This window comes from Streptomyces sp. SID4985, assembly GCF_009863025.1.
In the GTDB taxonomy this organism is placed as follows: Bacteria; Actinomycetota; Actinomycetes; order Streptomycetales; family Streptomycetaceae; genus Streptomyces.
This window is the reverse complement of record NZ_WWIR01000065.1, coordinates 1-50,413: the sequence shown is the minus strand read 5'-3', so window position 1 is coordinate 50,413 and position 50,413 is coordinate 1. Positions and strand designations below refer to the sequence as shown.

The following is a 50,413-nucleotide window of genomic DNA, read 5'->3' as shown; positions in this document are numbered from 1 at the left end:
GGCGGGGTCGGCTCAGGACCTGGCGGTACCGGAGGCGGTGTCGGACCCGGTCCCGGCGGCGTCGGCCCGGGGCCCGGCTCGGGGGGCGGTACCGGGCTCGGGTACGGATCCGGCGGCGTGGGCCCCGGACCGGGCGGCGGGGCCGGGGGTACGGGGGCGGGGTTCGGCTGGGTCATGACTGTCCTCCGGGCGGTCCCGGAACCGGTGACCACGGGACCACCACCCGACTACCCGACCACCCCGGGCTCACTCCCCCGCCCCGACCCCCGCCTTCGCGTCCGCGTCCGCCACCGCCGAGGGTCAGGCCGAAACGGCCTGCGGGCTCCGCTCCTGGTCCGACCCCGGCACCGGCTCGGAGGGGTCGGCCCCGAGGGCGACGATCCGGTTCTCCCCGTCCACATGCACGACCTTCGGCTGCAGCGCCCGCGCCTCGGCGTCGTCGACCTGCGCATAGCTGATCAGAATCACCAGGTCCCCGGGATGCACCAGATGCGCGGCCGCCCCGTTGATCCCGATCACCCCGGACCCACGCTCACCCTCGATGACGTACGTCTCCAGCCGGGCCCCATTGGTGATGTCCACGATGTGCACGAGCTCGCCGGGCAGCAGATCGGCGGCGTCCAACAGGTCCGCGTCGATGGTCACGGACCCCACGTAGTGCAGGTCGGCCTGGGTGACGGTGGCGCGGTGAATCTTCGACTTGAACATCGTGCGCAGCATTCTTGACTCCCGAAAGACGGCTCCCTGCCTGCTTTCTGCAGGTCAAGGGCGGCGTTCACCCTACACCGGCACGCACCGGGCCCGAAGATTGTGAGGAAAATCGGTCCGACCAGGCGAGAGGCTGCCCTGCCTGCGCTTCCGAGCGATCCAGACCGTTAGGGCGAGTCACTTGCCGGTAGCACGCTCGTAGCGCCGATGGAGACGACGACGTCAGCCGGACAGCCAGGACATGGTCCGCTCCACGACCCAGTGGTGCCGGCCAGGTGTCGGGATGATTCGACGGCCTTGCAGGGCGAGACGGTGCCGGACGTTGCGGGCCCTGGCGGTCCACGAGCAGGTGGACTTCCGATCCCTTCTTGCCGCGCGGTCGGTCGGATTCGGTCCTGTCAGCTGCCGCCTTTGAGGGCCCCGGACGCTGACGGAGCCGATCGCGCACCGCGACCGGTCCAGCTCACCCTGGGCGCCGAGGCCGTCCAGGACCAGGCCGCGGAGCTTGGCCCACACTCTGGCCGCGGTCCACTCGGTGAACCGCCGGACCGCGGTGACTCCCGACAGCCCCAAGCCCCGTGGGAGTTGACTCCAGCTGCAGCCCGAAGCGGCCACGAAGACGAGGTGCGCCCAGAAATGTCACCTAAATCATCATCACGACAAAGAAAAAGCCCACCAGCAAAAACCCGACAAAGCCAAAAATGATGCCATTCCGGCGAAGTGAAGACACACTTTCCAGATCACCCTCTCGCCTGACGTCACGCATGGTGAAAAAGGATGCGACGGCGATAATCAGAGCAAGTCCCCCGATTCCGCAGAGGATGAAACCCGCCAATCTGAGCCACAACAGGACACCACTCGCCTCGGAAGCAGCCTCGTACATCGGACCCCCTTGATCACCCGGACGGAGAACCAAGCCAACGTACGGCACGTCCGGCACCCGGACCATCCGCTTGCAGGAAACAAAAGGGGGCGGACACCAGCGATCTCCCGGCCCTGAGGGAGGTGATCTGGACACTCAAGGAGAGCGGGGTCGCCACGACCATCACTCTGGCACTGGCGGCCCTCGAGACCAGGCTTGCTGTCATCGGCGTGAAGTTCCTGGCCCCTCAAAAAACCTTGGCCTTCTTCCCGCCGCGAGTCGGCACTCATGCCCACCCAGCCAGAACCAAACGATCACGGCCGGAAAGCGGATGGTGTCAGCCGACGTTCCATCGGCTCCGCGTAGTAGCCGCTCTGGCCGCGCAGCAGATAGCCGTACTTCGCGGTGCCGCGCTTCTGCCCGTACCGCTCTATCGCCTTCTCGCGGACATATTTTGGCTCCTGGACGCCTTTTACATGGCCGTCCGCTATCGCTCCCTTGCCATACGCATCACGGGGAATGCTAGATCTTCGACCTGAAGGTCAAAGGAGGTGTGCACCCTCCACCGCGACCCCTCGGAGCCGACGGTTCACAGCGGCAGCGCCCCGATCTCCTGCCGTGCCCCCTCGAAGAGCATGCGAGCGCGCTTGCGCCGGAACTCCATCCCGACGCGGTCAAGGTGCCGGCGTCCGCGCTCGGAGGTCCCCGCGACGAGGGACGCGGCGAGGTTCTTCGTGATCACGGCCGGTACGACCCACGGCAGCGTGACGGGAAGGCCCAGGTCTCGCAGGCTCTGCTTACCGAGGAAGTACCGCAGCATGCTCAGGAGACGTGCCTGGGTGTACCGGGCGCGGAGTGAGGTCAGTCGGCCGTGGTCGAGGTGTCGTTCCCCGTCGACGATCGCAGCCGACAGGGCCGCGCCCGCCGGTGTCTGAGCGTCCTGGGCGAGCAGGACGTGGTAGTTGAACGTGTTCTGCTCGCGTTCCGTGTCGAAGAGCCAGTCCTCGTTCACGCCGAGGAGCAGGCCGACGTATTTCCAGAGGTGCATCACCGCGAGGGAGTCCTCCGCGCTCACGTGGCGGCCGAGGAAACGGGCGCCCAGGAGGAGGGTGCTGTTGAAGAGGCCGAGGGTGCCGGCCTGGTCGGACTGGTTGATGGGGAGGCCCCAACGGGCTGTGTCCCAGCGGCCGTTGGTCTCGAAGCGGTCGTTGATCAGCGCGTGCATCGCGCGCACGTGGACCGTGAGCCGGAACCCCTCCCCGTCGCGTCGCATTCCGCCCGGCTCGACCACCGCACGTGTCCACGTCTCGGTCTCGCCGAGCCGTCTCATGGCGTTCGCACCCGACAGACCGCCCGTGGCGACCAGCAGGTCGGCGGGTCCGCCGTACCGGTAGCCGCCGATCAGGGAGAGCTGCAGCAGGACGTCGGTCGCGGTCCGTCCCATCCGCCGGACCACGGCGGCGCCCCGCTCCAAGCGGTCGAAGTCGACCCAGTCCGGCACCTCGTCGACCAGCGCGAAGAACCGCAGCAGGGCGGCCGGGGCGTCGGGGACGGACTGGACGCCCTCGTCGAGGGCCCTCCTGAATTGAGCCATGGTGACGCGTTCAGTCTTCGCGGTGCCGTCCTCGGTGCCGTCCTTGCGCATGGCACGGACCAAGGCCGCTCCCGGTTCGTCGCGGGCGTACATACGTCGGCCGATGAGGGCGAGCAGTTCCTCGTCCACGTGATCGACCCCGGCCACGCGCCGCAGGACTCTGCCCATGCGGAGACTGCGCTCCGGGGCGCCGCGGAAGCGACGCGGATACGGCGAGCTCTTCCGCCCGTCCTGTGCGTCGAGTGGAGTCACATGTGGATGCTGACACGAGCGATTACTCGCGTTCAATTCGCGTTCTCGGAGTGAACATGACCGTTAACCCGCCACAGCGTGCGACCAGACGGATCCCCTGCAGGACCCGTCCCGCGCCATGGTGGAGCTGTATGAGGCCAGGACGTTGGTGACGCCCTGGCGTAGTCGAGTGGCGGGCGCCTGGCTGGCTGCTCCGCTGTGGGGCCGGTGGTAGTTGTAGTGGATGTTCCGGACAGCGAGGCCCTTGCGTCGCTGATCTTCGGAAGTCCAGGTGCGGGCGTAGAGAAACTCTTCAGTGAGTATCCGGTTGTAGCGTTCCACCTTGCCGTTGTGGCGAGGCGTTCAGGGCGTGATCCGTTGATGGCGTGACTCGAGGAGTGATCGCGCGAACGGGTCCGCGCGGTAGCAGCTGCCGTTGTCAGTCACGATGCGTTCGATGTGGGTGATGCCGTGGGTCGCGAACAGGCTCGTGCTCTGTGGAGGAACGCGACAGCTGTGACGGCCTTCTCGTCCGGCAAAGCATTCGATCAGACGACGGCGGCCCTCGAGCGACGGGGGCGCGTTGCGGTGGGTCATTGTTGACCATCCCCGATGGCAGCGGATGCCTTTTGGTCGGGTGACAGCGGGGCCACTCCCACATGCTCGCCACGCCGGCCCGGCCGCTCAGCCATGTCGACCAGCGCGCGAGCATGGTCAGCGTGGGTGATACGACTGGTCAGGTCCCCGACCTCGGTAAGTGCGTATCCTCCGGTGGGTTTTGCGTCCGGGGCGAAGTCTCCCGCGGGGCTCACGGCTGTCCACTGCAGGTCGGACGCTTTGATTGTCTCCAGCACAATGCGGTGTCCCAAGGAGAACGGCCGGTACTCCACAGGAAAGCCATCGGTGTCGACGGCCGGAACTCCGGAGGGACCGGACAGCAACGAGGCGATGCTCACCCAGACCAGCCGGGTAACCCCCGAGTTCTGCAGACCGGTCACCAAGCCGTTTGCCGCGGCCTGGAAGAAGGCTCTCGGGTCGGTGTCAGCGGGCGCCACGGCCGCGATCGCGACATCGTGGCCCGATACGGCCCGTGCCACTGCTTCCGGGTCGGTGATGTCCGCGTCCGCGCTTCTCAATGACGTCACGCGGTGCCCACGTGCGGTCGCCTCGTCCGCCGCGGCGCTGCCGGTCCTGCCGCCTGCTCCGAAGATCACGATTTTCATCATGCGCTCGACGCTAGGCGAGCCCCCGGTTACCGATTGGGTACCTACACTTGGGCTATGCGCCGGCTCTCGCCCGAGACGTTTGACGAACTGTGTCCCTCCTCGATGCTGCCGATCCGGATGCAGAACAAGTGGGCGCCATTGGTCATGCGCCTGCTCAGCGAGGGAGTTCAACCGTTCAGCGAGCTGCGCAGGGCACTGCCGAGGACGAGCCCCAAAGAGCTCACTCGGGCACTGCGGTCACTCGTCCGTGACGGGTTCATCACCCATGACGCCGGCGCCGCCTCCCCCGGCTACAGCCTCACTCCACTCGGGAAAAGCCTCCTCGCCGTCCTCCTGGACGTCTACGCCTGGACCGCCGAGCACTGGGACGAACTCGTCGACGCCCGCGAGCGCGCAGACCGCACAGAGATCGGTTCGCCTGTCACCAACGTCCTGACCCGCAACACTTAGGCGCCCCAAGATCTGAAAATCACCCACGACGCCGCACCGTGGGCGCGATCACCAGTCGCAAGCCGAGGATGTCTCAAATTCATAAACTTAGAGTCGATCAGCTATGTTCACCACTTACGCCATCTATCAGTGATCGCGTAGCGACTCACGCCATGACGGGAGGCCAATTCGCCGACATCAACCCCGTTCTCAGTCAGCACATCATCGATGAAGAGGCAGATCTGCTCTCGTTCGTCGGTGTCGATACTGCCGCCACGCACTTCCTGATTCGCTCTGTTCAGAGCGAGAACAGCCCGTTCAACAACAGCGAGGATATGTGCGTCCGACGCTTCCCCCAGTCCTCGCGCTTCAGCTTCGAAGGTTGCCAACGAGGTGTCGACAGACTCCAGGAAACCCTCGGAGTAAACACCCAGGAAGGAAGTGCAGTCAGGACTCAGTGCACCGTCAGCGACCTCTCGGGCCTCTCTCGCCATTTCACGACGCCAGTACTGAGAAGGTCTTTCAGTCATAACGAAATCCTACCGTGCGTTCTGCGAACCTGTGACCGCGAGGACGCCGTCCGTGACATCACCAAATGACGTCACGGACGGCGGTCTGCACCTACCCGTTACTCCCAACCCACGGAAAGGGTTACGCTGGCGGACCTTGGTCGATCATGTCAAGGCCGGAGCGGAAACAAGCCGCCACCTCGACGTCCCCTAAGGAGCGGGGGCGTTTATTCGATTCAAGAGCGTACCCCCGCCAATACCTCCGTAGTAATCAATCAGGTTTTGCTCGTGCTGGTATATCAGCGACTCGTCTTCGCCCGGAAGCTCAATCCAGTCGAGCTCTCGAACATCAGAAGATTTATATCCAGAGCCTTTGACGGCATGCCTGTCGTCACTGAAAGCACGATGGACTCTGCGGTGAATGGTGTTCGTCTTCGTCGCAGACCCCACGTACACTTTCCCATCCTTCATCTTGATGATGTAGACGCCCTGGGTGTCGGGAACGTTCAACCGACCAGTGGGCGAATGGGAACCGAACGTTCGGCATCCGTTGCTGTTATGAACGAGAACCGGCGTCTCGCCCGCCAGCACATAGTACGTGTGCAGCTCACTGACAGTCAGGTTGTACATGTCCGCCGCACCAGGCCGGAGCTTGACCGCAATGACCCGCACGTGCTTGTCGGCGGAGGTGTTCAGGGCGTGGCCGGGCGTGAGTTTTCCGGCCGGTACCCAGGTGTGGGTGGTGTCGTCCCAGAAGGGGTGGCGGGACGTGGTGTGGAGGGTCTGGGTCCTGTCGTCGGAGTCCTTGAACCGCACGTCGACCAGGTCGTTGTCATGGTTGACCAGCCATGAGGTGACCTCGCGGGAGCCCTGGTGCTTGCCGTTGCCGGGGTCGGCGCTCTCGACGTGGTCGCCGGGTTCGACCTTTCCGATGGGCTTGGTCGTGCCGTCGGCCATGAGGACCGGGGTGTCCGGGTCGAAACTGCACCCGCGACCGCCCGTCGGGGCTTCTCCCGAACCGCTTCGGCCTCCTCCCCTCTGGCCCAGGCGGCCGACCACGCGCCCGTTGCCGGCGATCAGGCCGCTTTCCGCACCGGCCGTGACGAGGTCGACGGGGTTGAACCAGTCGGCGCCGCAGTCCCAGTCGGACTCGCAGGCCAGCATCTTGCCCTTGACCCGCTGGTAGACCTCGGGGTCGGAGCCGTCCTCCCGGGGAGCCATGCAGTCATGGCTGTTCCCGTGGTTGAACGGGTCGCAGACGTAGGCGGCCCACTTGCTGAAGTTGGCGGCCACCTCGTTGACGTGCGGGTTGTCCGCCTCCATGTAGACGGCCGGGTAGATCCTGACGTACCACTTCCCGTCCTTCTCGCTCTTCACCATGTTGTTGGAGTCGCCGTGCGCGGCGGTGGGCAACTTGCCCGTGTATCCGGCCCCGCTGTAACCGGGAACTCCCACTCCGCCGGCACCACGAGGTGCCTTCTTCACGTACTCCTTGGGGTGGCCGTTGGAGCCCGTGCCGCCGATCGGGTAGCCGATTCCGCACTGGTCGGCCATGCACAGCCCGGACGGGTCGCTGCTCGTGACAGGACTGTTGTTGGCGTAGGCGTAGGCGTTCAGGGTCTGGGGATCGGCCGTGGTCATCAGCGGATCGACGCTGAGGAAACGGCCGTTCGCCGCGTCGTACTCGCGGGCGCCGAGGTGGGTGAGGCCGGTGGAGGTGTCGTCGGTGCCGCCGACGAAGCCCTTGGTCCCGGTCCACGTGGCCGGCTTGGTGCCGCGCAGGCCGCCGAACGGCATGGTGCGCCGCTGGGTCTCCGCCTGGGTGGTGGCGTTGACGGACAGCTGGGCGGTGCCGTGGTGGTCGGCCAGAGTGAAGGAGATGCTGCCGTCGTTGGCCTGGACGGCCTGGTGGCCGCCGCCGACGTCGATGTAGCGGGTGCCCTTGGCGGTGGTGGCGTTCTTCGCCAGGGTGATCTCGGTGGCGCCGAGGTAGAGCGTGGTCTCCGTCGGGGTACGGCCGATGAGGCGGTTGCCGTCGGCGTCGTACAGATACTCGGTGACCTTGTCGCTGCCGCCCGCCACCGGCTCGGTGACCTTGGCGAGATGCCCCTCGGCGTCCCAGTCCAGGGTCTGGGAGCTGCCGTTGGCCAGCAGCCGCGTGCGGGTGTTGCCCGCGTCGTCGTAGGTGAAGGTGTCGGCGGACTTCCCCGATGCCGAGGTGGTGTCCACCGTGCCCAGGCCGTGCGGCCGGACCGCGCTCGGACCGGAGTCGGGGTAGTGGTAGTCCCGCCGGGTGTCCGGGGCCCCGGCCGTGGTGCCGTGCTGGGTCTCGGTGAGCCGGTTGCCGACCTTGTCGTAGGTGTAGGAGTTCCAGTACGGGGCCGGTCCGCCCAGCACCCCGGTCGCGGGGTCCGTCGCGCAGCCGGTGTTCGGCTGGCTCCAGGCCTCGGTCATGCGGGCGAGGTAGTCGTAGGTGAAGCACTGGTTGTCGGTGCCGGAGCGGGACGTGTCCGAGACCGACAGGACGTTGCCCGCCTCGTCGTAGGAGTAGGTGTTGTACTGGTCGACGCCCGCGACGTCCTGGCGGTCCACCCGCGAGGTGGCCAGCCGCTGGGTGCCGTACTGATAGGTGTTGGTCTCGAACGTGCTCTTTCCGCCGTTGGCGGTGAGCGAGTACTGCAGCGGCTGGCCGGTGAGGCTGTACGCGGTGGTGGCGGTGAGGTTGAGCGGGCCGCTGACCTTGACGGGCCGCAGGGTGCCGTCCTCGTAGGTGTAGGTGACGGTGTCGGCGGCCAGGTCACCGGCCTTGGGGTAACCGACGCCAGCCACGGTGCCGGAGTCGTTGTACGTGGTCGCCGACAGGTAGGTGCCCTGGAGTCCGGTGCCCTCGGACGCGGGGATCACCACCGAGGTACGCAGCGGCCGGTACAGCCGGTCGTAGGCGACGACGCTCGACTTGTACTCCTGGCCGCCGCTGAAGCGCGAGCTGGACGCGAGTTGGCCCTTGGCCCCGCTGATGGTGTCGTAGACCCACTTGGCGCGCAGGGTGCCGGTCGGCGAGCCGTCGTGCAGCTCGGTCCTACGGCCGAGGCCGTCGTAGACATGGGCGAGGACAGAGTTGCGGCCGTCCTTGCTGGTGGTGAGCTGGGAGCGGTCGTCGTACTCGAGGTGGCCGGCGCCCTTGTCGGGGTCGGTGGTGTCGGTGAGCCGGCCCAGCAGGTCGTACTTCCAGGTCCAGACGTTGCCCGCCGGGTCGGTCACCTTGGTGAGTTCACCGTGGGGGCTGTAGCCGTAGGTGGTGGAGTCGTAGGCGGCGTCGGCGGCACGGGCGCGCAGCTGGCGCAGTTCGGTGGTGTGGCCGCGGGCGTCGACGAGAGACGTGGTGGCGGTGGCTCCGGCCGGTGGGATCACCGTGGTGCGGTCGCCGCCGTAGATGGTCCTGGTGGTGCTGAGGACGGCGCCGCCGTCGCCGTTGCCGGCGGTCTTGCGCGACTCGGTCATCCGGCCCAGGCCGTCATAGGTGTAGCGGCTCTGGGTCTCGACGCTCAGCGCGTCCTGGGGCTTGAGGAGCGTGGCCGACGGCGCGGCCGTGATGTAGTAGGGAGCGAACTCCTTGGCGGTCAGGCCGCGTTCGTCGTAGAAGGTGTCCGCCAGCAGCGTCCCGCCGTTCGGGCCGGGGGTCTGGGTCTGCCGGGGCCGCAGGAAGCCGTCGTAGAAGGTGTACGCGGTGTCCTGCGCACCGTTGTTGCCGATGGTCTTGGTGGTCACCACGACCGGCTGGTTCTCGGCGACGGTGTAGCCGAACTGGTAGCTGGGCGTCTGGCCGGTGGTGCGGTCCGCCTGCCACACCTTCGTGGTGCGGCCCAGCGCGTCATAGGCGTAGGTGGTGACCTTGCTGTTGGTGTCGGACACGGTGAGCGGCAGGCCGCGCAGCGCCTCGTAGGCGGTGGTCGTCGTCTGCGCGGTCGTGCTGTCCCCGACCGTGGCGGGCGGGGTGGTGGCCGTGCTGCTGGTGGGGAAACCCGAGGTGGGGGTGTAGGCGGTGGTGCTGGTCCGTCCGTCGGTGCGGGCGGTGCGGGTGAGGGTGCCGGCGGAGGTGACGGTGACGTCGGCGGTCAGGTCGGTGGTGGTCAGCGGCCGGCCGTAGCCGTCGTAGGTGGTGCCGGACTCCAGGTAGGCCGCGGTCGTGCCGTTGTAGGTCTTGAGCTTGGCCATCCGGGTGAGGTCGCCCTTGACGGCGGCGGCGCCGTAGGCCAGTCCGTCGTAGGCGGTGCGGACGTCGGAGACGACGTCGGCCGGGCGGCTGGTGGTGGCGTCGCACGCCTTCGCGACCGTCTCGACCCGTGCCGGTGCGCCGAGGACTGCGCCGTCGGGGGCGTAGGTGGTCCGGGTGCACTGGTCGTCGGCCGCGGTGGCCGTGTCACCGAGGTCCTCGGTCTGGGTGACCAGGCCGGTGGCGTCGTCGAAGGTGTTGGTCTGTGCCGTGGTCCGCCACTTGACGCCCGCGCCGTCGTCCAGCGAGGTCCACGCCTTGGTGGACGCGGTGCCGGAGAAGTTGGCGGTGACGGTGCCCCAGTCACGGACCTTCTGCGCGGTCTGGTGGTACCAGGGACGGCTCACCGTCTTGGACAGCACATTGCCGCCGGGAGCGGAGTAGGTGACGGTCTTGTACGCGTATCCCGCCTGCGACTTGAGGTCGGTGATCGGGTCGCCCTCACCGGAGTCGAGGGCGACCGACACGGACTTGATGCCGCCGTCGGTGTTCTTCCGGTCGCCGTCCATGCCGCGCAGGAAGTACGTGTCGGTCTGTGTCCGCATCGCCGGGGCGCCGCCCTGACCGCCGGTGCGCACCCGCACATGGCCGTAACCGCGCCACTGCGACCAGGTCTTGGACTTCTCCTTGGTCAGACCGTCGTCATCGTCGTAGTGCCAGGCCGCGCCGTCCAGGTATTCGTACGTGGCGACCCGGTCGGGCGCGCCACCGGTGCGGTCGGTCGAAGTGACCGAGTCGGCCACGTACTTGTTGAACCACTGGAGGTCCGGGGCCTCGGTCGTGCTGCCGCCGATGTACTGCGGGAAACAGCGGGTGGTGTTGGTCTGCGGCGTGGGCAGCGAGGCGGCGTCACACACCGGCGCCGAGTAGCCGACGTCGACCTGGCCGCCCGACTCGTCCGAGACGGTCGACAGGCGGGACTTGATGTACGGCGCGTAGCCGTCACCTGTCTTGTCGAGCCGGTTGGGGAGCTGGGTGTAGGCGAAGGTGACCTTCGGCAGCTGAATCGAGGCCGCGGTGTCGTAGCCGGTGTGCTGGATGGAGTCCAGCAGCAGTTGGTAGTCGGTGTCGGCCATGCCCCAGCGGTGGGTGAGCTTCCAGCTGTCGACGTTGCTGTAGGAGCCGGACACCAGCACCTGGGAGGTGACGTCGGTCAGCCGCTTGCGGGTGAAGAAGGCCGGGGAGACCCTGCCCTTGTCGCAGTCGGTGCCCGCGTCGCAGTTCAGGTCCCAGGGGGTGTCGTACCAGTACTGGGAGCCCGTGGTGATGGACGAGCAGGTGGTCTGGCTGTCGGGGATGCACCGCTCGCCGCTGATGAAGTTGACCTTGGCGAGCGCCTTGGCCGAGTACATGGCCGTCGACTTCAGCCCGTACTCGACCCGGTCCAGGGTGCCGCCGCGGACGTAGGGGGTGTCGTCGGCGGCGGTGAGGTTGCGGCCGTAGGAGTTGGTCTCCTTGTCGTAGTAGTAGGCGATGGCGTTGCCGTGCGGGTCCACGACGTAGTCCAGGTTCCAGCGCCAGCCCTGCTGGCACCAGGACGCCGCGAAGGTCGAGGCGTTGCAGGGTTCGCCCGCGTTGTTGCCGAAGACCGGCACCGTCCACGTCGAGTCGGTGGCCTCGTTGCCGCTCGCCCAGCCGGGCAGCCGGTTGTAGCCGAAGAAGTACTGGGTGCCGTCGGGGGTCGTCACCCGCCAGTACTCGTCGTTGCGGGCGCCGTTGGAGCGTACGTCGGACGCCGAGCCGTAGATCCGGTCGACCTTCGTGCCGTCGTCGTTCTTCAGCTTGAAGGAGTTGGTGCCGTTGGGCACCAGTTCTCCGCCGGAGCCGTTCAGCGACAGGGAGGCGTTGTCGTACGCCCAGCACAGGTCGCCGGGCTTGTTCCCGTCGGCGTTGGTCACGCCGTCGTCGGAGCATCCCTTGTAGCTGCGCTCGATGAAGCCGGGCGATAGGTCGAATCCGTCACCGGCCCAGGACGCCTGGTTGTTGCTGTTTCCGGTCCGGCCGTCGACGCCGCTGGAGGAGTAGGACAGCGCGACCTGCGGGGCCAGGCCGCCGGGCACCTGCGGCACCGGCATGTCGTAGGACCAGCCGAACGAGCCGCTGTTCGAATCAATGTTCCAGGTCGACGACGACGAGAGCGAGGTGGCCTTGTAGTCACCGCGGTCACCGGCGGCCGAGGTGGTGGCCGCCAGTACGGTCGCCCCGCTCGCGCCGAGCGCGACCGACGACGCGGTCAGCGTCCGCTTCTCGGTGTCGTTGACCGTCTTCACCGGCTCGGTGGTACGGCACTTCTTCACCTCCGGCGTCGTCAGCGCGCACGCCGGAAGGCGGACCAGGGTCAGCCGGGACGCGTAGTCGCCGCCGTAGAGCCCGGCGAACGACGAGTAGTCCAGCCCGGCGCGCACCTTGCCGTCGTGACGTAAGGCGCCCTGCCGGGGAGTGAGGGTGAAGAGCGGCCCGTCGACCCCCGCCTTCCTGGCCGCCGCGCGGGACAGCATGCCGACGGTGTAGGTGCCGTCGGCCGCGTCCTTGGCCTTGCCGACCCGTGTGTCCAGGGTGAGCGGCAGTCCCTTGACGCGGGTGGCCCCCTGGCCCAGCGTCACCGCTGCCGTGCCCGCCTTCGGCCATGCGGTGGCCGGTGCCTTCGCGGGGGTGCGGGGTCCCTTCATCACCTTGCGGGGCAACGGCTTGCTTAGCGGGACGACGGCGACCGGCGACTGCGCCTTGGGCAGCGCGGGCTTGTGCCAGCCCTGGGCGACGGCGGGCAGTTCCGACGCTTGCAACAGCGCCGCCGTCAGCACGGTGGCCGTGATCACGGCCACCCGGCGCCACGGCCGCCCTGTTCCTGCGCGTGCTCTGACTGTCATGCGAGTCTGTTTTCCTTCTGTTGACGAGTGCTCCGCCGGGCGGCGGTCATCGCCGCCCGGCGGAATACGGCAGTCGGAACGGGCCGGTCAGTCACCGCTGGGGACGGCGGTCGCCACCCCCGGCATACCGACGGCGAGGTGGTCGATCTGGGTCTCGGTCAGCGCGCCCTGGAACATCCAGACGTCGGAGAGCGAACCGGGGAAGTACTGCCCGGACGTGGTCCCGGTGGTGTCCCGGCCGAGCTGCAGGGTCTTCACGGCCTTGTAGGTGAGCGCGTCGTCGGCCCACGAGATGCTCTCGGTGCAGCTCGGGTCGTCCTGCACGCCGTCGTCGTCGGTGTCGGCGCAGGCGGTCTCCTGCAGCTCACCGTTGACGTAGAGGCTGACCTCCTTGGAGAACCCGTCGTAGACGAGCGCCACGTGGTTCCAGTCGGTGGGGCTGTAGAACATGCCGTTGCCGACGTCGGAGACGGCTGCGGAGTCGCTGTCGGAGTCGGCTGTCGCGATCCGCCAGCGGCCCGGATCGGTGGCCGGGGTGGCGCTGGGTTCGTAGCGCACGGAGAACGCGCTCTTCTTCGTACCCGGAGCGCTCATGACGGTGACCGGAGCCGTCGGAGTCGCGGCCGTCTGGACGAAGGCGCTGACGCTGAAACTGGCGCTCGTGTCGACCGGGACCACGGGGGCCGCCGCGTAGTCGTCCGTGCCGTCGAGAACGACGGCGCCGTCGACCCAGCCCGAGCCCGTCTGGGCCCCGTTGTAGAGGGTCATGGAATTGCCGGAGGCCGAGTCGTCGGGCGACGTGAGCGGAGAACCCGCGGCCGTCTCGAACTTCCAGCGGCCCTTGACCAGGGCACGCTGCTTGAACAGCTGCTGCACCTCACCGGCCGACACCGGACGGTCGAAGAGCCGTACGTCGTCGATCTGACCCGGGAAGAACGAGGTGGGCACCCCCTGGAACGCGCTGGCGCCGATCTGCAGCGCTCCCCCGGCGTACCAGGTCGGCTGCAGTGCCGTGGTACCGGCCAGGCTTCCGTTGACGTACAGCGAGAGCGTGTCGGCCACGGTGTCCTGGACGCCGACCAGATGCGTCCACTCGCCGCCGTTGGCGGTGGTGCCCGTGGGCTGGAGGGCCCGCACCACCGTGGAATCGCCGGTGTCGGCACTGTGCTGGTTGAACACCCAGCGGTCGTAGGAGTTGGAGTAGTACAGCTCCGGCCCGGTCACCGTGGTGCCGATCTGGGAAACGACGGTCGCCGCGTGGGCCGGTTTCGTCTTCGGCAGCTTCACCCAGGCCGAGACGGCGAAGCTGTACGAGGTGTTGACGTGCGGCGTGCCCGCGGTGGCGTAGTCGTCGGTGCCGTCCAGGGTCAGCGCGTTGCCGTCCACCCCGGCCGCTCCCGTCGTGGCACCTCCCTTGAGGACAGCGGGGTTCACGTCGGCACCGCCGCTCAGGGCGGTCGCGGTGGCGGGGTCGTCCAGGTGGAAGACCATCCGGGCCGGACGTCCGCCGCTCGTGTTGGAGGTGTACAGGGACGACACCTCTCCGGCCGACAGCGGCTTCTCGAAGGTCTTCACCTCGTCGATGGCCCCGGGGAAGAAGGACGCGGGCGTGCCGCCCGGGGTGCTGGCGCCGATCAGCATGCCGCTGCGGGAGTTCCACGCCGTGCTGTAGGCCGTGGTTCCGGCCAGCGCACCGTTGACGTAGAGCTTCAACAACTGTTCACCGGCGGAATAGATGCCGACCAGGTGAGTCCACTCCCCGACCTTGACTCCGCCCGCGGCGGCCTGCATGGCCCGTACCGGAGTGCCGGAGGCGGTGTCGGAACTGTACTGATTGAACACCCACCGGTCGTATCCCTTGGAGTAGTACAGCTCGAAGCCTGGCTGATTGTTACCCCGTTGGGAGGCTACGATCGCCGCTTCGGAGGGCATGGCGGACAGCTTCACCCATGCGGACACCGAGAAACTGACGTCGGTGTTGACGGCGGCGAGGTCGGTCGAGGCGTAGTCGTCGACGCCGTCGAACTGCACCGCCGTGCCGAGCTTCCCCGCCACGTTCGGCGTCGGAGCGCCGTGCAGGGTCGCGTTCACCGCGGGCGCGCTGCCCGCCGCCGCGGTGGCTCCCGCGGCCTCGTTCATGGACCAGGCGGCGCGCTCCGGCTGCCCCGCCTTCACCCGGAACTGGTAGGTGCGGATCTCGGAGCCGTTGCCGGCGGAGTCGAAGGACCGCGCCGTGAAGGTGTTCAGGCCCGGCTTGAGCGGCAGCACGGGCACGGTCTTGGCCGCTCCGGCCGAGGTGGTGACCGCGTTGGAGGAGACGGGGTCGCCGTTGATCCCGTACCAGTACTTCGTCACGTCGGAGACGGCGCCGGTTATAACGAAGCTGCCGTACTGGCCCACTCCGTCGTGCCAGGGGTCGTCCGGGTTCTCCGGGTCGGACGCCGGATAGAGGACGGAGGAGACGGTCGGCGCCTTGGGGACGCTCGTGTCGTACACGAAGTAGCAGGCGGTCGGGTCACCGGTGTACGACCACGGCGAGTACTGGGCGCCGTCGTAGGAGTGGACGTACCAGTTGACCGTCTTGTTGGCCGGAACGGAGGGCAGCATGATCGCGAAGTCCGAACCGGACTTCTTCGCCGTCGTCAGACCGGACTTCCAGCGGGTGACCACGCCCTTGCCGTCACCGGTGTCCCAGCTCGCCTGGAACTCCACCCGGACGGAGTCGCCGTCGGGGTCGGTGACGTCGTTGGCGTAGATCTTGCCCAGCGAGCGCACGCGCGCGGCGCTGTCGGGCTTCTTGCACGAACCGCCGTACTCCATGGTCAGTTGGGACATCTTGATCTGCGGCGGCGGGCGGTTGTACTGCACGCGCAGATAGGCGTCGTCGGAGAACCGCTTCCAGCCGTATCCGTCGGTCTCGCTCCCGGCCCTCAGGCCGAAGGTCATCGTCGACCACTTCTTGTCGGCCGCCTGCTGCACCGCGGACTTCACGTCGAACTCCGCGTCCTTCGCGGCACAGTCGGTGTACCCGTAGGCGAAGGATGCCGTCCTGAGCTGATCGATCCAGAAGCCCGCCGCGTTCTGCGAGTTCCACGTAGTCGACGAGGAGATGTCCTTGGTACGCCACAGCTCCACGCTGCGCGCGGAGCACGAGGCCGACCAGGTATTACGGACCACGAACTCCGCCTGCAACACGGTCCGACCGGCGAAAGCCGAAGTCGGGATGCGGTAGAAGAGCCGCTTGGTGTCGTTGGGCGAGCAGTAGGACCAGTTGCAGTAGCCCAGGCCCGCGTCCGGATCGCCGTTGAACTTCCACTGCGGCGACGAGGCCCAGTACTTGGAGGCCATCGTCCAGGCGGAGGCCTTCGGAGAGTACCACTGGGGGTCGATGAACACGGGGTAGACCGTGTCCTTGCCCTTGAGGACGCTCTGGTCCGGCGTCAGCACCAGCGCGTTCTGCGCGGCGGGAATGTCCACGCCGACCTGGGCCACGTTGGCGGAGTCGGCGGCGACGGCCTCGGGGGAGGCGGGCTCGCGACCGGTGGCGGTGGCAGTGGCGGCCAGGTGCTTCGAGGCGCTCGGCGAGGTCTTGGTGGTGGCGGAGGGGGACGACGACGCGGTGCCGGATGCCTGGGTGCCGGGCGCCTCGGTGCCGGGCGCCTCGGTGCTGGAGTCCCACATCACGGGGCGGGGGGCCTCGAAGACCGCGCTGCCGGCGCCCTGGTCGATCGCCGCCAGGCCGCCGTCACCGGTCTCCTTGACCCGCATGCCGTCGGCGTCCAACTTCAGGCGTAGCGGGCTCAGTCCCGTACTCGCGGCGGCCTCGGCCGACTTGACGACCAGGAGCTGGGTGAAGCCGTCCTGCTGTGCCGTCATCCGCAGATCGACGCCGGGGAGCACGTCCGGGTAGGTGACGGTGTTGCCGTTTAGCTGCGGGGAGGGCAGGTCCGTGGGCCAGGACAGGGCCAGTTCACGGCCGTTCTTCGTCATCCGCACCAGCGGGGCCGACCCGCCGCCGGAGAAGGTCAGTCCGACCGTCGTTGCCTTGGGCACCACCGTCCCGTTCGCGCCACGGGTCAGAGTGGTGTCGATGTCCCGCCATGCGCCGTCCACCCGGGTCCGCACCGGACGCAGGTGCTCCCTGGCCTCCAGGTGACCCTGCGGGGTGGCGTAGACCTCGCTGCTCTCACCGCGTTGCGAGGTGATCTCCACGGGCTTGCCCGTGCGCGCGGCCTCGGCCAGCGCCTTGGCGTCCTCGCCGCCGTCTTCCTCGCTGCCACTGTCGCCCCCGGCGGCTGTGGCCGCCCCGCCCGTCGCAGCGGTCCTGGTGGCTTCGGCGGCATCGCCGGCCGCTGGGCCGGATCTCGCACCGACCGCAGCCATGGCTTCGTTGGACGCACTCGCCGCCAGCACTAACGCGGCGGAGAGCACTACGCCGACTGTGCGCAGCCGACGTCCCCCTCCGTACATATTCAAGTGAAACCGCTCCCCACCAAGCCCAGTTGGGCTACAGATGCGACTCGATCAGATGATCGGCTCGCAACATAGGGGCAGGTCCGGACCGTTCACCAGGCACGCGGAAGCGGGCAAAGCCAACAAGATCCACTAATCAAGCGAAGCTGAGCCGTGAAAAGCTTCACGTTTACTTTGCAAACTCTTCTTGAATCGTCCTTGGCGTCGTTTTTGCCGCTCGCGCCACGAGCGCGTCGTGTCTCTCCTCAGCCGACAGTGACGGTGTAGGTCATGCGCTCGGCGGACTCGCCGGAGCCGGTCGTCGCGGGGGCCTGGTGGACGTGTTGCCCCGGCAGGTGGTGAACGTGCAGTGCAGCAGCGTGAACCGGGTCGTCCCCCTGCCCTTGGCCTCGAAGGCGAAGGTGAGTTGACGGCCGACACCGGGCGCCGTCTCGTCGGCGGAGTCTCGCGCGTACGACCGCCCACGGCTGACCAGTACCGAACTGTCGGGCTCGGGACCGGCCAGGTACCAGTACTCGCGGGTGGAGGCGTTCTGGTCGACGGTGAGCGTGAAGCGCTCGCCCGGCTCGGCGCTGATGCTGGTGTCCGTCACCGGGTGGCTTGTAGGCCGGTTCGGCGGGCGGCTCGCGGTGTTCGTGGAGCCGCCCGCCGGAGCGCCGGTGCTTGAGCCGCAGCCGGTGGCAAGCGCGAGGAGGACGGTCGCCGCTGTGGCGACACGGCCCGTGCCACCGTGGAAGAGAGACGCTGGACGAGTTGGGGAGATCACTGGTGGAAGCCTAGGACCACCCCGTCACGTCCATGACCGGGCCCGGGGACGCCTCAGCGCGCGCACACGAAACTCGACGCGCTGTCCGGATCACCGGCGCGATATCTGGGCCAGCCCGGGTACTCGCACAGCGGACGCGTGCGGTGGTGGAGGGCGTCGGACACCACCTGGTTGACGGGCGGCACGTCCCCTTCGACCCAGCGCTCCAGCGCGGAGAGCGAGTCCGTGGCGGCGGCGAACGCGGGGGTGCCGAAGTTGGCGTGGTTCGCCCCGGCCACGACGTAGTAGCGCAGGAAGGAGTGGGTCGGCCCGGCGCCCAGGGTGGCGCGGACGCGTTGGTAGTAGTCGGTCGTCGAACGCGGGGCGACGAGTTCGTCGGCGGCGCCGTGGAGCATGATCAGCTTGCCGCCCGCGCGGGCGAAGGCGCCGAGGTCCGTGTCGTTGCGGTCCTGGATCGTGGACAGACGGCTGATCCGGGCGAGCCACTTGCCGGGATTGCGGGGATCGACGGTGAGGGAGTTGTGGTGAGGGTCGCGGGTCAGGAAGTACTTGACCCATTGATCCCAGAACTGCATCCCGTAGCCGCTCGTCACCGGCATGGGATCGGCCGGCGCGGTGGTGCCGAACCCGAGGAACGGGGTCCGCATGTCCGCCCCCGAGAGGAACGGGAAGCCGGGATATTCCGTCTCGCCGCTGGCGATCCGGTACGGCCAGCTGAATGACGAGGACATGGCGATCACGGCCCCGATCTGGGTGTCCGACAGACAGGCCGGTCCGGCATCGGTGCCGTTCGGGCAGCGCAGGGTGTGGGGGTCGAAGTGACAACTCCCCGGGTTGGAGACGACGTTGTCGTTGACGCCGTCCAGCCCGTCACACGCCCGGACGACCCTGTCGTAGAGGAGTGTCTGCTTGTCGACTCCGGGGAAGGCGCCGGGGCGGGACAGGACTTGGGCCAGGTGCCCCACGTACAGCATTTCGCTGAGGTTGTTCCAGGCGGGGAAGGCGGAGATCACGCCGTCGAACGCGGTCGGCCACCGCTGGGCGACAACGAGGGCCTCCCGGCCGCCTGTTGAGCCGCCCGCGAAGTAGACCTCGGCGGGCTGCGCCCCGTAGGCGTGCCCGACGAGGAACAGGCTCGCGTCGCGTGTCTTCTTGAGCGCGTCGCCTGCGGCGAAGTTGTTCAGGGCCTCGTCGTTCACGCCGAACGACCCGTCCAGTGACGGAGGGGCCGTCGGGCTCTGCTGGTGTCCGGAGTCGCTCGCGAAGGTCGCGTACCGCCGAGCCAGGGGGGCCGGTTGATCGGTGGGGCCGAACGGCACGTTGCCCGTGAGGTCGGGGATGGTGCCGCTGTAGCCGCCTCCGCCGAACATCAGGGCCTTGCCGTTCCAGTCGTAGGGCAGGGCCGCGCGCATCTTGATCGCGGGCGCGGACGGATCGACGGGACGGATGTCGGCGTCGACCTGGCAGTACGTGATCGTCTCGCCGCTGACCAGGCCGGTCCTGACCGAGGCCGACTCGACGCGGCCTCCACCGGTCGGCAGGCTCATGGCCGATGCCGGGATCTCCATGCCGTCCAGCCCGCCGCACGCGGGCGCCGAGCGACCGGGTGGGGCCGGACGCGTCGCGGTGGTCGCCTCGGCCCCGAGGACCTGGGTCGCGCCCACCAGCAGCGCCATGGACGCCAGCAGCCCGAGTCGGCGAACCGCCGTGCCTCTTACGGATGTTCTCCTCACGATGACCTCTTCCTCGAAGCCGAGCGCGCGCAGAGGTGACGACGGGGAGATTAGGGCGCTGTCACGTCGCGGTTGAGGTGTACGTCACCCACATCTCGCACCGTTCCGGTGGGGCTTTCTCCCACCGGTCGCGCCGACGACCCAGATTGACGCGAACGCCGTTCGCATGTAGAACGTCGTTCGTATCTAGAACACTGTTCGTATCGTGACTGCGTGAAGGACATGAATCAGCACATGGAAACAAGCGTGGACGTGACCGTGGTCGGAGCCGGGCCCGTGGGCCTCGTCCTGGCCGCCGAACTGGCGCTCGCCGGGGCCACGGTGCGGGTGCTCGAACGGCGGGAGAAGCCCGACGAGGCGCTGAAGGCACAGTCGATCAACGTGCCGACGGCCGAGGCGCTCGACCGGCGTGGACTGTTGCCCGCCGCCCGGCGAATACAGCGCGAGGTTCTTGCGCGGATGGGTTCGTACGCCGATGTGGCCGGGGAACGGCGGCCCGAGGCCCGCTTCACCGGCCACTTCGCGGGCATGGTTCTCGACCCGAGCCTCGTGGACTGGTCCGACCCCGACCTCGCCGCGCACACCGCGGCCGACGTACGGATGGTGCCGCAGCGTGAGTTGGAGTCGCTGCTGACCGAGCACGTTACGCGGCTCGGCGTGCCGGTGCGCCGCGGAGTGGAGGTCACCGCGCTCGAAGACACGGGGGACGGCGTACTCGTGGGCACCAACGCCGGTACATGGCGCACCGGTTGGCTGGTGGGGTGCGACGGCGGACACAGCACCGTACGCCGCCTCGCGGGGATCGGCTTCCCGGGCACCGATCCCGAACTCACCGGATACCAGGCGGTCGTGGACATCGCCGACCCGGAGAAGCTCGCGAGCGGATGGACGTGGTCCTCCCGTGGGGCGTACCGCTACGGCCCCCAGCCCGGACGGGTGGCCACCGTGGAGTTCGATGCCCCTCCGGCCGACCGCTCAACACCCGTCACTCTGGCAGACGTTCAGACCAGCCTGCGTCAAGTCTCGGGCACCGACGTCACCCTGACCGCGCTGCGTGCCGTACCGACCCGCTGGACGGACAACACCCGCCAGGCCGCGGCCTATCGCTCGGGTCGCGTCCTGCTGGCCGGTGACGCCGCCCATGTGCACCCGCCCTTCGGCGGACAGGGCCTCAACCTCGGGGTCGGCGACGCGATGAACCTCGGCTGGAAACTCGGTGCGGTGATCGCCGGTTGGGCTCCCGCCGGGCTCCTCGACACCTACGACACCGAGCGCCGCCCCCTCGGCGCCTGGGTGCTCGACTGGACGCGGGCCCAGATCGGGGTCCTGCGCGGCGACCCCAGGTCCGCCGCCCTCCGCTCGGTCGTCGCCGACCTGCTCGGCACCCGCGACGGCACGACCTACGCCGTCAAGCAGATCTCCGGCGTCACCCAACGCACCGCCCTCCCCGGCGCCCACCCTCTGACCGGCCGCTACGCCCCCGACCTCCACCTGACGGACGGCTCCCGCCTGTCCGACCACGCCCACGACGGCGGTTTCCTGCTGCTCGACCGCTCCCCCGACGGCACCTTCGCCGCCCTCGCGTCGGCATGGGCGCATCGGGTCCACCTCGTGACCGACACCCACGCGACACCGGCCGGGGTACTGATACGCCCCGACGGCGTGATCGCCTGGGCCTCCGACACGACGGACACCTCCGAACTCCCGGAACTGGAAACCGCGTTGCTCCGATGGGCGGGCGAACCGTCGCCCGAAGGTGTGCTCCGCAGGCGGTAACTCGGTTGCGAAAGGCCAGGTCACCTGGGCCAGGATGCCCACATGAGCGAAGAGACGGATGCCGTACGGGAAGCGATCGCGGGCGAGCTGCGCCTCATGGACCCCGACGTGCGCGCATCGCCCTCCCTTTCAGGGCAGTTGCTGGATCCGGAGTTCGTGGAGGTCGGGTCCTCGGGTCGGCGGTGGACGTACGAGGAGATGGTCGCCGAGATGCCCGGGATGGACGGCGCGGCGGACAGCGGCCCGCGCTACGAGCCCTCGGACTTCACCGGCGTCCTCCTGGCCCCCGGACTGGTGCACCTCACGTACGAGACCACCTTGAACGGCGGGCGAGCACGGCGGAGTTCGCTCTGGCGCAGGCAGTCCGCGGACGGCGCGTGGCGGATGTACTACCACCAGGCGACGCCTGTCCCGCCCGGCCGCGCGTGACCACGTATCTCGGGCGGTGATCGTTTCGGCGTGCCTGGCACGCGCAGGCGCGGCGGAGTCGGCATGACCGCACTCCAAGCAGGCGCTGCGAGCGATTTTCGCTGTGCCTGGTCAGCGGCGGCGCAATGCGGCCAGTGTCGTGGCGAGGTCCGCCGGGCGGGGGCGGTTGTGGGGCAGTTTGGAGAGCAGGGCGGCCATGCCGCAGGTGTCGGTGAGCGCGGAGAAGACGAGGCCGGCCGCGACGCCTGCGGAGAGGAGCTGGAAGGCGGGGTGCATGAGGAGGCCGAGGAGGAGGCCGAGCAGGACCAGCGCCCCCGCTGTGAAGCGGACCTGCCTCTCCATGGTCCAGCCGGTGCGGGTGTCGCGGGCCGTGGGGCGGTGCAGGTCGTGTCCGGCGGTTGCCCAGGCCTGGGTGCCGCCGGTGAGGGTGGCCGCCGGGATGCCCTGCTCGGCGAGGGTCCGGCAGGCGTTCGTGGAGCGGTTGCCGGAGGCGCACACCATGAGGAGGTCGCCCCGGTCGGCGGCGTGCCGCAGGTCGGGCAGCGCGTGCCGGAGCCGGTCCAGGGGGATGTTGAGGGCGCCGGGGAGGTGGCCGGAGGCGTACTCGGCGGGGGTGCGGACGTCGATGACGGTGAGGTCCTGGAGGCGGGCGCGGGCCTGGTCGGTGCTGAGAGTGCGGGGCGCGGTCATGGCGGATGTGATCCTTGTCGGCGTGCGGGTCGTCACCGTCCCGAACCGGGACGTAGAGTACCCCTAGGGGTATTTTTCGAGGAGTGAGCGTGGAACTGGAGCTTGAGGGCGCGAACTTGAAGTCCGTGCTGAACCGGCTGCGGCGGGCGCAGGGCCAGATCTCCGGCGTGATCCGGATGATCGAGGAGGGACGCGACTGTGAGGAGGTCGTCACTCAACTGGCCGCCGCTTCACGGGCGTTGGACCGCGCCGGTTTCGCGATCATCGCGACGGGGCTGCAGCAGTGCCTGACCGACGTCGAGACGGGGCGCAAGAACGGGGAGGACACGGACGCGATGCGGGCGCGGCTGGAGAAGCTGTTCCTGTCGCTGGCGTAGTGGGGGCGCGGCGGGGCGGCGAGGTCGTGGCCACCGGGTCGTACGAGAGCGCTCATCGTCGTACGGGCCGCTCATCGCACCACCGCGTCCACCAGCATGAAGCAGGCCACGCCGAGCAGGGCGACGGCGAAGAGCCGCTGAAGAGCGCGCCCCGACAGCTTCGCGGCAAGGCGCTTGCCGTCCCACGCGCCGAGCACCGCCGCCGCGGTGAACGGTCCCACGACGGCCCAGTCGAGCCCGTCGGCCGTACCCGCGCGCAGGGCGAGGGCCGCCAGCGAGTTGACGGTGATGACGAGCAGACTGGTGCCCACCGCCGCCCGCATCCGCATCCCGAGGACGCCCACCAGCGCGGGCACGGCGAGGAAACCGCCGCCCACCCCGAGTACCCCGGTGACCAGGCCAAGGCCCGCTCCGGCGGCCGCGGCCCGGCCCGGCCGTACCCGCCTCGCGCCCTCGGACACGGCGCGCGGCCTGAGCATCCGGAGCGCGGCGACCGCCGCGACGAGCGCGAAGGCCGTGGTCAGCACGGCCCCCGGCAGGCGTCCGGCGAGCGCCCCGCCCAGCATGGCGGGCCCGATCCCGGCCGCCGCGAACAGCAACCCGGTGCGCCAGCGCACGTAGCCGTCCCTGGCGTGGGCTGACAGTCCGGCCGCGGAAGTGAACGCGACGATGATCAGGCTCGCGGTGGTCGCCGCGACGGGGGTGAAGCCGAGCAGGTAGATCAGCGCGGGTACGGCCAGCACGCTGCCCCCGCCCCCGAGTCCCCCGAGCGCCAGTCCGACGACGGCTCCGGCGACCAGGGCGAGTATCAGCGCGCTCATCCGTGGGTGCGGTCGGCCGGTCCGGCCGTGTCGGAATCGCCGCCGTCCAAGCGCGTGCGTACGACCAGCCCGGCACGCCCGGCCGCGTCGAAGCCGTCGTCGATCGCGACGACCTCGCGGCCCGCGGCGTCCAGCAGCGACGCGGCGATGGCGGCGCGCATGCCTCCGGCGCAGTGGACCCACACCTGTCCGTCGGGGACCTCGTGGAGGCGGCGGGGCAGGGTGTGGAGGGGGATGTGGACGGAGCCGTCGACGAAGCCCGCGGTGCGCTCGGAGTGGCGGCGGACGTCGAGGACGACGGGGCGCTGCGCCGGAGGATGGCGGAGGTCGGCGCCGGAGTGGGCCTCCGGCCGCGCGGCGGGGGCGCCCGTCGCTGTCGCCGCGAGGTCGGCGAAGGTGGCGCGCGGGAACGAGGCGAGCCTCTCCCCCGTCCAGTTCTCCGGCTCCCCGGTGGCCGCGGCGGCGGGCCGGTCGATCCCGACCCGGACCAGTTCGCGCTGGGCGGCGGCGAGTTGTTCCGGGGACGCGGCGAGCAGGGTCACCGGCTTGCCCCACGGGATCAGCCAGGCGAGGTACGTCGCGAGCTGCCCCTCCGCCTCGAAATTCAGCGAACCGGCGACATGGCCTTCGGCGAAGGCGACCCGGTTGCGCAGGTCGACCACCCACTCCCCGGCGGCGAGCCGGGCGGCTATCTCCTCGGCATCGGCCACGGCGGGCGGCGTCAGGTCGACGGGCGCGGGTCCGGCGGCGTTGGCCGGGCCCATGTGGGTGTAGTACGCGGGGATGTCGTCCAGCCCGGCGAGCAGGTCGGCGACGAAGGTGTCGACGTCGCGGAGCAGCACCTCGTTGGATGCCTTCTCCTCGCCGATCGTGCTGCCCGCACCCTCCGCGCGCCGCGACGAGCAGAAGCTGCCGAACCCGTGCGTGGGCAACACCACGGTCTCGTCCGGCAGTTCCTCGGCCAGCCGGTGCGCCGACGCGTACTGAGCCCTGGCGAGCCCTTCCGTCAGCCGCGGCTCGACCAGATCGGGCCGCCCGACGGTGCCGGTCAGCAGCGAGCCCCCGGTGAACACGGCGACGGGCGCGCCGTTCTCCTCCAGGGCGTAGGCGGTGTGGTGCGGGGTGTGTCCGGGCGTGGCCAGCGCACGCAGCCCGACCCCGGCGTCCACCGCGAACCGGTCGCCGTCCCCCACGGCCACATGCGGGTACGCGACCCCGGCCCCGGCAGGCACCAGATAGGCGGCGCCGGTGACGCGCGCCAGCTCCAGCCCTCCGGTGACGTAGTCGTTGTGCACGTGCGTCTCGACGACGTACGCGATCCGCACACCGCGCCGCGCCGCCGCCGCGATCACCTGGTCGATGTCACGCGGCGGATCGACGACGACGGCCGCGCGATCGCCGCCCGCCAGGTAGCTGCGGTTGCCGAGGCCGGTGACGTCGAGGGTGTCGATGAAGAACACGAGGTACTCCCTTCCAGCAAAATTACCCCCGGGGGTATATCTGGACGGTACCACGAGTACCCCCGGGGGTATTTTGGGAGCGGGGTGAGGCCGACGCGCGACGGAGACGAGGCGGTGGAGCTGCCGCACCCCCTGGCCGCGACAGTGATCAGCGGCCCCGGCATGGAACAGATGTGACTGGTAGTCAGGCAAACCCCTCTGGCAACATCCGATCGATAGATATTTGTTCGATCCATGTCAGGGGGTCTGATGCGCTCAGCATCACGCCACGTCTCAAGCCGTCTCGCCGCGGCCGCCTTCTCGATCTCGCTCGTCGCGGGCCTTCAGCTCGGCCTGGCGGACAACGCGTCCGCGGCCATAGTGGCGGGCCCGGTCTTCAACAACCCGAAGGGCGACGACGCCGCGCAGAAGGCGATACGCACACGGCTGCTCGACTACATCGGCCAGGCGCAACCGGGCTCCTCGATCAGGGCCTCGGTGTACCACTTCTGGGACGCGGATTTCGCCCAGGCCCTCGTGGACGCCCGTGGACGCGGCGTCGACATCCAGTTGATGATGGACGAGAGCGACGTCAGCGACAACGCCAAGGACACGTCGTACTCGATCCTGAAGGCCGGGCTCGGCACCGACCTCACGAAGAGTTCGTTCGTCGGACTGTGCCCGGTCAACAAGTCCTGTCTGGGCGAGCCTTCACAGGGCTCCTCCATCAACCACAACAAGTTCTGGCTGTTCTCGCAGCTCGACGGCGCGAGCGACGTCGTGGTGCAGACCTCGGCGAACCTGACGCCGTCCAGCTACAGCCGGTTCTGGAACGACGCCTACGTCCTGCCGGGCAACACGGCGATCTACACGGCGTACAGCGACTACTTCCACCAGCTCGTGGGCCAGGACTGGGCCGACTGGCGGTACAGCTCCACCGCCAGCAGCCCGTACAAGGCCTACTTCTTCCCGCGTCCGGCGGACGACCCGACGCCGGGCGACACCATCACCGCCGTCCTCGACAACGTGACCTGCAACTACACCGAGGACGGCACCACCAAGCACACCAACATACGGGTCGGGATGTTCCGGCTCACCCGGCTCGCGGTGGCGCAGAAGCTGGTCGCGCTCAAGACCGCCGGCTGCTCGGTCGACATCGTCTATTCGGAGGCCGACAGCGGTTCCTCCAGCGGCACTTGGGAGACCCTGCACGCCTCGGGCGGCCCCACGCTGCGCTGTTACAACGATGACGACGACAACGACCCCTCCACCGCCTCACGCATCATCCACTCCAAGTACCTGCTGATCGAGGGCAAGTACGACGGCACGACGAAGCAGAAAATCCTGTGGACCGGCAGCCACAACTACAGCGGCCCGGCCCTCACCAAGAACGACGAGGCTCTCCTCAAGGTCGACAACGACGCCGACCATGACGCCTACGTCGCCGACTTCAACGCGGTGAAGGCCGCCGCCAAGCCCGGGGTCCTCGACAACACGAACGCCTGCAAGGGGATCACCAGCACGCCGGAGACCTGATCACGACGGGGCACGTCGGTGTCCGTGGCCGTCGGGATGGGGCAGTTGTCCGGCATCCCGGCGGCTTGGTTCGTTCAGCCGTCAGCCGTCAGCCGGAGTCGCGGGGGCGCCCTCGTCCGGCAGGTAACTCGCCAGCCCTCGGAGGATGATCTCCAGGCCGATGTCGAAGCGTTCTTCGGAGGAGTCGGTCACCATCACGCCGGAGAGGGCGCGGAGGTGGGGGAACTCGTCCTCGGGGAGGGCCGCGAAGTAGTTCTGCATCTCGTCGGCCATCTCGCGCCAGTCCGGGCGGGCCAGGGATTCGCCGCCCTTCTCGCTGCGGGCGGCCCGGTCCTGCCACATGTCCTCTTCCAGGACGAAGCCGTCGATGTAGGTCGAGATGAGGTCGCCGGCCTCGGCGGCGATGCGGTCGGGGAGCCCGGCCGTGCGGAATATGGCGAGCAACCCCTCGACGTGCGGCAGCAGTTCGGCCGTGAAGGGCACATGGGCCATGGAGATGCGGGCCACGTCGCGGTGGGACAGCAGACGGCGCCGTCCGGCGCGGGCGTAGTCGCGCACCTGCTCCTGCCAGTGCTCGGGGTCGGGTTCCGGGATCCGGAAGCCGTCGAAGAGCCGGGTGTACATCAGCTCCAGGAGGTCGTCCTTGGAGCTGACGTAGGCGTAGAGGGCGGAGACCGTGACGCCCAGTTCGGCCGCCACCTGGCGCATCGACAGCCCGTCGAGTCCCTGGCGGTCCAGCACGACGAAGGCGGCCTCGACGATCCGGTCCCGTGAGAGCGGCGCCCGCGCGGGGGCGGCCTGCGCCCGGCCGGAGCGTCGGCGCTCCCAGGGGGACGGCGGAGGGGTGGCGGGGGTACCGGCGGCCACATCGGTCATGGGGACAGTCTAGGCGCGCGCGAGAACAGTGTTCTCGTCGGTGAACAGGCAACTTCCACAAGCAGACGCGATATATCTTGTCTCGGCTCGGCGATTGCGCTATATCTTAATGAACAGCGTTCTCCGGGTGAGCAGTGTTCTGTTATCGTGAACAGTGTTCACCCGTGCGTCCGGCCGCATCGGCTCACCGGGCCGTACCGGCGAGCCGGGCTGTCGTATCCATCCACCCGCCGTATCCGTGGGCGTCATCGCGGGCGCGGCCCTTCCGCCAGGAGTCCCGATGTCCACCACCGGTGTCGCGTCCAGCGAGACGCCCACCGACTCTCCAGCGCCCTACCGGTGGCGCTGGGCAGCACTCTTCGTGATCCTCGCGGCCGAGGTGATGGACCTCCTCGACGCCGTCGTCACGAACATCGCCGGTCCCTCCATGCGGGCCGACCTCGGAGGCGGCGCGTCCACGCTCCAGTGGCTCGCCGCCGCCTACACCCTCTCCATGGCCGTCGGGCTCGTCACCGGCGGCCGGCTCGGCGACATCCACGGCCGCCGCCGGATGTTCATGGTCGGCGCCGCGGGCTTCACCGTCGGCTCGCTGCTGTGTGCCATAGCGGGCTCGCCCGAGATACTCATCGCCGCGCGGGTCGTACAGGGCCTGTTCGGCGCGGTGATGCTGCCGCAGGGCCTCGGCATGATCAAGGAGATGTTCCCTCCGAAGGAGTCGCAGAAGGCGTTCGGCATGTTCGGGCCGGTCATGGGTCTGTCCGCGGTGTGCGGACCGATCCTGGCGGGCTGGCTCGTGGATGCCGACTACTTCGGCACCGGCTGGCGCATGATCTTCCTGATCAACCTGCCGCTGGGCATCGCCGCACTCCTGGGTGCGGCGCGCTATCTGCCGAAGGGCCGCTCCGAGACCAAGCCGAGCCTGGACATCCCCGGCATGCTGCTGGTCTCGCTGGGCGCGATGCTCATCATCTTCCCGCTGGTCCAGGGCCGTGAGTACGACTGGCCGGTGTGGACCTTCGCGATGATGGCCGCCTCGGTCGTCGTGTTCGCCGTCTTCGCCCGCTACGAGTCGAGCCGCAGCCGGGCCGGCCAGGACCCGCTGGTCGTCCCCAGCCTCTTCCGCAAGCGCGGCTTCAGTGGCGGCATGATCCTCGGCCTGGTCTTCTTCTCGACCATGCAGGGCTTCATGCTGGTCTTCAACCTCTACACCCAGATCGGCCTCGGCTACTCCCCGCTCAAGGCGGGCCTGGTCATGGTGCCCTGGTCCGGCGGCATGATCGTCGGCTTCGGCATCGCCCAGGGCGTCGCCCGGTTCGGCCGCGCCGTGCTCCAGGCGGGCACCGTGGTCATGGCGCTCGGCGTGTTCGGCGTGTGGCTGACCCTGGACATGGTGGGCGCGGGCGTCGGCCCCTGGCAGCTCCTGCCCGCGCTGCTCGTCACCGGCATCGGCATGGGCCTGCTCATGGCGCCGTTCTTCGACATCGTCCTCGCCAGTGTCGAGCAGCACGAGACGGGTTCGGCGTCGGGCACCATGACCGCGATGCAGCAGCTCGGCGGCGCCTTCGGCGTGGCCCTCCTGGGCACCGTCTTCTTCGGCCTCCTGGGCGGCGGCATCGCCACCGCCGTCGACCACCGCGCGGACAGTCTGCGTGGACAACTGGCCGCCGCGCACGTCGCCCCGGCCGCGCAGGACCGTGTGGTCGCGGACCTGCGGCACTGCGCCTCCGACCGCGCCGTCGCCAAGGACCCCGAGGCCACCCCGGCGTCCTGCGCCCGTCTGGAGAAGGACACCCGCGCGGCCGTCACCTCCCCGCAGGCCGCTCAGCAGATACCCGACGCGCTGAAGGCCACCGCGTCGTCCGCCTTCGAGAGCGGTTTCGGCTCCGTGATGAAGACGGTGCTGTGGATCGTCGACGGGATGCTCGTCCTGACGTTCCTGCTCTCGTTCCTCCTGCCGCGCCACGCGCGTCCTGAGGAGTCCGCCGGGCACTGATTCCTGGTGACGGGGACGGGACGGCCGGGCGGCTCCTTCGACGGGGCTGTCCGGCCGTTCTGCTCGGCCGTCCCGATCGGCCGTCCTGGCCGGTCGTTCTGTTCGGTCGTTCTGTTCGGAGCGGGCCGCCGTTCCGTGCCGTACGAGGCGCTGGGCGTACGACGGGAGTCGCGTACCGTAACGCCACGCGGGCGGGACGGCGGAGGTCACCACGTCCCGCGGCCCGCGCCGCACCACCCTTGACACCCTTACCGGTCCGGAAGGACGGCCCCGTGCTCACGTCGTACGCAGCCCACTTCGACACCCCCGCCGGGTACCTCGACTTCGCACGGTTCGGGCCGCCGTCGCGGGACGCCGTGGCCGCCACCGCGCGAGCCATGGAGGAGTCCGCGCGTGCCGACCACACCACCGTGGACGGCCTGATGCGCGCGGAGGACACCGCGCGGAACGCTGCCGCGCGCCTGGCGGGGACCGACGCCGCGCACACGGTGCTGCTGCCGAACGCGTCGACGGGCGTGTTCCATGCCGCGCTCGGCGTCCGGGAGGGCGTGGTCCTCGTGCCACGCGGCGACTTCCCCGCCAACCACTATCCGTGGCGCCGCAGCGCGCACCTGGGCCGTGCCACGCCGCGCTGGCTCGATCCGGAGCCGGGTGGCAGGGTCACCCCCGAACTGGTCCGCGTCGCGCTCGCCGATGACGTGGTGGCGCTGTCCGTCAGCGCTGTGGACTTCCGTACGGGGTTCCGGGCCGACCTCGCGGCGCTGCGCGAGGCGATCGGGCCGGACCGGCTGCTGATCGTGGACGCCATCCAGGCGTTCGGCGTGGCCGAACTGCCCTGGGGCGCGGCGGACGTGGTGATCGCGGGCGGCCAGAAGTGGCTGCGCGCGGGCTGGTCCACGGGTTTCGCCACGCTGTCCGACCGAGCGCTGGAGCAGTTGGAGCCGGTCCTCACCGGGTGGACAGGAGTCGAGGACGTGGGCCTCTTCGACGGCGCCGAACACCCGCCCGCCCCCGACGCGCGACGCTGGTCGATCACCAACCTGAGCCCGGTGACCGCCGCCGCGTTCGCGGCCGCGCTGGAGCTGGTCGAACGGCACACGGTCACTGCGATCGAGGCGGCGATCGAGACACGGATCAGCGAACTCACCGAGGTCGTCACGGCCCACGGCGGCCGCGTCCTCTCCCCCACCGACCCGGCGCGCCGCGCGGGGATCCTGTCCTTCACGTTGCCGGATTACGAACCTGGGCTCGTCGCAAAGGCATTGCACGCGGAGGGCGTCACGCCGACGGTACGCACCGACTCGCTCCGTCTCTCCCCCCACGCGTCGACTCCGCCGGAGGCGGTCGGACGGGTGGCGGCCGCGCTGTCGTCGCTGCGCGCACGCCGAGGGCTTTGAGGGGGAGGCACACTCAGCTGCCTACGACACCCGGCAGCCGTTCAGCGCCGCCATTCATAGACACCCGGTGAGGACTGCAGGACCTCGCTCGGCCATTCCTTCCGTACCCGCCCGAGCAGTCTCCGCTGTTCGTCGATCCAACCCTCTTCAAGGTTCATGGGAAGGAACACGGAGACGGACGACCTGCCCGGATCCTCCACATGAACAGCGGGAGTCTCATGCTCTTCGTTGTGCGGCTGGATCCTGATCTCGGGGCTGTGGTCGTCGTCCCTCCAGCAGATGTCCTGCCCTGCGGCGAGGAGATCCAGCGCACGCGACCAGTCGTCCAGGTCGGACGGGAGAAGGGACATGGCCAGTCGACCACTGACGAAGCTGCTCGTGATCAGGACCTCGGCGTCGAGCTGGTCGTGAAGATGCAGCACACCGGGCGCCCGACGCCCCAACACCCGTACCCGGAAGCTGTTGTCGCCGTCCGAGAGGCTGATCAGTTCCACCGTGCGCCCTCTGTGTTGTGGGGAATGTACGTGACTGCCGACAGGGAACATCTTCAGCGGAGCAGGCGGCCCAACACCGCACGAAATCTCTCGCGCCCTGCCATGACGCTCGCGTCCCACATGCCTGAGGCGTCGCCGCTCAGTGAGAGGGACTGCAGTCGTTGTTCCTCGGCGACGAAACCCGCACCCGCCAGGTTCCGGTCCAGCATCCCCATCGCGGTCAGCGCCGCATGGCCGCAGGCCACCGCGTCATCGGCGCTTCCCGAGCCGTGGGCCGGCAGGGCGTACCGCAGGCTGAGGGCAGCGAAGAAGGCGTAGGTGTCGGCGACATCGGTGATCCCCTCCTCGTTCGGTTGCAGCTCCGGGAACCGCTCCAGCCGACGTACGCGCTCGGCGGCGTCGGCGAGGGGTCGGTCGGCGTGCCAAAGGTCGCGAAGGGAGTCGACGTAGAAGTCCAGGTCGGCCTCCCGCCCCGGCTCGTCCGCCCGTAGGCCCACGAACAGCGGCGCCATGCGTTCGACGCAGGCGGCGACATACAGGCGGATCGACTCGTCGTTCCCGTCACGTAGTGCCGCCGCGACGGCCCCCTTCACCAGCGTCTCCACGTCCCGCCCTCATTCGGTTCGACCGGATCGACAGGCTATACAACTCAGTGACGGCCGCCGCTTGACGAGGTTCCCGGCTCCTCATCGCCCTCCGGCGCTTCCACCGGCACCTCCACTTCCACCTCAACCTCCACCGCCGAACAAGGCCGCCCCACGCACGTCAGCACATACCCCTCCGCCCGCTGCTGCTCCGTGAGGCAGTTCGGCGTGCTCATCGCGACCTCGCCGGTGCGGAGGCGGACGACGCACTCGCCGCAGTTGCCCACCGTGCAGGAGTACGGGAGGGGGAGGCCGGCGGTGAGGGCGCCGTCGAGGAGAGTCTGGCCGGGGGTGATGGCGGTGGTGCCGAGAGGGGTGCCGTTGCGAGTGACGGTCAGGGGGTGGGGTACGGCGGCGGACGGCGGTGGCGGGGCGTCGGAGGCCGCCGTGTAGCTCTCCTGGTGGATGCGCTCGGGCGGGATGCCCTGGGCGAGGAGGACTTCGTGGGCAACGGACATCACCGCTTCGGGGCCGCACAGGTAGTAGTGGGCGGAATCAGAGGGCTTCAGGGTCGACAGCCATTCGCCCACCGTCTCGGGGGTGAGTCGGCCTCGGGCTCCGGCCCACGCGGCGGACGGGCGGCTCAGCTGGTGGGTGACCGAGAGGCGTTCGGGGTGGCTTCGCTGGAGGTGGGTCAGGGCGTCCGCGAACAGGACATGGGATGCGTCGCGGTTGGCGTAGAGCAACGACAGCCGGGGGCCGGTCCGTTCGGCGAGTCTCGTGCGGATCATGCTCATCATCGGAGTGACACCGCTTCCGGCGGCGATCATCACCAGGTGGTCGGCGGCAGTCGCGCGGAAGGCGCCGGACGGGCCGAGGACGTTCAGGCAATCTCCGGCGCGTAGGCGGTCGTTGGCGTATGCGGAGAAGAGGCCGTCCTCAACTCTCTTGATCGTGACTTCGAGTGGGGACGAGCCGGGCACCGAACACGCCGAGTAGGCGCGTCGGACCGTACGTCCGTCGATCTCGGCGACCAAGGTGAAGAACTGGCCGGGCTCAAAACGCACCGGCCTGCGACGAGTTCGCGCGTCCGCCAGTACGAGGGTGACCGCGTGCGGTGTCTCCCGGCGCACCTCGGTTACGCGCATACGGCGGCCCGTCGTAGGAACTCCGCTACGGCGGGGCGACCGCCGACGCCCGGAACTCCCGTAGCCCTCCCTGCCCAGTTGGACGCGATAGCCCAGGTCCATCAACACCCGGGTCAGACGAGGGAAGGACGCCAGAGCGGCGACCAGCTTCATCACGAGGGCAGGTGGCGCCCCGGCGGTCTCGGTGGGGTTGGCGGCGGCGTGCCGGGAGGCGAGCGCGATCAGGTTCGGGACGGCGGTGGGGTCGACGTGTGCCGTCGGGCTCCACAGACTCGACCGCGCCACCGCGTCGCTGTGGGCCACCTCCGCGTCGAGCACGTGGATGAGCAGTGCCGCCTGGGGTGCCTGGCCGCGCAGCGACATCGTCTCCAGCAACGCGGGATCGTCGGTGATCGAGGCGTGGCCCGTCAGGCGCAGTACCTCGGCGCAGCCGGGGACGAGGGCCGCGAGGGCGATGCGGTCGTCCTCGAGAAGGTTGTGGAAGGTGTCGGCGCGCTGGTTGCCCTTGCGGTCGGGAAGGACGAGCGTGTGACCGTCCAACACCCGGGCGAATCCGGCGTGATCACCGCGAGGGCTCGTGTCGCCCGCCCCGGAGGCGTCACCCGTCGACAGGACGAGAAAGGGCGACGCGGCCAGGAACGCGCCGACATCGGGGCGACACAGCGGGCCTTCGCTCAACTCGCCCACCGCAGAGGCGATACGAGGCATCGTCGCCGACTCCCACAACCGCGACCGCAACACGCTCCGCCCGCAATGCACGTACCCCTCCCGCACGTTCACCTCCAACCCCGTCTCCCCGCACCCCGTCACCACACCGTTGACCCGCAGCGTCTCCCCCACCCCGGGAAGCAGGAACACGAACGACACACCGCTCCCCCGTGGCGGCGGCTGCTCCGCCACAGCCGCGGGGAGAGCAAGCGAGATCCGCTCCGGCGAGTGCACGCGCAGGAATCCCGCGCGGCCCCCGACGAAGGTCGCCCTGCGGTGCCCCTCGGCGTCCACGTAGCCGAACCCCGCGATCGGAGCGTGCGCCAGGACGGCCACGCAGCCCTCGTCGAGGCGGTCGACCTGCTTCATCATGACCAGCGGAGGCGGGCGCCCGACGGATGCCTCGACCTGCTCCACCGTCGTCATCCGGCGGGATTCCGCGAGACGGGCCGACGTGAGGCGGGCGGAAGCGGGCGTGACGGTCGGACGAGGTGTGTCGCGCATGAGTGAGCCTCTTCGTTCTCCGGGCCTTCGGGCACGGTTCCGAGTGATCCCCCGAGCAATGAGAGAGCGCGTTCGCGCAGCTCATGGCACTATTGTGAGCATCAGCTCATGTTTTCTGCTACTCGCTTTTCCAGCCCGGACGGGAGGCCCCCGTGTCGCACGACCAGCGCCGACTCGAACCACGTCGCAAGCCCCGGCAGGTCCGCGCCGAGCTGACGCGCGGGCGCATCCTCGCGGCGGCTGCTCACGTTTTCGCGGAGTACGGGTACGCGGCCGGCACCACCAACCGCATCGCCGAGCGGGCGCGCGTCTCCATCGGCTCGCTGTACCAGTACTTCCCGAACAAGGACGCGATCCTCACCGAGCTGCTGCTCCAGCACATCGACGGCGCGGGCGCGGCGCAGGAGCAGGACGCCCCGCTTCCGTCCCTGGAGCAGTGCCTGCGCCGTATCGTCCGCCGGGCCGTCGACAACCATCGCGCCGATCCCCAGCTTCTCCGCGTCATGTTCGAAGAGGCGCCGCGTTCGCAGGAGTTGATGGACAAGGTGGCGCGCTACGAGGAGTCCCGGGTCGCGGAGATCCGCGCGCTGCTGGGCCGCCACCCCGAGGTGGCCGTCGCGGATCTGGACACCGCCGCCGCGCTCGTCGTCTCCACGATCGAGCTGGTGACCCACAAGCTGATGGCCGCGCCTCAGGGTGTCGAGGCCGAACGCCTGGAGAACGAACTTGTCGACATGACGACCCGCTACCTCACCGGCCCCGCCTGACCGGACACCCCCTCCGCCCCCACTACGCTCGCGCCCGTACCGCAGCACATCACCACACGGAACGGGAGGTCGGAGGGCCGGGTTCCCGCGCGTTGCCGGTTCCCGGCAATCCTCACTACGCTCCGGTTGATCAACACCGGCAGGAGCACGTCAACGGCGTGCGGAGCGAGGGGGACACGGTGTCGGAGCCTGACGTGGCCGGATTCCTGGGCGAGTACGCCCGTACGCTGACCGAGGTGTCCGTCACCGGGCGCAGGCTCACCCGGGAGGAACTGGAAGAACGGCGCGCACTCGGGGAGCGGGCCGCCGACGCCGGGCACAGCCTGCGCACTCTGGTGCGCGGGCATCTGGCGGCGACCCGCGCGGCCTGGCCGGCCGGTACGCCGGGGAGCGCGGTCGGCGGTGTGCTGGCCGCCGTGGAGCAGGCGGTGGACGCCTTCGCGGAGGGGTACGAGCGGGCGCAGCGCCTGGCGGTGCGTCAGGAAGAGGCGGCGCGGCGGGAGTTCATCGACGACCTGCTGTACGGCCGCAGCGATCTCGGGCGACTCGCCGAGCGGGCCGAGCGGTTCGGGCTCGTCCTCTCCCACGGTCACGCGGTCGCTGTGGCCGAGGGGACGGAAGCGTACGACGACGCCTCCCCCGCCACACGCCGGGTGGAGGCCGCCCTGATCGCGCGGTTCGACCAGCGGCGCATCCTGCTCGCGACGAAGGACGGCAAGCTGATCTGCATCGTGCCCGGCGACGAGGGCGAGATCCTGGACCGTTTCGCGGAGCAGGCGCGATCCACCACCGACTGCGTACGGGTGGCCATCGGGCGGCCCCGGCCCGGCCCGGGCGGTGTCGTGCAGTCGTACGAGGAGGCGCTGAGCACGCTCGATCTCGCCGAGCGGCTGGGGCTGGACGCCCCGGTGGTGCGCGCCGCCGAGCTGCTGGTGTATCCCGTGCTGGCGCGGGACCGGCAGGCGATGGCGGACCTGGTGCTCAGCACGCTGGGACCGTTGCGGGAGGCACGGGGTGGCGCGGAGCCGTTGCTGCGCACGCTGGAGGCGTACTTCGAGTCGGGATGTACGTCGGCCGCGGCGGCCCGGAGACTCGCGCTCAGCGTGCGCGCGCTGACCTACCGACTGGACCGCATACACCAGTTGACCGGCGCCCACCCGGCCGATCCCGTGCACCGGTACACCCTGCAGACCGCCGTCATCGGGGCGCGGCTGCTGAGGTGGCCGGAGGAGGAGCTGTGAGGGAGAGTCGCGGTACGGAAGCGGGGCCCACCGCGCACGGCAGGCCCCGCTTCCCCGACTCCCCCGGTTCTACGGCCTCTTGAGCCGTCAGCCGGTGATCTCCACCTTGCCGTTCGACCGCTCGGCGTGCTCGGCCGGGGCCGCGGCGCGCTCGGTGACGCCCTTCAGGAGCTGGGCGAGGTCGACTCCCGTGGTGGAGCCGAGCAGTTCGAGGCCCTGGGCCACGTTGTCCGCGACCGCGCGCGGGATGCGGCTCGCGCCCTCGGTGGAGATGACCGTCATCTTGTCCACGTTGCTCAGCGGCTCGGACGCCTTGGCGACGACCTCGGGCAGCACCTCGACGAGCATCTGGAGGATGGCCGCGTCGCCGTACTCGCGGTAGGCGTCGGCCTTCTTGAGCATGGCCTCGGCCTCGGCGGCGCCCTTGGCTGTGATCGCCGCGGCCTCGGCGTCGCCCTCCAGGCGGACCGCCTCCGCGATGGCCGCGCGGCGGGAGCGCTCGGCCTCGCCCTGCTTCAGGCCCTCGATGGCCTCCGCCTCGGCCAGCGCGCTGCGGCGCTGCTTCTCGCCCTCACCGGTGAGCCGGGCCCGCTCGGCCTCGGCCTCGGCCGCCGCGATCGCGGCCAGCCGCTCCGCCTCGGCCTGCTTGACGCGGGCGACCCGGCGGGCCTCCGCCTCCTGCTCGGCGGCGTAGCGCTGGGCGTCGGCGGGCTTGCGGACCTGGGTGTCGAGCTGACGATCCGTCAGGGCGGCCTGGCGCTCGGCGACCTTCTCCTGCTGGCCGAGGATCTCCTGCTGGCGGGCGGCCTCGGCGAGCGGTCCGGCGGCGTTGGCGCGGGCGGCGGCCTCGTCGGTCTCCGCCTTGATCTCGGCCTGCTTCAGCGCGAACGTCCGCTGGGCGACGGCGATTTCCTCGGCGGCCTTCAGGCGGGCCTGCTCGGCGGCGCGCTGGGCGACGGCCTCCGCGATGTCGGCCTCCTGCTTGGCGCGGGCGGCCTCGGGGCGGCCGAGGTCCTCCAGGTAGGAGCCCTCGGTGGTGATGTCCTGGATCTGGAAGGCGTCGAGCACCAGGCCCTGGCCGGACAGGCTCGCCTCGGCCTCCTCCGCGACCTGCCCGGCGAACGCGGCGCGGTCCCGGATGACGTCCTCGACCGACATCCGGCCGACGATGGCGCGCAGCGCGCCGGAGAGCACTTCCTGGGTGAAGCCGACGATGCCGTCCTGCTGCATCAGGAACCGCTGGGCGGCGGCGCGGATGGAGTCCTCGCTGCCGCCGACCTTGACGATGGCGACACCGTCCAGGTTGGCCTTCACGCCGCGCAGGGTGACGGCGCCGCGCACCGCGACCGGGATCTGCCGCGAGGACAGGTCGAGGGTGAACCGCTGCTGCACGAACGGCACGACGAACACGCCGCCGCCGACCACGACCTTCTGGCCGCTGTTGTCGGTGAAGACCCGCCCGGTCTCCGGATCGGTGGCCTTCTTGCCCCGGCGCCCGGTGACGATGAACGCCTCGCTCGGACCCGCCACCTTGTAGCGGCTGACGACGACGAGAGCCGTGAGGACGATCAGGACGACGATTCCGACCACGGCGACGACGACTGGACTCATACAGTGCCCCCAGACACATGACACCCCGCGAGGGGGTTGGCAACTCCGGCCCGTGCGGGGCCGGTCGAACGATTACGGGCCGGATCCGTTACCGGCCTACGAGCGGTACGGGCTTGCCGAGCGCGGGAGTTCAGCGCTCGACGGGCCGCACGAGGACGGAGGTCGGCGACGGCGTCGCCTCCACCCAGACCTCGGCGCCGCGCGCCACCGGTACGGCGCTGCGCGCGGCGAACTTCACGCGGTGGCCGCCCAGTTGGAGCAGCACCTCGCCGTAGCCGCCGGCCGGGATGGCCGTGACCACGCTGCCGGAGGTGCCGATGACGTCGTCCCGGGTCGGAGCAGCCGCCGTACGGTCGCGCATCAGCGCGCGGCTGAACCGGTACGTCGGCCAGGCGAGACCCACCCCCGCCGCCGCGCCGATCGCGGTGGCCCCGGCCGGGCCGACGCCGGTGACCGACTGGGCGAGGACCGCGCCGAAACCGGTCATCGCGAGGAAGCCCGCGACGACCGGCAGGGACAGCCATCCGTCGAGCAGGCCGTCCAGCGCGCCGTCGAGCACACCTTCCAGCAGCCCGTCGAAGATCAGCGACAGGACGAGCAGCACGACCCCCGTGATGCCGATTCCGAGAAACCAGGCCATGCGTGCCGTCCCCCTCCCGCCCCGTCGCCGATCTCCGGCTTGACGAAATCTTGACACAAGGGCGGAGGGCTTTTCATTGCCTGGTTCCGGCAGTTTTTACGCTTCTTTTATGCCGCCTTTCGACCGAGGTCGCCGGTCACCCGTCAGGGGGTGTTCAGTCTTCGTCGCCGCCGAGGCTGCGGATGATCGCGGCCGTGAAGGCGTCCAGGTCGCCGGGGTCGCGGGAGGTGATCAGCGTGTTGCCGCCCGCCGTGTCGACGACGACCTCCTTGTCGTGCCAGGTCGCGCCCGCGTTCGTGAGGTCGGGGCGCAGCGAGGGGTACGAGGTCAGCTCGCGCCCCTCGGCCAGCTCGCTGTCCACCAGCAGCCAGGGCCCGTGACAGATCGCGGCGACCGGCTTGCCGTCGCGCGCGAACTCGGCGACGAGCCGGCGCGCGGTGTCGTCGGTGCGCAGCTGATCGGCGTTGAGGGTGCCGCCGGGGACCACCACCGCGTCGTAGTCCGCCGCCGTCACCTCGTCCAGGACGGCGTCGGGGGTGATGCGCTGTCCGGGGTCCTGATCGGAGACCAGGGTCTGCACCGGCTCCGCGCGCTGCGCCGCGACGACGACGTGCGCGCCCGCGTCCAGCAGGGCGGACACCGGCTTGACCAGCTCGTCCTGCTCGGTGCCGTAGTTCGTGGTGAGTACGAGGACGTTCGTGTCTTCGATCGCCATGGTCCGGCCTCCTCCGAGGTGGGGGTTGTCGCCCCTCCGACTGCCCATGCGGGGGAGGCTTATTCAGCCGGGGAATTCCGTCGGCGTCGGGAATGGCGGCGCTCTCTTTGTTCGCCGCCTTCCGCTTTCCACCGGGTGCGGAAATGCCAGCGCGGATCCTCGGCCGCTCTTCCGAGGATCCGCGCTGGAGACAGGGGCCCCGGGAGGGGGATCGGGGCCGGTACTCGCGTGGGATCGTCCACTGGAGCCGCGGAAATCCTGCCGGATCCTGTTTCCGTTTTCCGCGGCCGAGATCCACCTTCCACCCGGGTGCCGGGGAAAGTCAAAGAGGGGTTTCCGAAGACGCGATAGGGCGTGCTTATCGGTCTCCTGAAATGCGCGGGACGCTAGATCGGCTGGGGTTCGAAGTCCCAGTACGGCCGCGCCCGGGAGCGCATGTAGCGGGTCTGGTCGTGGTCGGGGCCGTGGCTGGCGGAGAGGGTGTCGAGGGCGATGCGTTCCAGTGCGGCCGCCTCCTCCGTGCGGCCGAGGGTGCGCAGGTCGAGGGCGAGGCCCGCGCGGAGGTTGGCGGAGAGGACGTGGTGCGCGCCCATCGCGGGGATGGCGCGGCCGAGGGCGTCGCGGCCGAGGTGTGCGGCGCCCTCCACGTCGCCGAGGGCGGCCAGCGCGGCCGCGCTGTTCATGGCGCAGCCCAGCGACCAGACGTGGCCGCGTCCGATGGCCGCCTCCAGTTGCCGTGTCGACTCGTCGGCGAGGTGGGCGGCGGCCTCGGTCTCCCCGTCGTCGAGCATGAGCAGGGCGAGGTTGTTGCGCGCGCCGATGGCGTACGGGTGCAGGGTGCCGAGGCGGGCGGCGTAGGCGCGGGCGGTGGACTCGGCCAGTCCGCGGGCCTTGGTCCGCTCGCCGAGGACGCGGAGCAGCATCGCGTAGTCGAGGTTGACCATGAGCACGTCCGGGTGGTCGGCGCCGCTGAGCACGATGAGCCGCTTGCGGGACTCGCGCATGATGGCGCGGGCCTCCTCGAACTCGGCGTCGCGCCTCAGACACAGGGCGAGGTTGTGCTCGGCCAGCAGGGTCTGGCGGTGGGCCTCGTCGAGGGTCCTGCGCAGCTGGCGCACGTTGTAGTCCTGGAGGCTTCTGGCCTCGGGGAGTCTGCCGAGCAGGCGCAGCATCCGGGCGGTGTAGTAGCCGGACTGGAGGGTGCGCCGGGCCCGGCCGCCGAGGAGGCCGACGCGGCGGTCGTAGACCTCGCGGTGGAGGGTGCAGGATGCCTGGTAGTGGCCCTGGAGGCCGAGGGCGAGGGCGAGGTTGGTGCGGAACTGCAGGGTCTGCGGTACGTAGCGGTCGCCGAGCCAGTCGGTGGCGTTCTGCGCGGCCTCCTCGTACAGGGCGCGTGCCTCGTCGTAGCGGCCCCGGGCCATGAGGGTGGCGCCGAGGTCGTCCTTGGCGCGCAGCAGTTCGAGGCCGCTGTCGACGCCCGTCTCGCCGAGGAGGCCGAGGATGCTCCGGTCGGCCTTCTCGGCCTCCTCGTAGCGGCCGAGGCCGCGCAGCATGCGGGCCTCCTGGTGGGCGGCGGCGAGGACGCGGCTGTCGGTGGGGGCGGAGGTGTCGCGCCAGCGGTCGAGGACGCGGTGGGCCAGGTCATAGCCGTCCTGGTACTCGCCGCGTACGCGGAGGTAGTCGAGGCAGTTCAGCAGGAGTTGACGTACGTCGCCGTCGTCGGAGTCGAGGGCGCCGGAGGGTTCGAGGTGGGGCAGGATCTCGGCGTAGCGGTGCCAGTTGCGCGGTGCGCCGGGCTCACCGGGGTCGGAGGCGACCAGGACGCGGGCGGCGGTGGCGGCGTACTCGCGTTCCATTTCGGGGGTGAGGTTCGCGCGGATGAAGCGGCGGAAGCTGCGGTGCATCCGCAGGGAGACGATGCTGGTGGTGTCCTGCCGGGCCTCGGTGGCGAACTCCACGCGCATGGAGGCGAGTTCGGAGATGGTGAGCAGGGCCGCGTCCCAGTTGCCGGGTTGGCTGACCGACCCGGCGAGATGGGCGGGCAGATCGCTGGGGCGTGCGGCGCGCAGCAGCGGGACGGGCAGCATGTCGGGCGAGAAGAAGGTGAGCAGGAGCAGCAGTTCGTGCACGGCCGGGGAGCGGGCGGCCAGGGAGGCGAGGGTGCGCGCCCAGACCTGGCGATGGGCCGGGGGCACCGCCACGGGGGTCTCGGGGTCCGGGTCCGTGGGTTCGCCTGCCCTGATGGAGGTCAGATAGCGGGGGATGTCGGCGGCGGGGTGGGCGTCGATCCAGGCCGCGCTCTGGTCGATGACGAGCGGGAGGTCGCCGAGGGCGGCGGCGAGTTCACCGGCCTGGGCCTCGGTCATGCGGGGTGCGCGGCGGCAGGCGAAGGCGACGCTCTCGTCCCGGTCGAAGGGCGGCAGTTCGCGCGGGCGGGCGCCGTGCCGGGACCACGCGGTGTTCTGCGCGGTGAGCAGGATCTGGCCCCGGCCCTCGGGGAGCAGCGGGGCGATGCCGTCGATGTCCTCGGCGCCGTCGAAGATGACGAGCCAGCGGCCCTTCTCGTCCTTCTTCAGCGCGTCCTGCACCGCCTCGATCTGCCCGGTGAGCTGGTCGCCCTCGCTCAGGCCGACCTCGCGGGCGAGCGCCGCGAAGCCCTCCCGGGCGGCGGCCTTGGTCGCGGAGGGCACCCACCAGATGAGGTCGTACTCGCTGGCGAACCGGCGCGCGTACTCCCCCGCGGCCTGGCTCTTGCCGACGCCGGGCGGTCCGTGCAGCAGGACGCGGCGGCCGTATCCGGCGTTGAGGGTGTCGTGCACGTCGTTGAGCAGGACCTCGCGGCCGGTGAAACGGGGGTTGCGGCGGGGGCTGTTGGTGACGTCGGGCGGGTCCTCGGGGTAGCGGGGGCCCTCGTCCCGGCGGGTGTACGGGGTGCCGGGGCTGAGGCCCACCTCCGCGAGGACGCGGCGCCGGGCCTCCTCGGGGCCGATGCCGCGCAGGGTGACGGCGCCGAGGCTCACGGCCTCGTCGGGCAGGGCGCGGGTGGTCACGGTGACCGCGCCGACCCGGTCGTGCAGGCGGGGCATCACCTGGCGCAGCACCTGGGCCCACTGCTGGTTGCGTCCGGTGTCGAAGCGCAGGTACCAGTCGTCCAGGACGAGCAGGACGCGTCCGGGGCGGCCGAAGAAGTCCTCCAGGGCCGCCATGTCGGGCAGCGGGCTCAGCGGGGACCAGCGCACATGGGTGACCGGGCAGTCCTCCTGGCCGAGCACCCAGGCGATCCACTGCGCCCAGCCGTTGCTCACCCCGGCGTAGACGAGCGAGACGGGCGGCGGGGTGGTCGAGTGTCCCGCGTTCATGGGCAGGCTCCCGGTGGGCGGTGGCGGAAGGCGGCGGCTCGCTTCCGATCGAGCAACAAATACCCTGGTTTGTCAATGAGTTGGCATACGAGTTGACGCGGCGGGGCTTCCGCAGCGGGCCCCGCTCACAGCGGCTGCGGTTCGAAGTCCCAGTACGGGCGCAGCCGCCGCTGGGCGTCGCGGGTGTGCGGGTGCTGGGGTCCGAGGGTGTCGCCGAGGGTGCGGACGGCCTCCCGTTCGTGGGGCGCGGCCTCCTGCGCGCGGCCGAGGGCGCGCAGGTCGTCGGCGAGCGCGGTGCGGGCCGACAGGGTGAGCGGGTGGGCGGCCCCGAGGGCGCGGGCGGCGCCGCGTACGGTCTCGCGGCTGAGTTCCCAGGCGCCGTCGACCTCGTAGGCGAGGCTGCGCGCCCCGCTGAGGTTGAGCGCGCAGCCGAGGGTCCAGGGGTGGTCGCGGCCGACGGCCTCGGCCATGTCGTGGTGGACCCGTTCGGTGAGGTGCAGGGCGAGCCGGTGGTCGCCGGTGTGGATGACGGCGAGCGCGAGGTTGCCGAGGGCGCCGATGGTGTACGGGTGGTGGGGCCCGAGGAGTTCCTCGTACCGCCGGGCGACGGACTCGGCGGCGCGCAGGGCGCTGCTCAACTCGCCGTGTTCCCTGAGGAAGGTGGACTGGTCGGCCTCCACCACGAGGGTGTCGGGGTGCAGCGGGCCGAGCACCTGGGCGGCGCGCCGGGCGGCACTGGCCAGCCGTTCCCCGCCCTCGGGGATGTCCCCGGCCCGGCGCCGGGAGACGCCGAGTTGGTGGTCGGCCATGATGGACTGCGGATGACGTTCGTCGGAGGTCTGGCGCAGGGTGCGGACGATCTGTTCGAGGCGGGAGACGGACTCGGGGTAGTCGCCGAGCAGGCGGATGAGCCGCGCGTAGACGGTGCCGGAGTGCAGGGTGAGGTGGTGGCGGGAGCGCAGGCGGCGCTGCCGTGTCTGGAGGACGTCGCGGTGGATGGCGCGGGCCTCGCCGTAGCGGCCGAGCAGGAGCAGGGCGAGGCCCTGGTTGTGACGGGCGGCGAGGGTCTGCGGGGCCTCGGTGCCGAACTGGTCGGCGAAGCGGGCGGCAGCCTCCGTGAACAGCTCGCGGGCCTGCGGGAAGCGGCCGAGGGCGAGCAGGGTGCTGCCGAGTCCGTCCTTGGCGCGCAGCAGCTCGGGGTGGTCGTCGGGGCGTACGGCGGTGAGCTGGGCCACGACCGAGCGGCCGAGCCGTTCGGCCTCGGTGTAGCGGCCGGCCAGGCGGAGCAGTCCGCCGAGTTTGTTGCGCAGGGCGAGCAGGGCGCCGTGGGCGGGGTCGAGGGCGCGTTCCCAGTGGGCGAGGACCTCGTCGCAGAGCTTCAGGGCGGTGCGGTACTCGCCGCGCAGGCGCAGGTATTCGACGCAGTTGAGGACGAGTTCCTGTACGGCCTGGCGCGGGGAGTCGAAGGCTCCGGCGAAGCCGAGGTGCGGGATGAGCAGGGCGTAGCGTTCCCAGTCGCGGGTGTCGGAGGGGCGCCGGGGGTCGGCGCCGACCAGCACCTGGCAGGCGGTGTCGGCGTACGACCGGCGCTCGTCCTCGGTCAGTGACTCGCGCAGGAAGCGCTGGTAGAGGCGGTGCATCCGGACCTGTTCGACGGCCGGGTTCTCGGCCAGTTCCTGTTCGTAGTCCAGGCGTACGGCGGTGTACTCGGAGAGTCGGCGCAGCGCGAGGTGCCAGGAGCGGGGGTCGCGGACCAGGGCGTCGAGGGAGGCGGGCAGGTCGCCGTAGCGGACCTCGGTGAGCAGGCGGACGGGGATCTCGCCGGGGGCGAAGAAGGCGAGGAGGTTGAGGAGTTCGGCGGCTTCGGGATTGCGGGCGCGCAGGGTGCCGAGGGTGGTGGACCAGGCGGTGCGGAAGCCGGGCGGGTATTCCGTGTCGTCGGGGGTGCCGGGTTCGGGGGTGGCGCGCAGGGTGCCGAGGTAGTCGGCGGCCGGTACGTCGTTGGCGGCGAGCCACGCGGCGGTCTGGGCGAGCAGCAGCGGCAGGTCGAGGACGGCGTCGGCGAGTTCGTCGGCCTCCTCCACGGTGAGCCGGGGCACGCGGCGGCGCACATAGGCGACGCTCTCGGTCCGGGTGAAGGCGCTGATGTCGATGACGCGGGTGCCGGGTACGTCCGTCCAGTCCCGGGTCCCGGCGGTGAGCAGGACGTGGGCGCGGTGGTCCGGGAGCAGATCGGCGAGCTGGGCGGGGTCCTCGGCGCCGTCGAAGACCAGCAGCCAGCGGCCCGGGGCGGCGGCGCGGGCGGCCTCGTGGACGGCCCTGATCCGCTCGCCGATGCGTTCGCCCACCGGCAGACCGAGGCGGGGCGCGAGCGCGGCGACACGTTCGCGGGCCTTGGCGCGGTGGGTGGCGTCGATCCACCAGACGACGTCGTACTCGCTGCCGAAGCGGTGGGTGTATTCGACGGCGATCTGGGTCTTGCCGGTGCCGCTGACGCCGTGAAGCACGATCCGGGTGTCGGCGCCTTCGGTACTTCCGGCGGTGAACGAGGCGCGCAGGCGCTCCAGTTCGGGGTCGCGGCCGGTGAAGCGGGCGTTGCGGCGGGGGGTGTCGAAGACCTCGGGGGGCTCGTTGGGGAAGCGGGGGGCGGTGGCGGCGCGGGGCAACGGCGCGGTGTCGATGGACAGTTCGCGCAGCACCCGGCGGGCCGCCTCCTGCTCGTCCAGGTCGTGGAGGTCGGCGGGGCCCAGCAGGGCGACGGCGCGGGGTACCGGCCGGGTGGCGACGGTGACGGCGGCGAGCCGGTCGGCGTGGCGGGGCACGGTGCGGCGCAGGACGCGGTCCCAGTCGTGGGCGGCGATGGGTCCGAGGCCGAAGTACCAGTTGTCCAGGACGAGAAGGAGCCGTCCGGGGGTGTCGAGCAGGGCGGCGAACTCGTCCTCGAAGGGCACGTCCACGCGGGGGTCGAAGCGGGTCAGGGTGACGTCGTGGCCGCGTGCGGTCAGCTGGTGGGCGATCCAGGCGGCCCAGGGCCGGTTGTATCCGGCGTAGCTGATCGTGATGTGCCGGTCGTCGTGCTCGCTCCGGCTGTCCATGCGCCTGCTCCCCTCGTGGGCGCTTCATGTGATGGTGCGTCAGATGGGTTGGGGTTCGAAGTCCCAGTGGGGGCGGCGTAGTTCCTCGGCGGACTTGGTGTGGGGGTGCTGGGGGCCGAGGGTCTCGCGCAGCCGGGTCACGGTGTCCCGGCGGATGTCCTCGGCCTCGTCGGCGCGGCCGAGGGCGCGCAGGTCGCAGGCGTGGGCGGTGGCGGCGGCCAGGGTGAGGGGGTGGCTCTGCCCCAGGCGGTCCGCGGCGGCGGCGCGCAGGCTGGTGTCGTGGGCCAGGGCGGCGGGGGTCTGGTCGGAGTGGGCGAGCCGGGCGGCGAGGTTGAGCCGGGTACCGAGGGTCCAGGGGTGTTCGTCGCCGACGGCGCGGGCCATGAGCTGCCAGGCGGTGTGGGCGGAGCCCTCGGCCTCGCCGTGTTCGTCGCCGTCGGCCCACTGGGCGAGGGCGAGGTTGCCGAGCGCTCCGGCGGTGTAGGGGTGGTCGGGGCCGAGGAGGCGCAGATAGCGGTCGTAGAGGGTGCGGGCGAGGTCGTGGGCCTCGCGGGGGGAGGTGTCGCGCAGCAGGGTGGCGCGGTCGGAGACCATCATGAGGGTGTCGGGGTGGAGTTCGCCCTGGATCTGCCGGCACCGGGCGACGACGCTGGTGAACAGGGCGGTGGCTTCCTCCAGTCGGCCGTCGCGGCGCAGGCACTGGGCGAGGTTGTGCTCGGCGCGCAGGGTCTGGGGGTGGTCGGGGCCGAGGACGCGGCTGTGCAGGGTGGCGTTGCGTCGCTGGAGGGCGAGGGCCTGGCGGTAGCCGCCGAGGAGCCGGGTCATCCAGGCGAGGCAGAGGCCGGAGTAGAGGGTCTCGTAGTGGTCGGGGCCGAGTTCGCGGTCGCGCTGCCCGTGCAACTCCTGATGTATCTCCAGGGATTGGGCGTACTGACCGAGGAGTCCGAGGGTGAGGGCCATGTTGCTCCTGGCCATGAGGGCGCGTGGTCCCTCGCCGCCGGGACGGCTCGTGTGGCCGCGCCAGACCTCCTCGAAGAGTTCGCGGGAGCGCTCGAACCGGCCGAGGGCCATCAGGGTGCCGCCGAGGCCGTCCTTGGCGCGCAGCAACTCGGGGTCGTCGGGGGCGCGGGTGCCGGTCAGGGCGTCGAGGACGTCGCGGCCCACGGCTTCGGCGTCCCGGTAACGGCCCACCCGGCGCAGGAGGTTGGCGTACTGGTGGATCAGGACGAGCATGTCGGCGTCGTCCTGGTCGTGGCGGGGGCGCCAGCGGGTGACCGCCTGCTGGCACAGCCGCAGCCCCGTGTCGTACTCGCCGCGCAGCCGCAGGGTGTCGACGCAGTCGAGGACCAGGCGGCGGACGCCGGGTTCGTCGCGGTCGAGGGTGCCCGCGTAGTCGAGGTGTGGGACGAGCGCGGAGTACGTGCTCCACTCGCGCCGGTCGGCCGGGCGGCCGGGGTTGGCGGCGGCGAGCACTCCGCTGGCGGCGGCGGAAAGCTCGCTGCGGCGGTCGCGGCTGAGCCCCGCGTGCACGAAGCGGTGGTAGAGGCGGTGCATCTGGGCGGATTCGACGCCGTACTCCAGGGACGGGTCCTGGGTGTAGCTGAGGTGGATGGCGGTGAGGTCGGCGAGGGCGGCCAGCGCGCTCTGCCAGCGGGTGGCGTCGGTGACGGTGCGGGCGAGGCTGCCGGGCGGGAAGACACCGGCCGGGGCGGCGGCGATGAGGCGCAGCGGGATCGCGTCCGGGGAGAACAGCACCATGAGCTCGATGAGTTCGGCCGCCTCGGGGTTGCGCCGGCGCAGCAGGTTGAGCAGCAGGCCCCAGGAGCGGACGAACCCGACCGGGTAGTCGTCCTCGGTCCGCACCTCCAGTTCCTGCGGGGACTGCCCCTGGAGGGCGTCCAGGTAGGCGTCGACGGGTTCGGCGGGGTTGGCGATGAGCCAGGCGGTGGTCTGGGCGAGGACGAGGGGCAGGTCCTGGGCGGCCTCGGCGAGGGCGCGGGCCTGGGTCTCGGTGGCCCGGGGGACGCGGCGGCGGATGAAGGCGGCGCTCTCGTTCCGGGTGAACGGGCGGACGGTGTACTCCTGGAAGCCGAGCAGCCCGGACCAGTCGCGGCTGAGGCTGGTGATCAGCACGTCGCCGGGTCCGTCGGGCAGGAGGTCGCGGATCGCGCCCACGTCGTCGGCGCCGTCGAAGATCAGCAGCCAGCGCCTGCGAGGTCCGGTGCGGGCGCGCAGGGCGGCGTGCAGGGCGCGGATGCGTTCGCCCGCGTCGCGGGCCACCGGCAGTTCCAGATGGGCGGCGAGGGCGGCGAACTCCTCGCGGGCGGTGGCGCGTTCACCGGCGGTGACCCACCACACCACGTCGTAGCCGTCGCCGTAGCGGTGCGCGTACTCGGTGGCCAGGTGGGTCTTGCCGACGCCGGAGATGCCGTGCAGGACGACACGGGCGCCGGTGCCTGCCGGTCCGGGTTCGGCGAGGAGTTCGGAGAGTTCCTCCAGGTCGTCCTTGCGGCCGGTGAAGTAGCCGTTGCGCCGGGGTGCCTCGCGGACCTGGGGCGGGTCGTTGGGGAAGCGGGGGCCGTCCGGGACGGGGTCCTCGCCGGGGTCGATGCCGAGCCGCCGGAGGATCCTGTCGCGGGCCTCGCTCTCGTCGAGTCCGGCCACGTCGACGGGGCGCAGCACCTCCATGGCGCCGGGCAGCGGTTCGTAGGACAGGGCGAGGGCGGCGAAGCGTTCGCGGTGGGGGCGGACGACCTGGCGGAACGCCTCGGACCAGTCGGCCTCGTCGTGCAGGTCGGGGCGGAGCGCGCGTTCGTTGACCAGGAGCAGCACGCGGCCGGGGGCGGCCAGCAGGGCGCCGAGGGATTCGGCGGGGGTGCGCGGGGCGGTGTCCCAGTGCAGCCGGGTGGTGGTGCAGCCCGCGCGTTCGAGCTGGTGGGCGGTCCACAGGGCCCAGGGGCGGCTCTCCCCGGCGTAGCAGATGCTGATGTGCCCGGTGCCGGTGCGCCGTCCGGTGCCGTCCTCGGCGGGGTCCGCGGCGGAGACGGGATCGAGGTCGGGAAGGGGGGTGGTGTCGGGCTGGAGGACGGCCGGGGCGGGCAGCCGGTAGGTGGCGCCGTCGGCGGTGTGCAGTCGGCCCCCGGCGGGGCCGACCCACTCCTCGACGGTGGCGTCGCGGCCGACGAGGATGGTCCGTACGGAGTTCGCGGTGACCAGTTCGACCACGCGTGGATCGGAGTCCGGCACCGTGATCGCGAACTGCCCGGCGTCGAAAGGGCTGTCGCTGAGCGTCAGTACGGGCCCGTTCCAGCCGAGGTGGAGCGCGGCCGTCGGCAGCCCGTGCGCGATGACGGCGACGTCGGCGAGGGCCAGCCGGTCGGGCCGGGCGCCCTCGGGGGGTTCGGTGGCCAGGCGTACGGCGGAGAGGGTGAGCAACTGCCAGGCGGTGGTGGAGCGTTGGACCCGCTCGGGCAGCGTCTCCCACGCCTCGGTGAACCAGCGGGCGACGCCGTCGCGTTCCTCCTCGACCAGCGCGCGCAGCGCGGGCCGCAGCGCCTCCTCGATCAGCGGGGCGGCGTCGGGACGCCCGCTGACGGCCTGCCAGGTCGCGGCCTCCTGGGCGCGCATGGCCGGGGAGGCGCCCGCGCGGACCCGCTCGAAGGTGGGCCACAGCCGGTGGACGGGGTCGTCCTCGCCCGCCCGCGCCAGCCGTTCGGTGAGTTCGGCGCGCAGCTCGTCCAGGAGCGCGGGGTTCAGTACGACATGGCCGAAGCCCGGGTGGGTGACCAGGTCGCCGAACCAGAGGTCGACCTCCGCCGACACGTCGAGTCCGGGCGCCACGCGCAGCCGTACGGCCCGCATCAGTTCCGGTTCGATCCGGGCGGCAATGCTGAGCAGCACCGCGAGGGTGCGGCCCGGCCGCTCGGCCGCGCTCAACGCCGGGCCCCCAGCGCCTTGCCGACGGTGGTGCCGCGGTCCCAGCTGAGCAGGGGCAGCAGCGAGCGCGCCCAGCGCGGCCAGTACCGCTCGGGCAGCGGGATCAGGGCCACGGGTTCGCAGCCGCGCTGGCGGATGGTGGTGACGGTGGCGCGCCATTCACGTTCGGTGGCCCGCCAGGGGTTGAGCGGCGGGCCGCCCGCGCCGAGGTCGGAGAGGATCAGCACCCGCCCCCCGGGCCGGGGCGGGCGGTACGGCCGCTGCCAGGTGGACCTCGGTCCGGGGCCCGCGCCGCGCAGCGGCACGTCGGCGAAGCGCAGGACCTGGGTGCCCGCGACCCCGGCGAGCGCGCGGACGTGGGCGATCACGTCCTCCACGTCGCGGGCGAAGGGCTCCATGGCGCGGGAGGTGTCGGCGAGGATCTGCACCCCGTGGCGGAGGGTGGACAGCGGCAGCCGGGGTATCGCGGTCAGCGGGCGGGCGCGGGAGAGTTCCTCGGTGGCCCGGTCCACGTCGAGTTCTCCCTCGGGGCTGACCCGGGAGAGGACCATGGTGAGCAGGGCGGCGGTGGAGCGGGGGGCGAGCAGCGGCAGGTGCGGGGGGCGC

32 protein-coding genes and 2 pseudogenes are annotated in these 50,413 nt (G+C 70.6%); 9 read left to right on the top strand and 25 right to left on the bottom strand.

Annotated features, from left to right (window positions below; all coding sequences use genetic code 11):
• Positions 1-300: 300 nt before the first annotated feature.
• From panD to GTW40_RS02655, 6 genes and pseudogenes are all read right to left on the bottom strand, one after another.
• On the bottom strand, positions 301-720 hold the full coding sequence (gene panD, locus GTW40_RS02675) for an aspartate 1-decarboxylase (protein ID WP_161178519.1): 420 nt from the start codon (positions 718-720) through the stop codon (positions 301-303).
• 213 nt (positions 721-933) lie between these two features.
• A pseudogene (locus GTW40_RS32485) lies at positions 934-1,332 on the bottom strand (IS5/IS1182 family transposase); the annotation flags it as partial.
• Between the two features lie 19 nt (positions 1,333-1,351).
• Positions 1,352-1,591, bottom strand: coding sequence for a hypothetical protein (locus tag GTW40_RS02670; RefSeq protein WP_161178518.1), 240 nt, complete (start codon positions 1,589-1,591; stop codon positions 1,352-1,354).
• 568 nt (positions 1,592-2,159) lie between these two features.
• Entirely contained in the window at positions 2,160-3,332 is a 1,173-nt protein-coding gene (locus GTW40_RS02665; protein WP_161178517.1) for an oxygenase MpaB family protein, read from the bottom strand.
• Positions 3,333-3,542: 210 nt separating this feature from the next.
• Positions 3,543-3,943, bottom strand: a pseudogene (locus tag GTW40_RS32940) (integrase core domain-containing protein); the annotation flags it as partial.
• A 45-nt stretch (positions 3,944-3,988) separates the two neighbouring features.
• Positions 3,989-4,621 (bottom strand): NAD(P)H-binding protein, encoded by a 633-nt coding sequence (locus GTW40_RS02655; RefSeq protein ID WP_161178516.1) that lies wholly within the window; start codon positions 4,619-4,621, stop codon positions 3,989-3,991.
• A 54-nt stretch (positions 4,622-4,675) separates the two neighbouring features.
• Here GTW40_RS02655 and GTW40_RS02650 point away from each other — a divergent pair, with 54 nt between their 5' ends.
• Positions 4,676-5,071: a helix-turn-helix domain-containing protein gene (locus GTW40_RS02650; protein WP_161178515.1), complete on the top strand. Its 396-nt coding sequence runs from the start codon at positions 4,676-4,678 to the stop codon at positions 5,069-5,071.
• Between the two features lie 107 nt (positions 5,072-5,178).
• On the opposite strand, the gene GTW40_RS02645 is transcribed toward GTW40_RS02650, so the two are convergent.
• From GTW40_RS02645 to GTW40_RS02625, 5 genes are all read right to left on the bottom strand, one after another.
• Complete coding sequence (locus GTW40_RS02645; protein ID WP_237525297.1) at positions 5,179-5,580, bottom strand: hypothetical protein; 402 nt, start codon at positions 5,578-5,580, stop codon at positions 5,179-5,181.
• Between the two features lie 189 nt (positions 5,581-5,769).
• A complete protein-coding gene (locus tag GTW40_RS02640; RefSeq protein ID WP_161178514.1) occupies positions 5,770-12,699 on the bottom strand; it encodes a polymorphic toxin-type HINT domain-containing protein in 6,930 nt (2,309 codons plus the stop codon).
• An 87-nt stretch (positions 12,700-12,786) separates the two neighbouring features.
• Entirely contained in the window at positions 12,787-17,082 is a 4,296-nt protein-coding gene (locus GTW40_RS02635; RefSeq protein ID WP_161178513.1) for a LamG-like jellyroll fold domain-containing protein, read from the bottom strand.
• A 358-nt stretch (positions 17,083-17,440) separates the two neighbouring features.
• Positions 17,441-17,764 carry a protease inhibitor I42 family protein gene (locus GTW40_RS02630; protein ID WP_237525296.1) on the bottom strand — a complete coding sequence of 108 codons (324 nt, stop codon included), beginning with the start codon at positions 17,762-17,764 and terminating at the stop codon, positions 17,441-17,443.
• 227 nt (positions 17,765-17,991) lie between these two features.
• Complete coding sequence (locus tag GTW40_RS02625) at positions 17,992-19,671, bottom strand: tannase/feruloyl esterase family alpha/beta hydrolase (protein WP_343245602.1); 1,680 nt, start codon at positions 19,669-19,671, stop codon at positions 17,992-17,994.
• Positions 19,672-19,893: 222 nt separating this feature from the next.
• Here GTW40_RS02625 and GTW40_RS02620 point away from each other — a divergent pair, with 222 nt between their 5' ends.
• Both GTW40_RS02620 and GTW40_RS02615 read left to right on the top strand, forming a co-directional pair.
• Entirely contained in the window at positions 19,894-21,447 is a 1,554-nt protein-coding gene (locus GTW40_RS02620; protein WP_161178522.1) for an FAD-dependent monooxygenase, read from the top strand.
• 42 nt (positions 21,448-21,489) lie between these two features.
• Positions 21,490-21,876 (top strand): DUF4440 domain-containing protein, encoded by a 387-nt coding sequence (locus tag GTW40_RS02615; RefSeq protein WP_161178512.1) that lies wholly within the window; start codon positions 21,490-21,492, stop codon positions 21,874-21,876.
• A 111-nt stretch (positions 21,877-21,987) separates the two neighbouring features.
• Here the strand turns inward: GTW40_RS02615 and GTW40_RS02610 are convergent, their stop codons facing one another.
• On the bottom strand, positions 21,988-22,566 hold the full coding sequence (locus GTW40_RS02610; RefSeq protein ID WP_161178511.1) for a rhodanese-like domain-containing protein: 579 nt from the start codon (positions 22,564-22,566) through the stop codon (positions 21,988-21,990).
• Between the two features lie 89 nt (positions 22,567-22,655).
• On the opposite strand from GTW40_RS02610, the gene GTW40_RS02605 reads away from it, so the two are divergent.
• On the top strand, positions 22,656-22,943 hold the full coding sequence (locus GTW40_RS02605; RefSeq protein ID WP_161178510.1) for a metal-sensitive transcriptional regulator: 288 nt from the start codon (positions 22,656-22,658) through the stop codon (positions 22,941-22,943).
• Between the two features lie 71 nt (positions 22,944-23,014).
• Here GTW40_RS02605 and GTW40_RS02600 read toward each other — a convergent pair whose 3' ends face one another.
• A complete protein-coding gene (locus GTW40_RS02600; protein ID WP_161178509.1) occupies positions 23,015-23,764 on the bottom strand; it encodes a sulfite exporter TauE/SafE family protein in 750 nt (249 codons plus the stop codon).
• On the bottom strand, positions 23,761-25,224 hold the full coding sequence (locus GTW40_RS02595) for an MBL fold metallo-hydrolase (protein WP_161178508.1): 1,464 nt from the start codon (positions 25,222-25,224) through the stop codon (positions 23,761-23,763). The genes GTW40_RS02600 and GTW40_RS02595 overlap by 4 nt, the downstream gene beginning before the upstream one ends.
• Before the next feature lie 249 nt (positions 25,225-25,473).
• On the opposite strand from GTW40_RS02595, the gene GTW40_RS02590 reads away from it, so the two are divergent.
• Positions 25,474-26,739: a phospholipase D-like domain-containing protein gene (locus GTW40_RS02590; protein WP_161178507.1), complete on the top strand. Its 1,266-nt coding sequence runs from the start codon at positions 25,474-25,476 to the stop codon at positions 26,737-26,739.
• 81 nt (positions 26,740-26,820) lie between these two features.
• On the opposite strand, the gene GTW40_RS02585 is transcribed toward GTW40_RS02590, so the two are convergent.
• Positions 26,821-27,615: a TetR/AcrR family transcriptional regulator gene (locus GTW40_RS02585; RefSeq protein ID WP_161178506.1), complete on the bottom strand. Its 795-nt coding sequence runs from the start codon at positions 27,613-27,615 to the stop codon at positions 26,821-26,823.
• 280 nt (positions 27,616-27,895) lie between these two features.
• Here GTW40_RS02585 and GTW40_RS02580 point away from each other — a divergent pair, with 280 nt between their 5' ends.
• Positions 27,896-29,608 carry an MFS transporter gene (locus tag GTW40_RS02580; protein WP_161178505.1) on the top strand — a complete coding sequence of 571 codons (1,713 nt, stop codon included), beginning with the start codon at positions 27,896-27,898 and terminating at the stop codon, positions 29,606-29,608.
• 272 nt (positions 29,609-29,880) lie between these two features.
• Positions 29,881-31,005: an aminotransferase class V-fold PLP-dependent enzyme gene (locus GTW40_RS02575; RefSeq protein WP_161178504.1), complete on the top strand. Its 1,125-nt coding sequence runs from the start codon at positions 29,881-29,883 to the stop codon at positions 31,003-31,005.
• A gap of 41 nt (positions 31,006-31,046) precedes the next feature.
• Here the strand turns inward: GTW40_RS02575 and GTW40_RS02570 are convergent, their stop codons facing one another.
• The 3 genes from GTW40_RS02570 to GTW40_RS02560 are packed head-to-tail and all read right to left on the bottom strand — an operon-like array spanning position 31,047 to position 34,443.
• The gene (locus GTW40_RS02570; protein ID WP_343245601.1) at positions 31,047-31,499 is read right to left on the bottom strand and encodes a DUF5959 family protein; all 453 of its coding nucleotides are present in this window, start codon (positions 31,497-31,499) and stop codon (positions 31,047-31,049) included.
• Positions 31,500-31,552: 53 nt separating this feature from the next.
• The gene (locus GTW40_RS02565; RefSeq protein WP_343245600.1) at positions 31,553-32,104 is read right to left on the bottom strand and encodes a hypothetical protein; all 552 of its coding nucleotides are present in this window, start codon (positions 32,102-32,104) and stop codon (positions 31,553-31,555) included.
• Between the two features lie 44 nt (positions 32,105-32,148).
• Positions 32,149-34,443: a 2Fe-2S iron-sulfur cluster-binding protein gene (locus GTW40_RS02560; RefSeq protein ID WP_161178502.1), complete on the bottom strand. Its 2,295-nt coding sequence runs from the start codon at positions 34,441-34,443 to the stop codon at positions 32,149-32,151.
• A 152-nt stretch (positions 34,444-34,595) separates the two neighbouring features.
• Here GTW40_RS02560 and GTW40_RS02555 point away from each other — a divergent pair, with 152 nt between their 5' ends.
• Both GTW40_RS02555 and GTW40_RS02550 read left to right on the top strand, forming a co-directional pair.
• Positions 34,596-35,210, top strand: a complete 615-nt coding sequence (locus tag GTW40_RS02555; protein WP_161178501.1) for a TetR/AcrR family transcriptional regulator — start codon at positions 34,596-34,598, stop codon at positions 35,208-35,210.
• Positions 35,211-35,389: 179 nt separating this feature from the next.
• Positions 35,390-36,451, top strand: coding sequence for a helix-turn-helix domain-containing protein (locus tag GTW40_RS02550; RefSeq protein ID WP_161178500.1), 1,062 nt, complete (start codon positions 35,390-35,392; stop codon positions 36,449-36,451).
• 87 nt (positions 36,452-36,538) lie between these two features.
• Here GTW40_RS02550 and GTW40_RS02545 read toward each other — a convergent pair whose 3' ends face one another.
• The 7 genes from GTW40_RS02545 to GTW40_RS02515 form a co-directional block, all read right to left on the bottom strand.
• Positions 36,539-38,062, bottom strand: coding sequence for a flotillin family protein (locus tag GTW40_RS02545; RefSeq protein ID WP_161178499.1), 1,524 nt, complete (start codon positions 38,060-38,062; stop codon positions 36,539-36,541).
• A 130-nt stretch (positions 38,063-38,192) separates the two neighbouring features.
• Positions 38,193-38,702 carry a hypothetical protein gene (locus GTW40_RS02540; RefSeq protein WP_161178498.1) on the bottom strand — a complete coding sequence of 170 codons (510 nt, stop codon included), beginning with the start codon at positions 38,700-38,702 and terminating at the stop codon, positions 38,193-38,195.
• 154 nt (positions 38,703-38,856) lie between these two features.
• On the bottom strand, positions 38,857-39,417 hold the full coding sequence (locus GTW40_RS02535) for a type 1 glutamine amidotransferase domain-containing protein (RefSeq protein WP_161178497.1): 561 nt from the start codon (positions 39,415-39,417) through the stop codon (positions 38,857-38,859).
• 386 nt (positions 39,418-39,803) lie between these two features.
• Entirely contained in the window at positions 39,804-42,776 is a 2,973-nt protein-coding gene (fxsT, locus tag GTW40_RS02530; protein WP_161178496.1) for an FxSxx-COOH system tetratricopeptide repeat protein, read from the bottom strand.
• 125 nt (positions 42,777-42,901) lie between these two features.
• A complete protein-coding gene (gene fxsT / locus GTW40_RS02525; protein ID WP_161178495.1) occupies positions 42,902-45,871 on the bottom strand; it encodes an FxSxx-COOH system tetratricopeptide repeat protein in 2,970 nt (989 codons plus the stop codon).
• A 39-nt stretch (positions 45,872-45,910) separates the two neighbouring features.
• The gene (gene fxsT / locus GTW40_RS02520) at positions 45,911-49,807 is read right to left on the bottom strand and encodes an FxSxx-COOH system tetratricopeptide repeat protein (protein WP_237525295.1); all 3,897 of its coding nucleotides are present in this window, start codon (positions 49,805-49,807) and stop codon (positions 45,911-45,913) included.
• Positions 49,804-50,413: hypothetical protein (locus tag GTW40_RS02515; protein ID WP_161178494.1), on the bottom strand; the 610-nt coding region annotated here is incomplete at its 5' end. The genes GTW40_RS02515 and fxsT (GTW40_RS02520), both read right to left, overlap by 4 nt.

Coding starts and splice junctions, on each gene's coding strand:
- panD (WP_161178519.1), bottom strand. CDS start 720: ATGCTGCGCACGATGTTCAAGTCGAAGATTCACCGCGCCACCGTCACC.
- GTW40_RS02670 (WP_161178518.1), bottom strand. CDS start 1,591: ATGTACGAGGCTGCTTCCGAGGCGAGTGGTGTCCTGTTGTGGCTCAGA.
- GTW40_RS02665 (WP_161178517.1), bottom strand. CDS start 3,332: ATGGGCAGAGTCCTGCGGCGCGTGGCCGGGGTCGATCACGTGGACGAG.
- GTW40_RS02655 (WP_161178516.1), bottom strand. CDS start 4,621: ATGATGAAAATCGTGATCTTCGGAGCAGGCGGCAGGACCGGCAGCGCC.
- GTW40_RS02650 (WP_161178515.1), top strand. CDS start 4,676: ATGCGCCGGCTCTCGCCCGAGACGTTTGACGAACTGTGTCCCTCCTCG.
- GTW40_RS02645 (WP_237525297.1), bottom strand. CDS start 5,580: ATGACTGAAAGACCTTCTCAGTACTGGCGTCGTGAAATGGCGAGAGAG.
- GTW40_RS02640 (WP_161178514.1), bottom strand. CDS start 12,699: ATGACAGTCAGAGCACGCGCAGGAACAGGGCGGCCGTGGCGCCGGGTG.
- GTW40_RS02635 (WP_161178513.1), bottom strand. CDS start 17,082: ATGGCTGCGGTCGGTGCGAGATCCGGCCCAGCGGCCGGCGATGCCGCC.
- GTW40_RS02620 (WP_161178522.1), top strand. CDS start 19,894: ATGAATCAGCACATGGAAACAAGCGTGGACGTGACCGTGGTCGGAGCC.
- GTW40_RS02615 (WP_161178512.1), top strand. CDS start 21,490: ATGAGCGAAGAGACGGATGCCGTACGGGAAGCGATCGCGGGCGAGCTG.
- GTW40_RS02610 (WP_161178511.1), bottom strand. CDS start 22,566: ATGACCGCGCCCCGCACTCTCAGCACCGACCAGGCCCGCGCCCGCCTC.
- GTW40_RS02600 (WP_161178509.1), bottom strand. CDS start 23,764: ATGAGCGCGCTGATACTCGCCCTGGTCGCCGGAGCCGTCGTCGGACTG.
- GTW40_RS02590 (WP_161178507.1), top strand. CDS start 25,474: ATGCGCTCAGCATCACGCCACGTCTCAAGCCGTCTCGCCGCGGCCGCC.
- GTW40_RS02585 (WP_161178506.1), bottom strand. CDS start 27,615: ATGACCGATGTGGCCGCCGGTACCCCCGCCACCCCTCCGCCGTCCCCC.
- GTW40_RS02580 (WP_161178505.1), top strand. CDS start 27,896: ATGTCCACCACCGGTGTCGCGTCCAGCGAGACGCCCACCGACTCTCCA.
- GTW40_RS02560 (WP_161178502.1), bottom strand. CDS start 34,443: ATGCGCGACACACCTCGTCCGACCGTCACGCCCGCTTCCGCCCGCCTC.
- GTW40_RS02545 (WP_161178499.1), bottom strand. CDS start 38,062: ATGAGTCCAGTCGTCGTCGCCGTGGTCGGAATCGTCGTCCTGATCGTC.
- GTW40_RS02540 (WP_161178498.1), bottom strand. CDS start 38,702: ATGGCCTGGTTTCTCGGAATCGGCATCACGGGGGTCGTGCTGCTCGTC.
- GTW40_RS02535 (WP_161178497.1), bottom strand. CDS start 39,417: ATGGCGATCGAAGACACGAACGTCCTCGTACTCACCACGAACTACGGC.
- fxsT (WP_161178496.1), bottom strand. CDS start 42,776: ATGAACGCGGGACACTCGACCACCCCGCCGCCCGTCTCGCTCGTCTAC.
- fxsT (WP_161178495.1), bottom strand. CDS start 45,871: ATGGACAGCCGGAGCGAGCACGACGACCGGCACATCACGATCAGCTAC.